The 55,348-nt window shown below is 64.6% G+C and carries 54 protein-coding genes and 1 tRNA gene (1 of these 55 cut by a window edge); 25 read left to right on the top strand and 30 right to left on the bottom strand.

The features are described from left to right. The 3 genes in view from IVA88_RS00285 to IVA88_RS00275 are tightly spaced (at most 15 nt apart) and all read right to left on the bottom strand, a layout consistent with a single transcriptional unit that may run on beyond the window. A protein-coding gene (locus tag IVA88_RS00285; RefSeq protein ID WP_247495299.1) for an acyl-CoA dehydrogenase family protein crosses the window boundary here: on the bottom strand, positions 1-905 show its 5' portion. The gene continues 292 nt to the left of window position 1, outside the view; only the first 905 of its 1,197 coding nucleotides appear in the window; it begins with the start codon at positions 903-905; the stop codon falls past the left edge of the window. A 15-nt stretch (positions 906-920) separates the two neighbouring features. Continuing rightward, complete coding sequence (locus IVA88_RS00280; protein WP_247495298.1) at positions 921-2,069, bottom strand: acyl-CoA dehydrogenase; 1,149 nt, start codon at positions 2,067-2,069, stop codon at positions 921-923. A 5-nt stretch (positions 2,070-2,074) separates the two neighbouring features. Then, complete coding sequence (locus tag IVA88_RS00275; protein WP_247495297.1) at positions 2,075-2,929, bottom strand: enoyl-CoA hydratase; 855 nt, start codon at positions 2,927-2,929, stop codon at positions 2,075-2,077. A gap of 186 nt (positions 2,930-3,115) precedes the next feature. Between IVA88_RS00275 and IVA88_RS00270 the strand changes: the two genes are divergently transcribed. The 6 genes from IVA88_RS00270 (at position 3,116) to IVA88_RS00245 (ending at position 8,226) form a co-directional block, all read left to right on the top strand. Further along, entirely contained in the window at positions 3,116-3,724 is a 609-nt protein-coding gene (locus IVA88_RS00270) for a LemA family protein (protein WP_247495296.1), read from the top strand. A gap of 15 nt (positions 3,725-3,739) precedes the next feature. Beyond that, complete coding sequence (locus IVA88_RS00265) at positions 3,740-4,618, top strand: YgcG family protein (protein ID WP_247495295.1); 879 nt, start codon at positions 3,740-3,742, stop codon at positions 4,616-4,618. Positions 4,619-4,621: 3 nt separating this feature from the next. Then, positions 4,622-5,119 carry a TPM domain-containing protein gene (locus IVA88_RS00260; protein ID WP_247495294.1) on the top strand — a complete coding sequence of 166 codons (498 nt, stop codon included), beginning with the start codon at positions 4,622-4,624 and terminating at the stop codon, positions 5,117-5,119. A gap of 276 nt (positions 5,120-5,395) precedes the next feature. Next, entirely contained in the window at positions 5,396-6,379 is a 984-nt protein-coding gene (locus tag IVA88_RS00255; RefSeq protein WP_247495293.1) for a hypothetical protein, read from the top strand. A gap of 93 nt (positions 6,380-6,472) precedes the next feature. After that, positions 6,473-8,035, top strand: a complete 1,563-nt coding sequence (locus tag IVA88_RS00250; RefSeq protein ID WP_247495292.1) for a hypothetical protein — start codon at positions 6,473-6,475, stop codon at positions 8,033-8,035. Positions 8,036-8,061: 26 nt separating this feature from the next. Continuing rightward, entirely contained in the window at positions 8,062-8,226 is a 165-nt protein-coding gene (locus tag IVA88_RS00245) for a hypothetical protein (RefSeq protein ID WP_247495291.1), read from the top strand. Between the two features lie 9 nt (positions 8,227-8,235). Here IVA88_RS00245 and IVA88_RS00240 read toward each other — a convergent pair whose 3' ends face one another. The 3 genes from IVA88_RS00240 to putA form a co-directional block, all read right to left on the bottom strand. Then, a complete protein-coding gene (locus IVA88_RS00240; RefSeq protein WP_247495290.1) occupies positions 8,236-8,883 on the bottom strand; it encodes a glutathione S-transferase family protein in 648 nt (215 codons plus the stop codon). 204 nt (positions 8,884-9,087) lie between these two features. Further along, entirely contained in the window at positions 9,088-10,293 is a 1,206-nt protein-coding gene (locus IVA88_RS00235) for a CoA transferase (RefSeq protein WP_247495289.1), read from the bottom strand. Between the two features lie 112 nt (positions 10,294-10,405). Beyond that, positions 10,406-13,417 (bottom strand): bifunctional proline dehydrogenase/L-glutamate gamma-semialdehyde dehydrogenase PutA, encoded by a 3,012-nt coding sequence (gene putA / locus IVA88_RS00230; protein WP_247495288.1) that lies wholly within the window; start codon positions 13,415-13,417, stop codon positions 10,406-10,408. Between the two features lie 114 nt (positions 13,418-13,531). On the opposite strand from putA, the gene IVA88_RS00225 reads away from it, so the two are divergent. Further along, on the top strand, positions 13,532-13,993 hold the full coding sequence (locus IVA88_RS00225) for an Lrp/AsnC ligand binding domain-containing protein (protein WP_007596520.1): 462 nt from the start codon (positions 13,532-13,534) through the stop codon (positions 13,991-13,993). 170 nt (positions 13,994-14,163) lie between these two features. Here the strand turns inward: IVA88_RS00225 and IVA88_RS00220 are convergent, their stop codons facing one another. The 4 genes from IVA88_RS00220 to IVA88_RS00205 form a co-directional block, all read right to left on the bottom strand. Next, entirely contained in the window at positions 14,164-14,364 is a 201-nt protein-coding gene (locus tag IVA88_RS00220) for a cold shock domain-containing protein (protein ID WP_007596519.1), read from the bottom strand. A gap of 208 nt (positions 14,365-14,572) precedes the next feature. Next, positions 14,573-14,881 (bottom strand): cytochrome c, encoded by a 309-nt coding sequence (locus IVA88_RS00215; protein WP_247495287.1) that lies wholly within the window; start codon positions 14,879-14,881, stop codon positions 14,573-14,575. A gap of 10 nt (positions 14,882-14,891) precedes the next feature. After that, the gene (locus tag IVA88_RS00210; RefSeq protein WP_247495286.1) at positions 14,892-16,091 is read right to left on the bottom strand and encodes a molybdopterin-dependent oxidoreductase; all 1,200 of its coding nucleotides are present in this window, start codon (positions 16,089-16,091) and stop codon (positions 14,892-14,894) included. 135 nt (positions 16,092-16,226) lie between these two features. Further along, on the bottom strand, positions 16,227-17,957 hold the full coding sequence (locus IVA88_RS00205) for an adenylate/guanylate cyclase domain-containing protein (RefSeq protein ID WP_247495285.1): 1,731 nt from the start codon (positions 17,955-17,957) through the stop codon (positions 16,227-16,229). A gap of 211 nt (positions 17,958-18,168) precedes the next feature. On the opposite strand from IVA88_RS00205, the gene IVA88_RS00200 reads away from it, so the two are divergent. Continuing rightward, on the top strand, positions 18,169-19,833 hold the full coding sequence (locus IVA88_RS00200; RefSeq protein ID WP_247495312.1) for a glycosyltransferase family 39 protein: 1,665 nt from the start codon (positions 18,169-18,171) through the stop codon (positions 19,831-19,833). Here the strand turns inward: IVA88_RS00200 and IVA88_RS00195 are convergent. Both IVA88_RS00195 and IVA88_RS00190 read right to left on the bottom strand, forming a co-directional pair. Then, on the bottom strand, positions 19,742-20,770 hold the full coding sequence (locus IVA88_RS00195; protein WP_247495284.1) for a TIGR01620 family protein: 1,029 nt from the start codon (positions 20,768-20,770) through the stop codon (positions 19,742-19,744). The genes IVA88_RS00200 and IVA88_RS00195 overlap by 92 nt on opposite strands. Continuing rightward, on the bottom strand, positions 20,767-22,236 hold the full coding sequence (locus IVA88_RS00190; RefSeq protein WP_247495283.1) for a YcjX family protein: 1,470 nt from the start codon (positions 22,234-22,236) through the stop codon (positions 20,767-20,769). Before IVA88_RS00190 ends, IVA88_RS00195 begins: the two co-directional genes overlap by 4 nt. 192 nt (positions 22,237-22,428) lie before the next feature. Here IVA88_RS00190 and IVA88_RS00185 point away from each other — a divergent pair, with 192 nt between their 5' ends. Next, a complete protein-coding gene (locus IVA88_RS00185) occupies positions 22,429-23,124 on the top strand; it encodes a hemolysin III family protein (protein ID WP_247495282.1) in 696 nt (231 codons plus the stop codon). 41 nt (positions 23,125-23,165) lie between these two features. After that, entirely contained in the window at positions 23,166-23,960 is a 795-nt protein-coding gene (locus IVA88_RS00180) for an SDR family oxidoreductase (RefSeq protein WP_247495281.1), read from the top strand. A 19-nt stretch (positions 23,961-23,979) separates the two neighbouring features. On the opposite strand, the gene mdlC is transcribed toward IVA88_RS00180, so the two are convergent. The 4 genes from mdlC to IVA88_RS00160 all read right to left on the bottom strand — a co-directional run bounded on the left by mdlC (position 23,980) and on the right by IVA88_RS00160 (position 28,888). Further along, positions 23,980-25,602, bottom strand: coding sequence for a benzoylformate decarboxylase (mdlC, locus tag IVA88_RS00175; RefSeq protein WP_247495280.1), 1,623 nt, complete (start codon positions 25,600-25,602; stop codon positions 23,980-23,982). A 132-nt stretch (positions 25,603-25,734) separates the two neighbouring features. Further along, entirely contained in the window at positions 25,735-26,586 is an 852-nt protein-coding gene (locus IVA88_RS00170) for a MaoC family dehydratase N-terminal domain-containing protein (RefSeq protein ID WP_247495279.1), read from the bottom strand. Positions 26,587-26,604: 18 nt separating this feature from the next. After that, positions 26,605-27,708 carry a CaiB/BaiF CoA-transferase family protein gene (locus tag IVA88_RS00165; RefSeq protein WP_247495278.1) on the bottom strand — a complete coding sequence of 368 codons (1,104 nt, stop codon included), beginning with the start codon at positions 27,706-27,708 and terminating at the stop codon, positions 26,605-26,607. 10 nt (positions 27,709-27,718) lie between these two features. Continuing rightward, positions 27,719-28,888 carry an acyl-CoA dehydrogenase family protein gene (locus tag IVA88_RS00160; protein ID WP_247495277.1) on the bottom strand — a complete coding sequence of 390 codons (1,170 nt, stop codon included), beginning with the start codon at positions 28,886-28,888 and terminating at the stop codon, positions 27,719-27,721. A gap of 124 nt (positions 28,889-29,012) precedes the next feature. On the opposite strand from IVA88_RS00160, the gene IVA88_RS00155 reads away from it, so the two are divergent. Beyond that, entirely contained in the window at positions 29,013-29,933 is a 921-nt protein-coding gene (locus tag IVA88_RS00155; protein ID WP_247495276.1) for a LysR substrate-binding domain-containing protein, read from the top strand. A gap of 254 nt (positions 29,934-30,187) precedes the next feature. Here the strand turns inward: IVA88_RS00155 and IVA88_RS00150 are convergent, their stop codons facing one another. Next, complete coding sequence (locus IVA88_RS00150; protein WP_247495275.1) at positions 30,188-31,462, bottom strand: cytochrome P450; 1,275 nt, start codon at positions 31,460-31,462, stop codon at positions 30,188-30,190. A 192-nt stretch (positions 31,463-31,654) separates the two neighbouring features. Continuing rightward, positions 31,655-32,920 carry a cytochrome P450 gene (locus tag IVA88_RS00145; protein WP_247495274.1) on the bottom strand — a complete coding sequence of 422 codons (1,266 nt, stop codon included), beginning with the start codon at positions 32,918-32,920 and terminating at the stop codon, positions 31,655-31,657. Between the two features lie 310 nt (positions 32,921-33,230). Between IVA88_RS00145 and IVA88_RS00140 the strand changes: the two genes are divergently transcribed. Beyond that, complete coding sequence (locus IVA88_RS00140; RefSeq protein ID WP_247495311.1) at positions 33,231-34,376, top strand: YjgN family protein; 1,146 nt, start codon at positions 33,231-33,233, stop codon at positions 34,374-34,376. 3 nt (positions 34,377-34,379) lie between these two features. Next, positions 34,380-35,489 carry a M48 family metallopeptidase gene (locus IVA88_RS00135; protein ID WP_247495273.1) on the top strand — a complete coding sequence of 370 codons (1,110 nt, stop codon included), beginning with the start codon at positions 34,380-34,382 and terminating at the stop codon, positions 35,487-35,489. Positions 35,490-35,562: 73 nt separating this feature from the next. Here the strand turns inward: IVA88_RS00135 and upp are convergent, their stop codons facing one another. The 3 genes from upp to IVA88_RS00120 all read right to left on the bottom strand — a co-directional run bounded on the left by upp (position 35,563) and on the right by IVA88_RS00120 (position 38,794). Beyond that, positions 35,563-36,192 carry a uracil phosphoribosyltransferase gene (gene upp, locus IVA88_RS00130; protein WP_247495272.1) on the bottom strand — a complete coding sequence of 210 codons (630 nt, stop codon included), beginning with the start codon at positions 36,190-36,192 and terminating at the stop codon, positions 35,563-35,565. A gap of 99 nt (positions 36,193-36,291) precedes the next feature. Next, a complete protein-coding gene (locus IVA88_RS00125; protein WP_247495271.1) occupies positions 36,292-37,530 on the bottom strand; it encodes a URC4/urg3 family protein in 1,239 nt (412 codons plus the stop codon). Positions 37,531-37,537: 7 nt separating this feature from the next. Then, positions 37,538-38,794: a GTP cyclohydrolase II gene (locus tag IVA88_RS00120; RefSeq protein WP_247495270.1), complete on the bottom strand. Its 1,257-nt coding sequence runs from the start codon at positions 38,792-38,794 to the stop codon at positions 37,538-37,540. Positions 38,795-39,171: 377 nt separating this feature from the next. Between IVA88_RS00120 and IVA88_RS00115 the strand changes: the two genes are divergently transcribed. After that, positions 39,172-40,299, top strand: a complete 1,128-nt coding sequence (locus IVA88_RS00115; RefSeq protein WP_247495269.1) for a threonine synthase — start codon at positions 39,172-39,174, stop codon at positions 40,297-40,299. Between the two features lie 89 nt (positions 40,300-40,388). Continuing rightward, positions 40,389-41,195: a class I SAM-dependent methyltransferase gene (locus IVA88_RS00110; RefSeq protein WP_247495268.1), complete on the top strand. Its 807-nt coding sequence runs from the start codon at positions 40,389-40,391 to the stop codon at positions 41,193-41,195. A 63-nt stretch (positions 41,196-41,258) separates the two neighbouring features. Here IVA88_RS00110 and IVA88_RS00105 read toward each other — a convergent pair whose 3' ends face one another. Further along, positions 41,259-42,074 carry a DUF2927 domain-containing protein gene (locus IVA88_RS00105; protein WP_247495267.1) on the bottom strand — a complete coding sequence of 272 codons (816 nt, stop codon included), beginning with the start codon at positions 42,072-42,074 and terminating at the stop codon, positions 41,259-41,261. Between the two features lie 83 nt (positions 42,075-42,157). Then, a complete protein-coding gene (locus IVA88_RS00100) occupies positions 42,158-42,736 on the bottom strand; it encodes a L,D-transpeptidase (protein WP_247495266.1) in 579 nt (192 codons plus the stop codon). A gap of 266 nt (positions 42,737-43,002) precedes the next feature. Here IVA88_RS00100 and IVA88_RS00095 point away from each other — a divergent pair, with 266 nt between their 5' ends. Together IVA88_RS00095 and IVA88_RS00090 are read left to right on the top strand one after the other, a co-directional pair. Then, complete coding sequence (locus IVA88_RS00095) at positions 43,003-44,550, top strand: acetolactate synthase large subunit (protein ID WP_247495265.1); 1,548 nt, start codon at positions 43,003-43,005, stop codon at positions 44,548-44,550. A 252-nt stretch (positions 44,551-44,802) separates the two neighbouring features. Next, positions 44,803-45,321, top strand: a complete 519-nt coding sequence (locus tag IVA88_RS00090) for a hypothetical protein (RefSeq protein ID WP_247495264.1) — start codon at positions 44,803-44,805, stop codon at positions 45,319-45,321. 136 nt (positions 45,322-45,457) lie between these two features. Here IVA88_RS00090 and IVA88_RS00085 read toward each other — a convergent pair whose 3' ends face one another. After that, the gene (locus IVA88_RS00085) at positions 45,458-45,652 is read right to left on the bottom strand and encodes a DUF3551 domain-containing protein (protein WP_247495310.1); all 195 of its coding nucleotides are present in this window, start codon (positions 45,650-45,652) and stop codon (positions 45,458-45,460) included. A gap of 291 nt (positions 45,653-45,943) precedes the next feature. Here IVA88_RS00085 and IVA88_RS00080 point away from each other — a divergent pair, with 291 nt between their 5' ends. From IVA88_RS00080 to IVA88_RS00065, 4 genes are all read left to right on the top strand, one after another. Further along, entirely contained in the window at positions 45,944-46,282 is a 339-nt protein-coding gene (locus IVA88_RS00080) for a hypothetical protein (protein WP_247495263.1), read from the top strand. 158 nt (positions 46,283-46,440) lie between these two features. Then, positions 46,441-46,956, top strand: coding sequence for a hypothetical protein (locus tag IVA88_RS00075; protein WP_247495262.1), 516 nt, complete (start codon positions 46,441-46,443; stop codon positions 46,954-46,956). 36 nt (positions 46,957-46,992) lie between these two features. Next, positions 46,993-47,481: a transcription elongation factor GreA gene (gene greA, locus IVA88_RS00070; protein WP_247495261.1), complete on the top strand. Its 489-nt coding sequence runs from the start codon at positions 46,993-46,995 to the stop codon at positions 47,479-47,481. A 46-nt stretch (positions 47,482-47,527) separates the two neighbouring features. Further along, positions 47,528-48,205 (top strand): hypothetical protein, encoded by a 678-nt coding sequence (locus IVA88_RS00065; RefSeq protein ID WP_247495260.1) that lies wholly within the window; start codon positions 47,528-47,530, stop codon positions 48,203-48,205. A 217-nt stretch (positions 48,206-48,422) separates the two neighbouring features. On the opposite strand, the gene IVA88_RS00060 is transcribed toward IVA88_RS00065, so the two are convergent. Together IVA88_RS00060 and IVA88_RS00055 are read right to left on the bottom strand one after the other, a co-directional pair. Then, positions 48,423-48,809 carry a RidA family protein gene (locus tag IVA88_RS00060; protein WP_247495259.1) on the bottom strand — a complete coding sequence of 129 codons (387 nt, stop codon included), beginning with the start codon at positions 48,807-48,809 and terminating at the stop codon, positions 48,423-48,425. Between the two features lie 55 nt (positions 48,810-48,864). Then, complete coding sequence (locus IVA88_RS00055) at positions 48,865-49,260, bottom strand: RidA family protein (protein ID WP_247495258.1); 396 nt, start codon at positions 49,258-49,260, stop codon at positions 48,865-48,867. Positions 49,261-49,377: 117 nt separating this feature from the next. Here IVA88_RS00055 and IVA88_RS00050 point away from each other — a divergent pair, with 117 nt between their 5' ends. After that, positions 49,378-50,097 (top strand): helix-turn-helix transcriptional regulator, encoded by a 720-nt coding sequence (locus tag IVA88_RS00050; RefSeq protein ID WP_247495257.1) that lies wholly within the window; start codon positions 49,378-49,380, stop codon positions 50,095-50,097. A gap of 321 nt (positions 50,098-50,418) precedes the next feature. Here IVA88_RS00050 and IVA88_RS00045 read toward each other — a convergent pair. The 3 genes from IVA88_RS00045 to IVA88_RS00035 all read right to left on the bottom strand — a co-directional run bounded on the left by IVA88_RS00045 (position 50,419) and on the right by IVA88_RS00035 (position 52,686). After that, positions 50,419-50,493, bottom strand: a tRNA-Val gene (locus IVA88_RS00045). 167 nt (positions 50,494-50,660) lie between these two features. Continuing rightward, entirely contained in the window at positions 50,661-51,959 is a 1,299-nt protein-coding gene (locus tag IVA88_RS00040; RefSeq protein WP_247495256.1) for a hypothetical protein, read from the bottom strand. A 121-nt stretch (positions 51,960-52,080) separates the two neighbouring features. Then, positions 52,081-52,686 carry a DUF1134 domain-containing protein gene (locus IVA88_RS00035; protein ID WP_247495255.1) on the bottom strand — a complete coding sequence of 202 codons (606 nt, stop codon included), beginning with the start codon at positions 52,684-52,686 and terminating at the stop codon, positions 52,081-52,083. A 139-nt stretch (positions 52,687-52,825) separates the two neighbouring features. Here IVA88_RS00035 and IVA88_RS00030 point away from each other — a divergent pair, with 139 nt between their 5' ends. Continuing rightward, positions 52,826-53,311 (top strand): YHS domain-containing (seleno)protein, encoded by a 486-nt coding sequence (locus IVA88_RS00030; RefSeq protein WP_247495309.1) that lies wholly within the window; start codon positions 52,826-52,828, stop codon positions 53,309-53,311. 25 nt (positions 53,312-53,336) lie between these two features. On the opposite strand, the gene IVA88_RS00025 is transcribed toward IVA88_RS00030, so the two are convergent. Next, the gene (locus IVA88_RS00025; RefSeq protein ID WP_247495254.1) at positions 53,337-54,164 is read right to left on the bottom strand and encodes a 3'(2'),5'-bisphosphate nucleotidase CysQ; all 828 of its coding nucleotides are present in this window, start codon (positions 54,162-54,164) and stop codon (positions 53,337-53,339) included. A gap of 171 nt (positions 54,165-54,335) precedes the next feature. Here IVA88_RS00025 and IVA88_RS00020 point away from each other — a divergent pair, with 171 nt between their 5' ends. Then, positions 54,336-54,989, top strand: coding sequence for a histidine phosphotransferase family protein (locus tag IVA88_RS00020; RefSeq protein WP_247495253.1), 654 nt, complete (start codon positions 54,336-54,338; stop codon positions 54,987-54,989). A gap of 193 nt (positions 54,990-55,182) precedes the next feature. Then, a partial coding sequence (locus IVA88_RS00015; RefSeq protein WP_008538701.1) for an Hpt domain-containing protein occupies positions 55,183-55,348 on the top strand: 166 nt, incomplete at its 3' end.

Raw genomic sequence — 55,348 nt, 5'->3', positions numbered from 1 at the left:
ACCCGCAGCTCGGTCATCTCCAGCGCGTCGATGTCGACCTCGACCTCGGAGATGCGCGTCGCGATGTCAGGGCTGTCGATCGCGCGGCCCGTCAGGTCCGACTCCGCAAGCTCCGCGATCGCCTTCAATCCCTCGCGCAGCTTCGCCGAGGCGATGCCGGAGCCGCGCTCGAACTCGAGCAGGTACTTGCCGTAGGTCCAGCCCTTGCCTTCCTCGCCGACGCGGTTGGCAACGGGCACCCGCACGTCATCGAAGAACACCTGGTTGACCTCATGGTCGCCGCCGATGGTCAGGATGGGACGCGTGGTGATGCCGGGCGTCTTCATGTCGATCAGGATGAAGCTGATGCCGTCCTGCTGCCGCGGGCCGTCGCTGGTGCGCACCAGCGCGAACATGCGGTTGGCGTGATGAGCATGCGTGGTCCAGATCTTGGTGCCGTTGATGATGTAGTCGTCGCCCTCGCGCACCGCGCGCGTCTTCAGCGAGGAGAGATCGGAGCCGGAGCCCGGCTCGGAATAGCCCTGGCACCAATAATCCTCGCCGGAGAGAATGCGCGGCAAATAGAAGTTCTTCTGCTCAGGCGAGCCGAAGCCGATGATGACGGGCCCGACCATCTTCACGCCCATCACGTTGACGTTGGGCACGCCGGCGCGCGCGCTTTCGGTCTCGAAGATCCAGCGCTGCGCCGGCGTCCAGTCCGGCCCGCCGTGCTCGACCGGCCAGCCGGGCGCGCCCCAGCCTCGGGCGTGCAGCGCGCGCTGCCAGGCCATGCCGACATCGGGGTCGGAGAACACCGACGGCGTCAGCGCCGTCGCGCGCTTCATCTCCTCGGTGAGATTCTTGGCAATGAAGCCGCGCACCTCGTCCTGGAAGGCGCGCTCCTCGGCATTGAAGGACAGGTCCATGATGCGCTCCTCGTGTCAGGCAGGCACGGTGGTGCGGCCAAGCCGGGCGTGGCGGTCATAATGATGCGCGCTGCCGCCGAACAACGTATCGAATGCGACCAGCCGCTTGAAATAGGCGCCGACCTCGAGCTCCTCGGTGACGCCCATGCCGCCATGGAGCTGGATCGACTGCTCGCCGACGAAGCGCGCAGATCTGCCGATCTTTGCCTTGGCGCCCGACGCGGCCCGCGCGCGTTGGACAGGCTCCGCGTCGACCTTCAGCGCGGCGCGCAACGCTATCGAGCGCGCCTCGTCGACCTGTACCGCCATGTCGGCGAGACGGTGGCGGATCACCTGGTTGGCCGAAAGGGGCCGGCCGAACTGCTTGCGGATTTTCGTGTACTCCAGCGTGGTGTCCAGCAGCACCTGCATGATGCCGACCGCCTCGGCGCCGAGCGCGGCCATGGCGCGGTCGATCGCCCATTCGATCGCGGGCAGCGCGTCGTGTCCGTCACCGAGCAAGGCAGCTTCCGGCAGAAATACGTCCGACAGTTCGATGTTGCAGGAGCGGCCGCCGCCGAGGCGCACATAGTCGCTGATCACGAGGCTCGGCGTCTGCGCCGATACGAGGAAGAGACCGATCCGCCCCGATGCCCCCCGCTGATCGCGGATATGCGCGGAGACGATGATTTCATCGGCGGCGTGGCCGTCGAGTACCGCAATCTTGCTGCCGGAGAGCCGCCAGCCCTGCGCCGTCTTGTTGGCGATGGTCGCGACCTTGGCAAGATCGAACCGCGCTGCGCGCTCGGAATGCGCCAGAGCAAGCTTCACCGATCCCTCGGCGATCTTCGGCAGGATTGCCTGCTTCTGCGCAGTGCTGCCGCATCGCTCGACCAGTGCTGCGCCGAGCACGACCGTTGCGATATACGGCTCCGACACCAGTCCGCGGCCGAAGGCTTCCATCAAAATGCCGATCTCGACCGCGCTGCCGCCGAGCCCGCCAAACTCTTCCGCGATCGGCAAGGCCAGCCAGCCGAGCTCGGCGAATTGCTTCCACACCGTCGGGCTGAAGCCGAGCGGATCGTTCGCCATCTTGCGGCGGTGATCGGCATCGTAACTTTCGGCCACGAAGCGTTCCGCGCTCTCGCGCAGCAGGCGTTGCTCGTCGGTGAGATTGAGATCCATCGTGTCTACTCCGCGGCCGTCGGCGGCTTGCGCACGGACGGGTGCAGGCCGGATGGATCGACGATCATGCCGAACTCCTGAAGATTATGCGCGTGACAAAGCTGATGCAGCGCGAAGGCCTGGTCGATTGCGGCCGGCTGCCCCATCACGTCGACCGAACGATTCACCGCCTCCTTGGTCAGCTTGAGCGCAAAGGACGGTTTGGATGCGATTTTGTGCGCCAGCGCCAGCACGGCGGCCGACAGCTCCGCGCGCGGCACGATCTGGTTGACCATGCCGAGCTGGTGCGCCTCCTGCGCGCTCCAGCTGTCGGCGGTGAACAGAAACTCCTTGGCCTTGCGCGGGCCGAGCTCCCAGGGATGCACGAACCATTCGACGCCGCAGACGCCCATGGTGACCACGGGATCGCAGAACTGCGCATCGTCACTGGCGACGATGAGATCGCAGGCCCAGGCCAGCATCAGGCCGCCGGCGATGCACTTGCCGTGCACCTCGGCAATAGTCGGCTTGGCGAGGTTGCGCCAGCGCCGCGTGATCTGGAGATAGATCTCCTGCTCGCGCGCGAAGCGGCCATGGGCGTTTGGTTCAGGGAAGCCGCCCCAATTTCCGATCGGCGGAAAATCGACGCCTGCTTCATTCTTGCCGCCGGGGCGCAAATCATGGCCGGAGGAGAAGTGCGGGCCCTTGCCAGCCAGAATGATCACCTTGACCGTATCGTCCTGCACCGCTGCGTCGAAGGCGGCGTTGAGATCGTAGGTCATTTGCAGGTTCTGCGCGTTGCGCGCGTCGGGCCGGTTCATCACGATCCGGGTAATCGCCGGCTCCGGCCTCTCCACGAGAATGGTCTCGAACGAGGTCATCGCGTTCCCCCTTGGCGCTTCCATCTTGGTGCTATTGTTTCCTGGAGTTGACTATTACAGCCGGGATTAAGCAAGAGGCTTGCGTAGATCGGCTGCTTTTCGCAGGCCTCAGCTTGCTCGCAAGATGTCTGGCATCTCACGCGTGCAATCTGATAGTTTGCGCCAGATTCCATCGGGAGAAATTTGATGCGCAAGATCCTGACCGTGCTGGCGGCGCTGGCCTCGCTGAGCCTCACCAATTGCGGCTACAACGCGATCCAGAGCGAGGACGAGCAGATCAAGGGCAACTGGTCCGAGGTCGTGAACCAGTACCAGCGCCGCGCCGATCTCGTGCCCAACCTCGTCAACTCGGTGAAGGGTTTTGCGCAGCAGGAGAAGGACGTGCTGCTCGGCGTCACCAATGCCCGGGCCAAGGTCGGCAGCATCCAGGCGACACCCGAGGTGCTGAACGATCCCGCCGCATTCCAGAAATTCCAGGCAGCCCAGGGCGAGCTCTCCGGCGCGTTGTCGCGGCTGCTGGTGGTCACCGAAAACTACCCGCAGCTCAAGTCGGATGCACTGTTCAAGGATTTGATGTCGCAGCTCGAAGGCACCGAGAACCGTATCACGGTGGCACGCAACCGCTACATCAAGGCGGTACAGGAGTATAACGTCACCATTCGCTCGTTCCCGAGCAATCTCACTGCGATGATGTTCGGATACAAGGAGAAGCCGAACTTCTCGGTTGACAACGAGAAGGAAATCTCGACCGCACCGAAGGTCGATTTCAATCCTGCGCCCGCGCCGTCGAAGTAAGGGCGCTCGGCCCCGATGCGTGCCGCCAAGGCCCTCCTGCTCGCGCTTGCGCTGATATGGCCGTTCGCCGCCTCAGCCGATGTCGCCGTGCCGCAACTGACCGGCCGCGTGGTCGATCAGACCGGCACGCTCTCCAGCAGCGACATCGCTGCGCTGTCGCAAAAACTGCAGGACTTCGAGACGCGCAAGGGCAGCCAAGTCGCCGTCCTGATCGTGCCGACGACGGATCCGGAGACGATCGAGCAGTTCGCGATCCGCGTTGCGGAGGCCTGGAAGATCGGGCGCAAGAAGGTCGACGACGGTGCCATCCTTGTCGTCGCCAAGAACGACCGGCATCTGCGCATCGAGGTCGGCTACGGGCTCGAGGGCGCGCTCACCGACGTCACCTCGCGGCGCATCATCGACGAGGCCATCACGCCGAAATTCAGGAGCGGCGATTTCGCCGGCGGCATCGCCGCGGGCATCGATCGCATGATCCGCGTTATCGACGGCGAGCCGTTGCCGACGCCCTCGCGTAGCGTGAATTTCGGCGACTGGAATGACATCGAGCCGCTTTTTTACTTTGTTCTGTTCGGGCCGCTGGTCGTGGGCGGGATGCTGCGCCGTCTATTCGGGCGGCTGTTCGGTTCGGGGATAACCGGAGCGATCGTTGGTGTCCTCGCCTGGTTCGTGATCGGCTCCGCTGTCATCGGTCTGGGCGTCGGCGTGCTCGGCGCTGTCCTGACGTTTATCGCCGATCTGTTTGGTGCGGGATCGGGTACGGGAACCTCGCGCGGCCGCTCGTGGTCGAGCGGCTCCTCATCCGGCGGCTGGAGCAGCGGATCGTCGTCGAGCGGCGGCTTCAGTGGCGGTGGCGGCAGTTTTGGCGGCGGCGGCGCCTCGGGGAGCTGGTAGGTCATGAGCATCAAGCGCGTCACCCGACATCTGCTCCAGCATCATTGGCGTGCCAAGCGGGCGTTTCCGAAAAGCGTGCTCGACCGCATCGAGCAGGCGATCAAGCGCGGCGAAGCCAGCCATTCCGGGCAGGTCCGCTTCGTGGTGGAAGGCGCGCTCGATGGCGGGCCGTTGTTTCGCAACGAGCCGGCGCGCGAGCGCGCGCTCGACGTCTTCTCGCATCTGCGCATCTGGGACACCGCGCACAACAACGGGGTCCTGATCTATCTCCTGCTCGCCGACCGCGACGTCGAGATCGTCGCCGATCGCGGCATCGACGCAAAGGTCGGTGCCGGGCGTTGGGAACAGATCTGCCGGGCGATGGAGGCCGAGTTCAGGTCGGGGCAGTTCGAGCGCGGCGTGATCGGCGGCATCGAGGCCGTGTCGCAGGAACTGGCGCGGCATTTCCCGCCGCAGGATACGCACCCGAACGAGCTGCCGGATGCGCCGGTGGTGATGTGACGGCCAGTGATGTGGACGGCGCGGGCGCCATCCACGCACGTCGTTGACCACGCGGAGGCAGCGCAGCGTTTGTGGCGTCCGTTGCGCGGCCGTTCATCTTCGCCCGGTTACAAATTGTTTCATACCCGCCACACCGGTTCCACGTTCCCGGCCCAATTCGGCCCCGGATGACTCCCTAAAATTTCGGTAAGCGGGTCCCGAAGTAAGGATTTCGCAAGCAATGAAAGTTACCAAAAGGTCAATCCAGAGTGGAGTATTCGAACTGTGAGCGAACCAATGGCTGAGCAGGCTGCCCAAACGACCGGTGAGCAGACGAGCGTCGTTGAAGCCGCCGCGACCGCGCCGCAGTCCGTCGAGGCTGCAGGAATCGAGGCTCCTTCGATTGCCCCTGACCACGAGGCGCCCCCGAAGCCCGATCCGATCAAGATCGAGCCGCCGCGGATCGAGGTGCCCAAGTTCGAAGCCAAGGTTGAGCCCCAAGCCGAGACCAAATCCGAGCCAAAGCCCGGCAAGCTCATCGTCATGGCACCCGCGGAGTGGTCCTGGGACGGTGAGGAGTTCGCGCCCCATGTGAAGGCGGACCAGCCGCGCGAGACCGGCGGCAAGCGCCGCCTGTCGGCGATGGCCGCGGTGGTGGCGATTGCCGCCAGTGTCGGCGCCATCAGCGGCGCGCTCGCGACCGCCGGCATGATGCACTTCGCAGCCCCCGCGCCGGCACAGGGCGCCGATACCAGCACCAGCGCGCTGGAATCCTCGGTCGCCCGGATCGACGCCGATGTCGTCGCACTGAAGGCGAATGTCGAGCACACCTCCAAGACCGGCCTCGGCCAGTTCAACCGGACCAACGACCGCCTCGACAAGCTCGAGAAGGCGCAGGCCGAGCCGATGGCCAAAATCGCAAAGCTGTCCGAAACCGTCGACAAGCTCCGTGCCACCCCGCCGGCGGCGCCCGCCCCGGCCGCAGCCGCCGCCGTGCCCGCCAGGGAGACCACCGGCTCGATCGCGCCGACCCAGGTTGCGACCGCCGCAGCTGCGCCGGCGCCCGCGGCACCCAAGTCCGAGGTCGGCCGGCTACCGACCGTCGAAGGCTGGGTGCTGCGCGACGTCTCCAACGGCGGCGCACTGGTCGAGGGCCGCGGTGGCCTCTATGAGGTCTATGCCGGCGACCCCATCCCGGGCGTCGGCCGTGTGGATGCGATCCGCCGACAGGACGGCCGCTGGGTGGTCGTTACCAGCAAGGGCCTGATCGTCGCGCGCTGAGCCGCTCATACCCCACTTCCGAAGAGGCGCTTCACCACCAGGTGAAGCGCCTTTTTGCTTGAATAGCCCTGCCTGTGCGGTGTTACCTAAGGCATGAGCCGCGCGTTGCGAATTCTCGTTGCTGCCGTCGTATTTCTCGGCGGCATCGTGTCGGTATTGGCCGCGGAGAACTCGCAACTGGCGCGCGGCACGACGATCACCGACCCCGATCTCCTGCGCGAGCTCGACCAGCGCGACGCATTCACGATCTCGCGCCTGTTGTGGCCGGAGCGGAACGCGAACTTTCCGCTGACGACCGATCTGATGTTCGCGTGGTTGTCGCAGCTCAAGGAAATTCCTATCGCGATCGACGCGGAGATCGACAGCTACGTCGCCCGGCAGAGAGCAGCATATCCGACCGAGACCATCGGCGTCGGCGAAGGCTTTGACGTGCAATTGTTCGATCGGGCCAATCTGAAATCCCGCGACACCCGCTTCGTGCTGGTCGGCATCGTCAACCGCATGGACCGCGCCTATGTGTCGGAAGAGTCATGCGGCGAGATCCGCCTGATCTATCGTCTCGCGCGTTTCGAGACCAAGCCGGACGGCGGCACGACAGCGACGCGGCTGCCGATGACCCTCAATCTGGTGATGAAGGCGCGGGACGCGCGCCAGATGGACGGGAACGGCAAGCCGGTCACCTGCGCCGAGGTTGCGCGACGCTGGCTCGGCAATGGTGACTGGCAGGGGCTGATCGGCGGCGACTTCTATCCTTACGATGCGATGCTCGATCGCGTCGAGACCAACATCCAGATCTCGGTTGCGGCGAAATCGGCACTGCACGATTTCCGCTCCGACTATCTGCTCAAGGTGTTCAAGTACGACACCGCTTCGAAGACGTTCGAGGAATCGACGCTGGAGAACCAGATCGACCGCGACCGCATTCTCGCCGACAATGATCTCCGGCGCGACTTCCGGGATTGGCTGCTCGCGCCCGATCATCTTCGCGACTTCGACCGCGGCACAGTGCTGATCCCGGAGAAATTCCTGGCCAAGGCTGCGGTGGTGCCGACACCCGCCGGCCTCGATGCTTCGGCGTTGCAGCCGGAGTTCGGCATGATGCAGGGGGAAGGCAGCCAAGAAGGCAAGGAAGAGGGCAAAGGCGAGCCTGTCTTCACCGACAATGACGTGGTTGGTGCACTGAAGCAGGCGGCTGCGCGCGGCATCGACCTGCAGAACGTCCGCTCGGTCGCGGGCTTCCAGCGCCGCCTCAACGACATCACCTGTGCCGGCTGCCACCAGACCCGCGGCATCGGCGGCTTTCATTTCCCCGGCGTCGATTGGCTCGCGGACAAGCCGTCCAACGCCACGATTGTACCGGCCTCGCCGCATTTTCTTGGCGACCAGGTCCGCCGCCGCGACATTCTGACCGCGATTGCCGCGGGCAAACGTCCCGATTTCTCCCGCGGGTTTGCCAGCCGTCCGCAGACCCGCGGCGGCAATGAGCTGGCGGGGACCGAATATCAGGACGGCTGGGGCGCGCATTGTTCCCTGGAAAATGCGGGATCGGGATCGGCTGACAGGAGTTTTACGTCATGGAGCTGTGCTAAAGGTCTGACCTGTCAGGCTGCCGCGGCCTCGCGCCGCATCGGCATGTGCTTCATCAAGACGCGTTAGGCTATCTCCAACCGGTTTGGACGACCATGACGGACTCCAGTGAAGCCAACAAGGAGCGCAATCGCGAGATCGCGCAGAATGAAGAAGCCAAGCAGGTCACCGGCAGCATCCGCGTCAGCACCTCGGCGGTCGCGGTCGTCGTCATCGTCGGCGGGATTTTGTTCACGCTCGGCTGGCTGGCGTTGAAGTAGCCGGCGCCTTCACTTCGCGTAATTCGTCATCCGCTTGCCGGGCAGCAGCTCGTAGGCCGGCTGCCAGCGCGGGAGTGCGGCCATGCGGCCGAGCCAAGCGTGGATCGCGGGATAGCTCGCCCTGAAATCAAAACCGTGCTCGTCGCTCGGATAGTGCAGATAGGCCATCATCGAGATATCGGCGACGGTAGGCCTGGTGCCGATCGCGAATTCATTGTGCTGAAGATGGCCGTCGAGAATGCCGAGGAAATCCTCGAGCCGCCGCCGGAAGTGCTTCAGCACCTGCGGATCGTTGTTTTGCGTGAAGGCGCGCATGAAGCGGTAGGTCGCCATGTAGCCGGTGAGCTTGTGGTTGTCCCAGAACAGCCAGCGCAGCAGCTCGAATTTTTCCTCCGCCGTCTCGGCGCCGAACTGCCCGAACTGCTCGGCAAGCTTGAGCAGGAGGGGCGCAGTCTGCGTCATCTTCACACCGTCGACTTCGAGAACGGGAATTTCGCCCATCTCGTTCACGCTCTTGCGCCATTCCGGCGTGCGCGTGATACCGCCGGCAAAGTCGGTCCAGACCGGCTCGAACCTCTCGCCGCAAAGCGTCAGCATCAGCGCCAGCTTGTAGCTGTTGCCGGATTCGGGGAAGTAGTGCAGGCGGTAGCTGGGCATGGGACCTCGCGGTGATGGTCATTTGCTGATGTTGATCGATCTATTTCCCCAACGTCGTCCCGGCGAAGGCCGGGATCCATAACCACCGAACGTGGTTTGGTGAAGACTTGGAGTTATCAGCCTCGTCCGACAACTTCCTCTCTGGGATATGGGTCCCGGCCTTCGCCGGGACGACACGGGAGTATGGAGTGTCAGCGTGCTCACCTAGCCAACAGCCCCCTTCGACCGCAGCTGCTTGATCGCGGCCTCGTCGTATCCCGCGCTACGCAAAATCTCGTCACTGTGCTCGCCGACGCCGGGCGGCTTGCGCGGCTGCACTTTCTTGGCGCCGTCGATCCAGATCGGGCTGGAGATGGTGAGCATGGTGTCGTTCTCGAACGGCACCAGCACCTCGTTGTCGAGCATCTGCTTGTCGTTCGGAATGTCGTCCAGAATGCCGACGATGCCGAACACCAGCCCGTTGCCGTCGAGGATCTTGCGCCATTCGGCGAGATCCTTGGTCGCAAAGGTTTCGTCAAAGATCTTGATCAGCTCGACGGAGCGGGCGTGGCGGTCGGGTTTGGTGGCGAACCGCGGATCGGTGATGAGGTCCTCGCGGCCCAGACACCTGGCCAGCGTCGGAAACTGCTTCTCCTCGCTCAGCAGCGACAGGATCAGCCAGCGGCCGTCCTTGCACTGATAGTGGTTGGCCACCGCGTTCAGCGCGCGCTCGCGCGGTCGCCGCTCGCCGAATTTGGCGCCGCAGAGCTTTGCCTGCGCCAGAACGCTCGCAGCCCACACGCCGTTCGCCATCAGATTGGAGGCGACATGCGAGCCCTTGCCGGTCTTCTCGCGCTGATATAGCGCGGTGACGATGGCACCGTAGAACGCCATGGCGCAGGGATGGTCGCCCATGCCGGCGACCGAGCGGGCCGGCGTCGTGTTGGTGTCGGCGCGGACGAGGTCCATCAGACCGGAGCGTGCCCAATAGGCGTTGCTGTCGAAGCCGGGCTTGTTGGCCTCTTCGCCCTTCTCGCCATAGCCGGTGAAGGAGGCGTAGATCAGCCGGTCGTTGAGATGGGCGAGGTGGTCATAGGTGATGCCGAGCTTGGCGCGCACCGGCGGCGGCATGTTGGTGATGAAGACATCGGCCTCTCCCACGAGCTTGTAGAGCACGGCCTGCGCTTCCGGCTTTGTGAGGTCGAGCGCGATGCTCTTCTTGTTGCGGGCCTCCAGCAGCCAGGCGAAATTGTGCTCGCTGGTCGGATAGCCCGGAATGTTGGGCAGATTGCGGTAGGGATCGCCGGCGCCGGGCGGTTCGATCTTGACGACGTCGGCGCCGAAATCCGACAGCACGGTCGCGGCCGCAGGCGCTGCGATGAAGCTCGCGCAATCCAGAACCTTGAGCCGTGCAAAAATGCCCTTTTCCATCGCGGCGTTGCTCCCTCGCTCTTGTCGTTTCCCGCGCGCTGGAATTGGCGAGGGCCACGTCGGGCAGCATTAGACCGATGTTTCGGCGGGATGCAACGCTCCTCGCCGCGCCTCACTCATCCCCTGCGAGCAGGGCAGCGTTGCCGCCGGCCGCTGCGGTGTTGATCGTCACGGTCTGCTCGGTGGCAAAACGCGCGAGGTAGTGCGGGCCACCGGCTTTCGGACCGGTTCCGGACAGGCCGTTGCCGCCGAACGGCTGTACGCCGACCACGGCGCCGATCATATTGCGGTTGACATAGATGTTGCCGATCTGGACGCGGTCGATGATGGCCTCGATCGTATCGTCGATGCGGGAATGGACTCCGAGCGTCAGCCCATAGCCGCTGCGCTCGATGGCTTGCAGGACGCGTTCGAGATGTTCGGCAGGGTAGCGCACGACGTGGAGGATCGGGCCGAACACCTCCTCGGTGAGCTGGCCGGCGTCCTTGAGCTCGAAGATATGCGGCGCGACGAAGCAGCCTTCCGGCGCAGTGCCGGCAAAGTGCAGCCGCGCCTCGGTCTTCATCCGTGCGATGTGCGTATCGAGGCGCTGCTTGGCTTCGACATCGATCACCGGGCCGATATGGGTCGCGACGTCGCTGGGGTCGCCGATCTTCAACTCGCGTGCCGCGCCAGCGATCATCTCGATGATGCGGTCGGCGACGTCCTCCTGCACGAACAGCAGCCGTAGCGCCGAGCAGCGCTGGCCGGCGGAACGAAACGCCGAGGTGACGACATCGTCTGCGACCTGCTCGGGCAACGCGGTCGCATCCGCGATCATGGCGTTGATGCCGCCGGTCTCCGCGATCAGCGGCACGATCGGTCCGTCCTTTGCAGCCAGCGCCCGGTTGATGCTGCGCGCGACCTCGGTCGAGCCGGTAAAGACGACGCCGCCGATGCCGGCGTGCGCAGTCAGCGCGGCGCCGACGCGGCCGTCGCCGGTGACGAGCTGCAGCGCGCTTGCGGGGACCCCGGCCTCGTGGAGCAGCCGCACCGCCTCAAGCGCGATGCGCGGGGTCTGCTCCGCAGGCTTGGCCACCACGCTGTTGCCGGCCATCAGCGCGGCGGTGACCTGGCCGAGGAAGATCGCCAGCGGAAAATTCCACGGCGAGATCGCGACGAAGACGCCACGGCCGCGCAGGGCCAGCGCATTGCTCTCGCCGGTCGGGCCCGGCATCGCCACATCGTTGCCGAACAACTTGCCGCCCTGCGCCGCATAATAGCGGCAGAAGTCGGCGGCCTCGCGCAGCTCCGACAGCGCATCGTCGAGCGTCTTGCCGCCCTCGCGTTGCAGCAGCGCGATGAAATGAGGCGCGCGGTTCTCCAGAAGATGCGCGGCCTGCTCCAGCGCCGCCGCGCGCGTGCCTGCCGGCCTCCGGCTCCAGCCGGCAAAGCCCGCGCGCGCTGCGGCCACTGCCGCATTGGCCTGATCCGGCGTTGCATCGACGATCGGCTCGAGGTTGGCCGTTTCGGCCTTAACCTCCGTCAGCAACCGGTCGAGTGCGGCGCGCGCGCCGAATTCGATGCCACGTGAATTGCGCCGCTCCGGCGCGAACAGATCGCAGGGGAGCGGAATTTTGGGATGGGCCGCCTGCTGCCGCTGGACGATGGCATCCGCCGGACGTTGCAACAGCGCCGTAACCGGTACGCGATAATCGGCCGCCTGCGCCACGAAGGAGGAATTGGCCCCGTTCTCCAACAGTCGCCGCACCAGATAGGCGAGCAGGTCGCGATGGCTGCCGACGGGCGCATAGGTGCGGTAGGCAATGTCGGGATGATCCTTGGCGAGCTGCTCGTAGAGCGCCTCGCCCATGCCATGCAGCCGCTGGAATTCGAAGCCGCCGTTCTCGCCGGCAAGCTCCAGCACGGTCGCGACGCTCAGCGCGTTGTGGGTGGCGAATTGCGGGAAGATGCGTGGCCGCAGACTCAAAAGCTTTTGAGCACAGGCGACGTAGTTCAGATCCGTCATCGCCTTGCGGGTGAACACGGGATAGCCGTCCAGCCCGCGCTCCTGCGCGCGTTTGATCTCGGTGTCCCAATAGGCGCCCTTGACCAGCCGCACCATCAGCTTGCGATCATGGGCGTGGGCGAGCGCATCGACATAGTCGATCACCGCATCGGCGCGCTTCTGATAGGCCTGGACCGCCAGGCCAAATCCGTCCCAGCCGGCAAGCGAGGGATCGGCGAGCGTTGCCGCGATCACGTCGAGCGACAATTCCAGCCGGTCGGCTTCCTCGGCATCGACGGTGAAGTTGAGATCATGGGCCTTGGCGCGCTGCGCCAGGTCCAGCAATAGCGGCACCAGCTCAGCCATCACGCGGTCGCGGCTGATCGCCTCGAAGCGCGGATGCAGCGCCGAGAGCTTGACGGAGATGCCGGGCCGATCGGGCAAGGGATGGCTACCCGCCGCCTTGCCGATGGTCTCGATTGCGCTGGCATAGGCGTCGAAATAGCGCCTCGCGTCGGCAGCCGTGCGCGCGCCTTCGCCGAGCATGTCGAAGGAGTAACGCGTCTTCTGGCCGGAGCGCGGCTTGCCCCGCTCCAGGGCCTGCTCGATGGTCTCGCCCAGCACGAAATGGTTGCCCATCAGCCGCATCGCCTGGCGTGTGGCGGTGCGCACGGCCGGTGCGCCCAGCCGCTTCACCAGCCGGCCGATGGTGCCGTCTGGCGTCTCGCCGGGCTGGATCACCCGCGCCGACAGACCCAGTGCCCAGGCCGAGGCGTTGACCAGGAAGGCGGTGGACTTGGTCTCGTGGTGGATGAAGTCGCCCTCGCCGAGCTTGTCCTCGATGAACTGGTCGGCGGTGCGCGCGTCCGGCACGCGCAGCAGCGCCTCCGCCAGCACCATCAAGGCGAGCCCTTCCTTGGTCGAGAGCGCGAACTCCCGCAGCATGTCCTCGACTCCGCCAAGAGCTCCGCCAAGCCGTTCGTCTCGCTTGCGGATGGCTTCGATCAGCCGCGTCGCTGTGCGGTCGATCCGCGCCTCCTGTGCCGGGCCGAGATGCGCAGATGACAACAGGCGCGCGGCGATATCGGCATCATCGGGCGCGTAGGGGGCGATGAACGGAGGTGGAATGTTCGGCATGGCGTGTCCTGTGGCTGAAATCCAGGATAATGCCCACGCTACCTTAGCTCGATAGACAATTTAGCTGATTTGACTTAGAAAATGAAGCCTTCCAGTCATTTGGCCTTATAAAGTATGGAACTCGATCGAACAGACCGGAAGATTCTCTCGATTTTGCAGCAGGATGGGCGGATCGCCAATGTCGAACTCGCGGAACGCATCGGGCTGTCTCCGACCTCGATCGGCGAGCGGCTGAAGCGTTTGCAGCGAGAGGGCTTTATCGAAGGCTATGGCGCGCGGCTCAACCCGCACCGGCTCGGCCTCGGGCTCCTGGTGTTCGTCGAGGTGCTGCTCGACAAGACCACGCCCGATAATTTCGAGCGTTTTGCGCGCGCGGTGAAACTCGCGCCCGAAGTGCTGGAGTGTCACATGGTTGCCGGCGGCTTCGACTATCTTGTGAAGGCGCGGCTGGCGGACATGACGGCTTATCGACGCTTCCTCGGCGAGACCTTGCTGTCGATGCCGGGCGTGCGCGAGACGCGAACCTATGCGGTGATGGAAGAGATCAAGCGCGACGCGCCGTTGCCGGTGGACTAACGACGTGCTGTCGCGATTGTCATTGCTGTGGCGTCGAACGGGCGGCCTTCGCTGGCAAATAGTTCTCCGTGTGCAATCGCAACGCCTGTCGTCGAATGCACTGACCGTCTTCTAAAATTTTCTTGGCCCGACTCCCGGATCGACCCGGGAGTTAGCAAAAGCCGGCGGGCTTATACTTTGAGGTTCTCTGCGGAGCTTTTGCCTCGGTTTGCGATCTCTTCATATTCCACCGTCTGTCCTTCGTTCAGGGATGACAGACCGGCTTTCTGCACTGCCGAGATATGCACGAACACATCCTTGCCGCCCGACGCAGGCTGGATAAATCCATAACCCTTCGTCGGGTTGAACCACTTGACCGTACCTTTAGCCATCACGACTTCTCCGCGGGTCTTCCTCCGAGATATCGAACCGCCAGTCCCCGCCAACCGGCCGGTTCGGTCCTAATAAGATACGCGGAATGTGGCTGGCGTGGTAGCTCAAACCACATCGCCATTTCGCCGAATTCCGCTCAACTTCGCGGCGTTTTTTGCCTGTTTTGCCCGTTTCGCGGTCACTTGGCCGCGTGCCGCGCGCCATCCGTCAATAAGTCGCGGCCAGATAATCGACGATCTTGCCGACATCGGCATCGTCGATCGGGGCGCCATAGACCTTGATCATCTTGGTCACCTCGGCCTGCCAAAAACCTTTCTTGTCCTTCATCGGCGGCTGCGTGTTGATGTAGTCGGCGGAGTGGCAGGCGCTGCAATTGCCCTGAACCACTTCGAGATTGGGCCCGGGCTTGAACGCCGCGACTTCGTCGGGAGTCTTGTAATTGACCGGTGCTGCAAGTGCCGAACCTACCACGCCGGCGAAGGCGAGCGTGATGGCGAGGAGAACGGTGCGCTGCATGATCATTCCCTCAAGCCACGGTGACGCGGACGGTTTCGACGACGTTGCGTAGATAACCCGCCGGATTCCAGCGCGGCGTATCCGGCTGGGTTTCGCCGCCATTTCCGGTGGCGCGCACCTTGAGCTCGTAGGAGCCCGCCGCGAGCTTCACCGGCAGCTTCCACTCACGGAACGAGTATTTGCCAAGATCCTTGCCGAGCGTGGCGCTGGTCCAGCTCTTGCCGCCGTCGGTGGAGACCGCGACCTCCTTGATGCCCTTGCCGCCGTCGAAGGCGATGCCGCGCAGCGTCGTGCCGCCTGCCTTCAGCTTGGCGCCGTCGTTGACGCTGGTGATGAAGGAACGGATGGTGAAGCGGTTGATCGGGATCGTTGCCTTCGGCGCGGTGCCCGGCTCGACCGCATTGTTCGGCGTGTCCGGAATGCGATAGGCCGACTTCATCCAGAACCCGTCATAGACATTGTCGACGACGGTGATCTCGTTGAGGTGCTTGACCCAGTAGGTGCCGTAATAGCCGGGCACGATCAGGCGCAGCGGAAAGCCGTTGAGGAACGGCAGGTCCTCGCCGTTCATGCCATAGGCCAGCATCACCTCGCCGTCGGTGGCGTGATCGATATCGAGCGCCTTGACGAAATCGGGCGTCTTGTCACTGACGGGACCGTCCATGCCGTTGAAGGTGACCTGCTTGGCGCCGCCCTGCACGCCCGCCATCTCCAGCACGGCCTTCAGCGGCACGCCGCGCCAGCGCGCATTGCCCATCGCGCCGTTGGCAAGTTGGCCGCCGGCGACGCGCGGATCGGAGAAGCCGCGGCTGTTGCCGGAGCACTGGTTGACGGCGACGATCTCGCTCGCCTTCATCTTCCTGATGTCCTTCAGCGACAGTTTGAGCGGCTTGTCGACCTTGCCCTTGACCTCGAGCGTGAACTTGTCGGGGTCGAGATTGTAGGGCAGGTCGGACAGGTGATAGCGCACGAAGAACGCGTTATTCGGCGTGATCGGGCCGTCGTTGAACACCGCGAACGGCGTCTCGAGCTGCGGCGGCCGGCTGGTCAGGCCGATCAACGGCCGCTTCTGCGGATATTTCACCAAAGGCCGTTCGCCATTGGCGAAGGGCAGGGTGACGGTGTCGAGTGCCAGCGCTTTGGTGGAGTTCAGTGCGGCCGTAATAGCGGCAAGACCCGCTCCTCTGAGCAGGTCGCGTCTATCGAACATATGGTCTCCTCCCGGAGCTTTTCGTTGGCTGGCGGTCATCACCGCGATCCCGCGCTCATCTGTCGCGACGACTCAGTTGAAGTCAATTCGTGCTTTCGCAGCAGGCCCATGCCGCTGCGTTGCAGCAAACCGGTGTTACGCCGCGACGCGTTTGCCGCGATCGACGAGCGCGGACAGCTGCCTTGCGTCCGCCACGACGCGCACGGCCATCGGTTCGTCGCGGCCGCGGATCGCGACCTCCTGCTGCGGCAGTGCATCGTCGGCGAGGCCCGCGGTGCGGCGGACTTCCTCCGAGACGATCGCTTCGCAGGCCAGTGTCTTGGTCATGTCCTGGAGTCGGGCCGCGACGTTGACGGCATCGCCCAGCGCCGTGAAGACGATGTGATCGCGATAGCCGATGTCGCCGATGATGACCTCGCCGCCATGGATGCCGATGCCGAAGCGGATCGGCTGGCGCAGATCGTGGCCGAGAAGCTCATTGAGCTCGTCGATTTGCCTGGCGATGCCGGCGGCGGCCTTCAGCGCTTGGCGGCAGGCTTCTTGCGGATCTGCGCTCAGCCCGAACAGCGCCAGCATGCCGTCGCCGACGAACTGGTTCGGCTGGCCGCCATTCTCGATCACGGCCTGCGAGACGGCGCCGAGGAAGCGATTGACGATGAACACGGTGTCGAACGGCAGCCGCTTCTCGGCCAGCTGCGTCGAGCCGCGCATGTCCACGAACAGGCTGACGAGATAGCGCTCCTGGCCGATTCTGGCGGGTGTCGAGGCCTGCGCGCTCGCCGACAGGGTGTGCGCGGTGAAGAGCTGGAAGAAGGAGAGATCCGATGTCGGCCGCAGCTGACAGGCCAGCCTGATCGAGGGATCGCTGGAGCCGACACGGGTGAGCACGAACGCCTCGCGCTGCGACGGCTCGGGCAGGGCGCCGTGATCGCCGATGACGCGGATGCGGCAGGTCGAGCAGCGGGCGCGCCCGCCGCAGACGCTGGCATGCGGCACATTGTGGCGCAGGCTCGCTTCCAGCACGGAGAGACCCTTGGGGACGCGCACCGTCTTGCCGTTGCCGTAGGACAGCGCGATCATGCCGCCGCGCCGCTCGCGCAAGGCGCGCACGCCGCGCGCCAGCAGCGCCAGGGCGAGCAGTCCGAGATAACCGGCGGTGAGGCCGCCCGTGATGCGGTCGAGCGTCGCGGCCTCGGCCGCCGTACCGACCTGACGGCGGCTGAGATTATGCGTCCGCCATTCGCCGTCATCGGCATCGACCTGGACGCTGCGGCCGCCCTGGTAGACACCGAGCATTGCCAGCGTCGGGATCAGCACGGCGGCCGCGAGCAAATAGGGTGCCGCGCGTGTGAAGAACGGTTTGAGACGAAGCCAGAAATAGATGCCGATGCAGCCGTGCACCCAGGCAATGAGAAGCAGGATCGTCATGGCCCAGATACGGTTCGACGCGACGAAGAACAGATAGAGTTCCTGCGGATAGAGTTTTTGGTGTCCGTAAAGCGTCTGACCGAGCCGCACGCCGATCACATGCGCCATGACCAGCCCGGGGATGCTCAAGCCCAGCACGAGCTGCAGCGGCTCGACCGTCCCCCAGCGGAACTGCCGGCGCTGGTACAGCGCGTAGATGCCGAGCCCCATATGCGTGAGCGCCGCCGTATAGAACACGATCGCAACCGGCAGGAACTGCCAGAAGAGCGTGTGGTAGTAGACCCCGATCTCCATGGCATCGACCGAGATGTTGCCGAGCGCATGGTTGAGGAAATGGCTGACCACATAGGCGAACAGGATGACGCCGCAGACCAGCCGCACCTGGCGCACGCTGGTGGCGCGGACGAGTTCGGAGATCGGTGCAGGGGCGGTGGCCATGATTCCCTTGTATTAGCTCACCAAGGAGAACAGCCAGCGTAGCGTTTAATTCCGGAGCTGGACAGCTTGCGGGATCACATACGCGGCAAGCCGCCACAATCTCGGTGTCGTCCCGCACAAGCGCGCCGATCCGGGGCGATGGTACCCCGCATTGACTTGCCCCACCAGGTTGGCGAAAAGCGCGGCCGTGACGACAGCTCCCGACATCACGATGCCCCCCGCTGGCGCGGCGCGCCGGCCGCTCGTCATGGCCGCGGCGATCATCGCCGCGATGACGCTGCTGCGCATCGTCTATGCCTCCGCAATCGAGCTGCGCACCGATGAGGCCTATTATTGGACCTGGTCGCAGGAGACCGCGCTGAGCTTCCTCGATCATCCCCCCGGGATCGCCTGGCTGATCCGGTTCGGCATCGCGATCTTCGGCGACACCACACTCGGTGTTCGCTTCGGCGGCATTGTCGCGATGCTGGTGACGCAGCTCCTGCTCGCCGACATCGTCCGCCGCCTCACCCATGATGTGCGCGCCATCGTGCTCGCGGTGCTGATGCCGGAGGCCGCGCTCTATTACGGCCTGCTGATGGCCAAGGTCGCGCCGGATGTCGCCATGATCCCGTTTGCGGTGGCAATGATGTGGTCCCTGGTCCGGGTTGCGCAGGGCGGCGACGGCCGCTGGTGGCTCGCAGCCGGCCTGTTCGCCGGGCTGGCGATGCTGTCGAAATTCACTGTGATCATGTTCGCGCCTGCGGTTGCCGCCTTTCTACTGGTGCCGGATTGGCGCTGGCGCTGGCTGCGCAGCCCCTATCCGTATCTTGCGGTCCTGATCGCAATCGTCGTGTTCTCGCCGGTCCTGGTCTGGAACGTGCAGCACGACTGGGCCGCGATCCGCTTCCAGGGTGTGCGCGCCACCACCAATTACGGCATCTCGCTTCGCACCATCGGCGATTACATCGGCCTGCAATTCGGTCTGGTCGGTTTCGTCATGCTGCCGGTGGTGCTGACAGGGGTCGTGATGACGGCGTGGCGCGGCTATCGCACCCGCGAGCCGGTCGCCATTTTGCTGTCGACCGCGGTCCTTGTGCCGTTTCTCTATTTCCTGATGAAATCCCTGACCCTCCGCGTCGGCGACACCTGGCCGATGTTCATGTGGCCGGTCGCCTTTGCGGCCGCCGCGATCAACCTCACCATGCTGTCGCGTGAAGGAAGATCGGCGCGGATGCTCAAATCGTCGCTGTTCTGGACCAACACGGCGGTGGTCTCGGGTATTGGTTTTGTCGTCATCGTGTTCCTCTATTACGTCGCCGCGCCCTGGAACTTGCTGGGCAAGATCGATCCGAACGGTGCGGAGTCCGGCTACGAGCAGGTCGCCGCGCGCGCGCAGGCCGCATTGGACGAGACCGGCGCGACCTGGATCGCCACCACGGACTACCGCACCTACGCCATGATGCGCTGGCTGTTCAGGGGCCGCGTGCCCGTGATCGAGCTCAACGAGCGCGGCCGCTTCCAGGACTTTCGCGATCCCGGCATGGATCGGGTCCGAGGGCACGCCGGCATCTATGTCGGACGCGAGCCGGACAACCGTTCGTCGCTGTGGGAGAACATCCCCGCCAGGCGCGAGCCGCTCGGTCAAGTCGAGCGCCGCTGGCGCGGCCTCGTGATGGACACGTACGTGGTGGAGAAGCTCTCAGGTTGGACCCCGGAGCTGTCGCCACCGAGAAACTCGCCGCTGTTCCAGTGGCGCGTGCTGGCTTTCATCTCCCCGCAAGCGGGGGAGAGGAAACCGAAAGCTACTCCTCGTCGTCCTTCTTCCGCAACAGATCCGTCGCGAGGTCCGACAGCTTCGGCGGCGGCAGTGCGGCGAACGGCAGCGGCCGCGTGACGTCGATCGCTGCCAAGCCCAGCCGGGCCGTCAGCAGTCCATTGAGGATTCCCTCACCGAGCCGCTGCGACAGCTTCGCCGCAATGCCGTGGCCGAGCATCTGCTGCACCAGGCTGTCGCTCGCCGCCATGCCGCCGGTGATGGCGAGATGGGCGATGACGTGGCGGAGCAGGCGGATCATGCCGAGCGCGCCGGGACGGCCGCCATAGAGATACGCAAGCTGGCGTATCAATCTCAGCGACGCCACGAACACGAACAATACGTCGATCAGCGCGCGGGGCGAGACCGCCGTGACGATCGAGACCTTCTGCGCGGCCGACGACACCAGCCGCCGCGCCTCCGCGTCCAGCGGCGACATCAATTCGCGCTCGGCGAGCCGGATCATGTCGGCGCCGTCGATGATCTCGCCGGCATGGCTCTCCAATGCGGCGCGGGCGCGTGCGAGCTGCGGGTTCTGGTGCGCGATCTCAAGCAGATCCTGCACGATGGCGCGGCTCTCCTTGCGGTCGTCGCTGGCAAGGACAGCGGCTGCGCGCTGATGCAGCTTCTCGATCGTTGCGAGGCGCGCGAGCCCGAACGCCTCGCGTCCGATCACCACCGCGAGCGCAAACGCGGTGATGAAGGCAAGCGCCAGTCCGACGAAGCCGAGGCTTTCACTGCGCGCAAACAGATCCTCGATCAGACGGACCACGCCGAGCCCGACGCCGAGCAGCGTCAGCCCGGCGACACCCGACCAGAACAACGCGCCCCAGGGAAAGCCGCGCCGCGCCGGAAGCGCAGGCGCGATCGGCACCGGCAACGCCGCTGGATCGTGCTCTGGCGTGATCTGGATGGTGGTGCGGCCGAGCCTCGTCGTCTCGTCGGCCTCGGTGACGACGACGCCGGGATCGTCGAGCCGGAACGTCGCCGGCCGCCGTGGCTTCGATCGGTCGTTCATGACAGCTTGTCTCCGATCAGGAACTGCAAGGCACGGTCGAGGCGGATGTGAGGCAGCGCCGGCTCCTCGTTGCCTTCGCGGTCGAGCTTTGGCGGACGGAAGCGCAGGAAGCGAAAATCGCTCTTCCCGGCGGCCTCGGTCGAGAGCCCGCGGAATGCAGCGGTGCCGTTGAACAGCGGCTCGGGATCCAGCGGCAGGTCGCCCGGAAAAGTTGCCACCTCGGTGTTGCCGTCGAAGAACTCGCCGCCGGCGCTTTCGCCCGCGGCCGGCGTTCCCAGAATCGACGGCAATTGGTCTCGCCCATGCGCGACCTGCGCCTCGCGCGTGGCGCGGACGGCGGCGAGCGCGACGACGTCGATCTCGGCGCCAGTATTTTCCGCGCGCGCAACGGCGCGGGTGACCGCGCGGCGCAGCACGGCCTCGAGCCGGTCGTGGCTGGAATGATGCAGATGATCCGCCTTGGTCGCCGCGAACAGAACGCGGTCGATCCGCGGCCGGAACAGGCCGGAGAGGATCGTGCTGCGGCCGATGTTGAAGCAGTCGAGAATGCCCGCTAGCGCGGCTTCGAGATCGTGCAGCGCTTCGGGGCCGGCGTTGAACGCGGCGAGTGCGTCCGCCAGCACGATCTGGCGATCGAGCCGGGCAAAATGATCGCGGAAGAACGGCCGCACCACGACGTCCTTGTAGGCCTCATAGCGGCGCACCATCATTGCCCACAGCGATCCCTCCGGCGCCTGGCCGCCGGCGGGAACGTCGAGCGGTGCAAAGGTCAGCGCCGGTGTGTCGGCGAGATTGCCCGGCATCAGGAAGCGGCCGGGCGGCAGCAGGCTCATCGCAAAGCGCTCGTCGCGGCAGCCTTGCAAATAGCCCCTGAACAGCTTTGCGGCGGTGAGCGTCGCCTGCTCGTCCTCGCGCGCCTCGGGTTTGAGCGTTGCGAGATGCGCGTGCCAGTCCGCGGCAAGATGGGCGCGCGGCGCCTCGCGCGACAGCGCAAGGCTTTCCGCCGACCATTGCTCAAAACTCTTCTGGAGCAGCGGCAGGTCGAGCAGCCACTCGCCGGGATAATCGACGATGTCGAGCGTCAGCGTACGATCGGCGCCGTTCTGGCGCTGGTAGTCGATCACGAGCCTGAGTTCGCTGATGTCGACGGTCGAGTTCGGCCAGCGCCGCTCCTCGATCAGTGCGCGCAGATGGCTCTCATAGGCAAAGCGCGGCACGGCATCGTCGGGCTGCGGCGCCAGATGCGCCCGCGCGATCCGGCCGGATGAATAGGCCTCGAACACCGGAAACCGGCCGCCACGGGTGAGGCCGTGGATCAGCGCGGTGATGAACACCGTCTTGCCGGCCCGCGAGAGGCCGGTGACCCCGAGCCGCACCGTCGGATTGAAGAAGTGCTCGCCATAGTCGATCAGCGCCCTCGCCGACAGCCGCGCTTCTTCGACCATATCCTGGAAACTGAATGCCATGTGAACGAGGGGGTCTCGGGCGAGCGGGATGGGGCAAATAGGTAAAACGGACTAATCACAAAAGTGGCAACTGCCTGACGAAAATCAAGCTTCATACTTCCACCGCCTTTATCGGCAAATCAGCCGTTTGAACGACGCGCCGATCCCGAATGACCCATAGAAAAGTGGCCCCTTCCTTGTCTCTGGATTGCCATGACCGTCTTCCAACTGAAACAGTTCGCATCCACCTCCGTCCACGCAGCCGCCGACGCGATCGGCTGGAATTACGATCGCGCCGAGCTGATCGCCGATGGCGTCATCCACGCGATCGGCGTGCTCTGCGGCATCATCGCCGCGACCGTGCTGGTGGTGCTGGCGACGCTCTATGCCGACGCGACCGACATCGTCGGCGTCTCGATCTATGTCGCCGGCCTGCTCTCGATGCTGGTGTTGTCGGCGACCTATAATCTCTGGCCGGTCTCGCCGGCCAAATGGCTGCTGCGGCGGTTCGACCATTCCGCGATCTATCTGCTGATCGCGGCGACCTACACGCCGTTCATCCTGGAGGTGAAGGACAGCGGGTTCGCAATGGTGCTGCTCGCCGGCGTCTGGTGCGTGGCGATCCTCGGCATCGTGCTGAAACTTCTCTATCCCGGCCGGTTCGACCGCGTCGCGGTCGGCATCTACCTCGCCATGGGCTGGAGCGGCGTGATGCTCTATGACGCTGTGGTCAAGGCGCTGCCTGCGCTGGTACTGGGCTTCATCCTTGCCGGTGGCCTGCTCTACAGCTTTGGCGTGATCTTCCACGCCTGGCGGCGGCTGCGCTTCCAGAATGCGATCTGGCATGGCTTTGTCTTGGCCGGCGCGGCGTGCCACTATACCGCGGTGCTCGACCTCGTGTTGAGCTGAGCAAGCTCCGCGAAGCGGTAGACGATAAGGGGAGACGTCGCATGCAGGTGACCGGCAAGGTCGTGGTCGTCACGGGCGGCGCCAACGGCATCGGCAAGGCGCTGTGCGGGGCGTTTCACAAGGCTGGTGCGGCCAAGGTCGTGGTCGCCGACATGGACGCGGACAACGCGAGGGCGGTGGCCGCCACGGTGAATGGCGCGGCCTTCAAATGCGACGTCGCGCAGGAGAAGGATATTTCGCACGTCATCGAGGAGACCGAGCGGCAGTTCGGCCCGATCGAACTGTTCTGCTCCAATGCCGGCATCGGCGGCGGTTTCGATCCGATGTCGGTCAATGCCGGCGGCGCCTCGGACGAGCCGTGGCAGCGCAGCTGGGCTATTCACGTCATGGCGCACGTCTATGCGGCGCGGCATCTGATCCCGCGCATGAAGGCGCGCGGCGGCGGCTATTTCCTCAACACGATCTCGGCCGCGGGCCTGCTGTCGCAGGTCGGCAGCCCGGCTTACTCCACCACCAAGCACGCGGCGGTCGGCTTTGCCGAAAACCTCGCGATCTCGCACAAGGCGCACAACATCCGTGTCTCGATCCTCTGTCCGCAGGGCGTCGACACCAACATGCTGCGTTCGATCCCCAAGGGCCCGCAATCCGGCGACGGCGATCTTACGCCGGAGCAGGTCGCCAAGGACGTGCTCGCCGGCCTCGAGCAGGAGACGTTCCTGATCCTGCCGCACCCGCAGGTGCTCGGCTACATGCGCAAGAAGACCGAGAACTACGATCGCTGGATCGGCGGCATGGCCAAGATCCAGGCCAGGATGCGCGACAAGTTCGGGACTTAGATTCCGGGCTAAGGCATCGTCAATGCTTCTGCCCGTACAGCACCGGCACCGCTGAATCCACGACGACCTCGACGAGGCTCGTCCCTTCGAACGCCATCCCGCGCTTCAGCGCCTCGCCGAGCTCCGCTGCCTTCGTCACCCGCACCGCATGGCAACCCATGCCTTCGGCGAGCCGCACGAAGTCGATCCCCGGCAGCTCCAGCCCGGGCACGTTCCTCACCTGCATCACCTGGCTGAACGAGCGCATCGCGCCGTAACCGGAATTGTTGATGACGACGATGGTGAGCGGCAGCTTGCGCTGCGCGGCGGTCCACAGCGCCTGGATCGAGTACATCGCCGAGCCGTCGCCGATCAGACACAACGTGCGTTGCTTCGGCTTGCCGAGCGCCATGCCGACCGCGGCCGGCAGCGAGTAGCCGAGACCGCCGCTCGCCATGGTGTAAAAACTGTCCTGGCCGCGCATCGGCATGAACTTTTGCATCGCCGGCCGGTGCGAGGGGATTTCCTCGACCAGCGAGCTGCCGTCCGGCATCGCCTGCGACAGCGAATGCAGCAGGAACTCGACCGGCAGCGGCTCGGCAGCTTGCGGGGCGGGTGGCAGCGTTCGCCCCTTCGGCGCCGCGCGCTTGCTCTCCGGCAAGAGGTCGAGCAGCATTGCGAGCGCCGGTTTCATCGTCGCGATGATGCTGGTGCCGACCGGCGTCACCGCAGCAGCATCCGGGTCATCGGTGATCTGGAAGATCGTCGCGCCGCCGTCGAAGATCGCGGCATGGCCCTCGACGTGGAAGGTGAACACCGGCGCGCCGATGACGACAATGAGATCATGCTCGCGCAGCGCGTCCGACAATTGCGCCGGCGAGGCGTGCAGGAAGCCGGCGAACTGGGGATGGCGTTCCGGAAACGAGCAGCGCGCCGAAAACGGGCTGACCCAGACGCCGGCCTTGGTTTTCTCGGCCACGCGCACCATCAGATCGACCGCGCCGGCGCGGTCGACGCCGGGACCGACAACGAGGGCAGGGTGTTTGGCTGAACCGAGCGCGGCGACCAGCGCCTTCATCGCCTCTTGATCAGGCCCGATCTCGCGGCTGACCTTGCGCGCTTCGACGGTCGTGGCCGCATGCGTCCAGTCGTCGACCGGGATCGACACGAAGGTCGGCCCGCAGGGCGGCTGCATCGCGGTGTAATAGGCGCGCGCGATCGCGGCCGGCACGTCCTCGGGCCGCGCCGGCTCGACGCTGTATTTCACATAGGGCCGCGGGAATTCGGACGCACGCTCGGCATAGAGGAATGCCTGCAAGGGAAGGATCGAGCGCGCCTGCTGGCCCGCGGTGATCACCAGCGGCGTCTGGTTGCGATGCGCGGTATAGATGTTGCCGAGCGCGTTGCCGACACCGGCCGCGGAATGCAGATTGACGAAGCCGGCATTGCGCGTCGCCTGCGCATAACCGTCGGCCATGCCGACCGCGGAGGCTTCCTGAAGCGCCAGCACGTAGTCGATGTCGTCAGGCCAGTCGCTCAGGAACGGCAGCTCGGTCGAGCCGGGATTGCCGAAGACTTTTTTGATGCCAAAGGATCGCAGCAAATCGAGCGTCGCCTGCTTCACGGTGACGGATTTGCTGCCGGTGTTGCCGTTCCTGGACATGGTTTCCGTCCCTTGTTGTCTATCGGCGCCATCAGCCCCACCGTCATTGCGAGGAGCCCTTGCGACGAAGCAATCCAGACTATTACCGCCGAGGGATTCTGGATTGCTTCGCTGCGCTCGCAATGACGAAGGTCACCACACCGCCGTGCCCTTCATCGTCGGCTGTCCCTCCGCGTTCGCGGTCCACAGCTCCATGCCCGCTTCGGTCTCGTTGGCGTTGATGGAAAACTCGCTGCCCTCGAACAGTGGCTGCACGCCGCGATAGGTAAACTTCTTCGGCGCCTTGCCGCCGCGCAGCTTCGCCGCCATCTCGACGATGAAGCTCGCCTGCAACGGCCCGTGGAAGATCAGGCCCGGATAGCCCTCGACTTTTGTAACATAGTCGCGATCGTAATGGATGCGGTGGCCGTTGAAGGTCAGCGCGGAATAACGAAACAGCAGCACGGGATCGGAGACATGCGTCTCCCGATGCTGCGCCTTGGGCGGCGGAGGCGGGGCCTTTGTGGTCGCGGCCTGCGTGGTCGTCATCTCGCGATAGACGATGTCCTGCCGCTCGCGAATAGCGATACCGCGCGGCGAGGAGATGCTGTGCTCGACCGAGACGAAGCACAGCGTGCCGGTCGATCCCGTCTTTACCTGCACATCGGCGATGCGCGAGGTCCGCGTCGATTCATCGCCGACGCGCAGAGGCTGCAAAAATTCGATCTCGCCGCCGGCCCACATCCGGCGCGGCAGCGGCACCGGCGGCAGGAAGCCGCCGCGGGTGGGGTGGCCGTCGGGGCCGAGCATCGACATCGGAAACACCGGCTGAGCCAGGCACCAGTGCACCGTGAACGGCGCCGCATCGCCCGGCTTGGGCGCACCGACCTCCTGGAATAGCGTTGCGCGCAAACCCATGACGAGCTGCGCGGTGACGATGTCGGTGGCCTCCGTGCTGCGCCCGATCCATTGCCGCAAATGGTCGATGTCGAGCTTCTCGGTCATGACGCCTCGCTCTTGCTGTTACGATTTCTTGGCCGGTCGTTCGCCGATCGCAGGCACCGCGCCATAGCTGCGGCTCTCCCCGACGATGATCGGCGCCGGCGCCGGATAGCTAACGCGGCCGTTCGGCGTATCCACCTCGATGCGGCGCAGATGCGGATGCTTGGTGAGGTCCGCCATGGTGTTGACCTCGGCAAAGGCGATATCGGCATCGGACAGCCGCTTCAGCAGCTCATCGCGCGTCATCCTGCCGAAGGCATCCGCGACCGTCTTGTCGGTGAAGTCGCGGTTGCGCACGCGTTCAACCATGTTGGCAACGCGGGGATCGGCCGGCAGATCCGGCTGGTCCAGCACTTTTGCGCAAAGCGTCTTCCACTCGCGCTCGCTCTGGATCGAGATCAGGATGTCCTTGCCGTCGCTGGAGGTGAACACGCCATAGGGCGCGATCGAGGGATGGCGCAGCCCCATGCGCTTGGGCGGATTGCCGGCCTCGGAGTTGAGCAGCGGCACGGTGCACCAGTCCGCCATCACGTCGAACATGGAGATGCGGATGTCGGCGCCCTTGCCGGTACGTCCGCGCGCGATCAGCGCCTCCAAAATCGCCGCATGCGCCGTGGCGCCGGTCGCTACGTCGACGATCGACATGCCGACGCGCGAGGCGCCGTCGGGATTGCCGGTGATCGAGGCGAGACCGCTCTCGGCCTGGATCAAGAGATCATAGGCCTTGCGGTGCGCATAGGGTCCCTCGTCGCCATAGCCGGTGATCGTGCAGGAGATCAGCTTGGGATAATCCTTCAGCAGCCGCTCGCGCGCAAAGCCGAGCTTGTCCATCGAGCCCGGCTTGAGGTTCTGGATCAGCACGTCGGCGCTCGCGATCAGTTTTTCCAGCTCGGCGCAGCCCTCCTTGGTGGCGAGGTCGACCACGGCCGATTGCTTGCCGCGGTTCAGCCACACGAAGTAGCTGCTCTGACCCTTGGCCGCCGCGTCATAGCCGCGGGCGAAATCGCCTTCGGGCCGCTCGATCTTGATGACCTCCGCGCCGGCGTCCGCCAGCCGCGATGAGCAGAACGGCGCAGCCACCGCCTGCTCGACCGCAATCACCCTGATGCCGTCAAGTGCTCCCATGATTGCTGCCTCAGTACGAGCGGGGCATGCCGAGCACATGCTCGGCGATGAAGGACAGCACGAGGTTGGTCGAGATCGGCGCCACCTGATAGAGCCGCGTCTCGCGGAACTTGCGCTCGACGTCGTATTCCTCGGCAAAGCCGAAGCCGCCATGGGTCTGAACGCAGGCGTTGGCCGCTTCCCAGGACGCATCGGCCGCGAGCATCTTGGCCATGTTGGCCTCTGCGCCGCAGTCGAGCCCGGCCTCGTATTTGCGCGTGGCTTCCTTCACCATCAGCTCGGCGGCGCGCATCGCGGCGTAGGCCTTGGCGATCGGGAACTGGATGCCTTGATTTTGGCCGATCGGCCGGCCGAAAACGCTGCGCTCCTTGGCATAATTGGTGGCTTTGGCGATGAACCATTTGGCGTCGCCGACGCATTCGGCCGCGATCAGGATGCGCTCGGCATTCATGCCGGAGAGGATATAGCGAAAGCCCTTGCCCTCTTCGCCGATCAAATTCTCTGCCGGCACCTTCATGTCGGTAAAGAACACTTCGGTGGTGGCGTGGTTCATCATGGTGCGGATCGGGCGGATCTCAAGGCCGTTGTTCTTGGCCTCGCGCATGTCGACGATGAACACCGAAAGACCATCGGTGCGCTTCTTGACCTGGTCCTTCGGCGTGGTGCGCGCGAGCAGGAGCATCAGGTCGGAATGCTCGGCGCGGCTGGTCCAGATTTTCTGGCCGTTGACGACGTAGCCGGCATTGCCGTCCTTGCGCGCGAAGGTCTTCAGCGAGGTGGTGTCGGTGCCGCTGGTCGGCTCGGTGACGCCGAACGCCTGCAGCCGCAATTCACCGCTCGCGACCTTCGGCAGATATTTCGCCTTCTGCTCGTCATTGCCGTGCCGCAGCACCGTGCCCATCGTGTACATCTGGGCGTGGCAGCCGCCGCCGTTGCAGCCCGCGCGCTGGATCTCTTCGAGGATCGCGGCGGCCGCAGAAAGCTTCAAGCCCGCGCCGCCATATTCCTCGGGGATCAGCACCGAGAGATAGCCGGCCTCGGTCAGCGCGTCGACGAAGGCCTTCGGGTAGGCCATCTCACGGTCGAGCTTGCGCCAATATTCGCCGGGAAACTGCGCGCAGAGCTTCGCGACGGCTTCGCGGATGTCGGCGTGATCTTCGGTCTGGTGTTCTTCACTCATGGGGTTTCCCGTATATGCGGCAGTTAAGATAACGCCGGCCGATCCTCTGGCGTTGTGAAAACAATGCCAGCCCCCTATGCTCATTTGCTATAGCGTATGGAGTAGCCTTCCAGGATTGGCAAGCATGGATTTCCGTCAGCTCAGGACCTTCAGTTGCGTGGCGGAGCTCGGCAGCCTCTCCAAGGCGTCCGACACGTTGCGTGTGGCGCAGCCGGCGCTCAGCCGGCAGATCAAGCTGCTGGAACACGAGCTGCGCACCGAATTGTTCACCCGCAACGGCCGCGGCATGGTGCTCACGGATGCCGGCCGCCTGTTGCTGGCGCGCACCTCCGGCATCGTGCGGCAGATCGACCAGATCCGCGACGACATCCAGTCTTCCAAAGGGCCGCCATCCGGTCAGGTCGTGCTCGGCCTGGTTCCGACCGTGAGCTGCGTGCTCTCGGCGCGCTTCGCGCGGCGCTGCGTCGAAAAATTTCCCGGCATTTCGCTGCGCATCGTCGAGAGTTACAGCGGCCATCTCGTCGAATGGCTGCATCGCGGCGAGATGGACCTTGCGATCCTCTACGGCCGCTCCGCCGACCTGCATCTCAAGGTCGAGAGCCTCGGCCGCGACAACATCGTCGCGGTCGGCCCGCGCGGTTGTGGCTTGGCGCGCAAGAAGAGCGTCGACGTCGGCTGGCTGCTGCGGCAACGGCTGGTGTTGCCCAGTCATTCCCACGGCCTCCGTGCGCTGATCGAGCACGCGGCGGCGCAGCGCAAGATCGAGCTCAACGTCCAGCTCGAGGCGGATTCGTTCCGCGTGCTCACAAGTCTCGTCGAGGAAGGCCTCGGCTTCGCGCTGCTGCCGCCCTCGTCGGTCCACGGCGAGGTCGCGGACGGACGGCTGGAAACCGCTGTGGTCTCGAAGCCGATGACGCGCGAGCTCATATTTGCCTCTCCGATCGACCGTCCGGTCTCGACGGCCTCGCTCGCCGTCACCGCCCTCCTGCGCGAAGAGGTCGCCGCCTGCCGCAAGGACGGAGTGTGGGACATCAGGCTGGCTTGAGCGCCAGCACCAGAAATCTCAGAAGGATTTAGGACACAAGCCCGCGGCCGGCCCTTCGCATCCTGAGCGAGCTGTCATGCCGAAATTTTATAGCTGGGCTGAGATGTTCAATCCTCATCCTGAGGAGCGCGTCTTCGCGCGTCTCGAAGGATGCAGGCCCGGCTGATGGCCTCGCCCTTCGAGACGCCTGCTTCGCAGGCTCCTCAGGGTGAGGGGATAAAGCCGCGTGGCCCGCTATGGCGCCGTCGCAGCTGTCACCCCGGAATCCGCACCGGCAGCGACTCATATCCCTTGATGAAGCTCGAATAGATCCGCTTGGGCTCGCCGACCACCTCGATACGGTCGAAGCGCTTCAGCATCTCTTCCCAGACGATCTTGAGCTGGAGCTCGGCGAGGCGCATGCCGACGCAGCGGTGGATGCCGAAGCCGAAGGAGAGGTGGGTGCGCGGCCGCGGGCGGTCGATGATGAAGTCGTTCGGCTTCTCGAACATCTCCTCGTCGCGGTTGCCCGAGACGTACCACATCACGACGCGGTCGCCCTTCTTGATGTGCTTGCCGCCGATCTCGGTGTCGGCAAGCGCGGTGCGTCGCATATGCGCGAGCGGGGTCTGCCAGCGGATCACCTCGGGCACCATGGAGTCGATCAGTTCCGGGTTGGCGCGGAGCTTATCGTACTGATCCGGGTTCTCGTTCAGCGCCAGCACCGAACCCGTCATGGTGTTGCGGGTGGTGTCGTTGCCGCCGACGATGAGCAGGATGATGTTGCCCATGAGGTTGTCCGGATCCATGAACCGCGTGGCGTCGTTGTGCGCCATCAGCGACAACAAATCGTTGCGCGGTGCGGAATTGACGCGCTCGTTCCAGAGCCTGGACATGTAGGCATAGCATTCGTCCATCTCGCGGCGGCGCTCTTCGGCGGAGGCAACAATGCCGCTCTTCGGCAGCGCGGTCGCGACATCGGACCAGCGCGTCAGCTTGCGCCGTTCTTCCCAGGGGAAGTCGAACAGGGTGGCCAGCATCTGCGTCGTCAGCTCGATCGAGACGCGCTCGACGAAATTGAAGGTCTCGTTGCGCGGCAGATTGTCGAGCACGGTCTGCGAGCGCTGGCGGATCAGTTTTGCCAGTTCGTCCAGATGCGTCGGCGTGAACATCGGCGACACCGTCTTGCGCTGCGACGAATGACGCGGCTGGTCCATGGCGATGAAGCTCGGCCAGTCATAGCCTTCCGGCACGTCGCGGATCCCGATCCCGCCGAGCGTTGAATCGGAGGAGAACAGGCCGTGATTGGTGTCGACATGCATGATGTCGTTGTACTTCACCACCGACCAATACGGCTCGATCGGCGCGTTGGTGCAGTAATGCACCGGCTCTTCCTTGCGCAGCCGTTCGAACCACGGCCACAAGGTGTCGTCCTGGAACAGCCTGGGCGCGCCCGGGTGGAACTGCGCCAGCGGCGTCGCATAGGCCTCCTCGCGGGCCCTGCGCATGCGTTCGGCCTTGTCCGCTTTAACCGGCGCTTGGATGTTCATCGTGGTGGCTCCAGTTGGTCTTTCTTCGCCTCTCCCGCTTGCGGGAGAGGTCGGCGCGTAGCGCCGGGTGAGGGCTCTTTCCTCTTGGGGGTTCTCGCCCGTGGAGGTACCCCCACCCCAATCCTCCCCCGCAAGCGAGAGAAGGGGCGCAGCTCCTGGCGGATGTCGTTTGAACACATCATTGCTGCGAACTCACGCCGCAATTTTCACCGGCAGCGTTTCGAGACCCTTCACGAAACTCGAATAAACCCGCTTGGGTTCGCCGACCACGTCGATATGGTCGAAGCGCTTGAGGATCTCTTCCCAGATAATCTTGAGCTGGAGTTCGGCAAGCCGCAAGCCGACGCAGCGGTGGATGCCGAAGCCGAACGACAGATGCGTGCGCGGTCGTGCACGGTCGATGATGAATTCGTAGGGCTTCTCGATCGCGTCGGCGTCGCGGTTGCCCGAGACGTACCACATCACGACCTTGTCACCTTTCCTGATCTGTTTGCCGCGGAACTCGAAATCCGCAAGCGCGGTGCGCCGCATATGTGCCAGCGGCGTCTGCCAGCGGATCACCTCCGGCACGAAGCTGTCGAGTAGCGCGGGGTTCTCGCGCAGCTTGCGATATTGCTCCGGATGCTGGCTCAGCGCGTCGAGCGAGCCGGACATGGTGTTGCGAGTGGTGTCGTTGCCGCCGACGATCAAAAGGATAAGATTGCCGAGGAAGTTCTTCGCGTCCATGTCGCGCGTCGCGGCGCCATGTGCCATCATCGACAACAGGTCGCTCTTCGGCGGCTGCTCGATGCGCTCCTTCCACAGCCGCGCGAAGTAGCCCGCGCATTCGGTCAATTCGGCCAGGCGCTCCTCTTCGGTGGCGACGAGACCGTCGGGCCCGGGAATCGTGGTGGCGACGTCCGACCAGCGCGTCAGCTTGCGGCGGTCCTCCCATGGGAAGTCGAACAGCACCGCAAGCATCTGCGTGGTGAGCTCGATCGAGACGCGGTCGACCCAGTCGAACACCTCGCCGCGTGGCAGATTGTCCAGGCACTCGGCCGAGCGCTCGCGGATGCTGAGAGCGAGATTGTCCAGATGCGTCGGCGTGAACATCGGCGCCACGGTCTTGCGCTGCGCCGCGTGGCGCGGCGGGTCCATCGAGATGAAGCTTTCGCGGCGCAGATCCGGATCGATGTCGCGGATGGTGATGCCGCCGAGCGAGGAGGCCGAGGAGAATACCGAATGATTGGTCTCGATCTCCATGATGTCGTGGTAGCGCGTCACCGACCAATACGGTCCGAACATCGAGTCCTTGCAATAATGCACGGGATCTTCGCGGCGCAGCCGATCGAAATAGGGCCAGAACGTATCCGTCCTGAACAGCTCAGGGTCGCCCGGATCGAACTGCTCCAGCGGCAGTGATGTGGCGCGTGCGCGTAAGGCGTCGAGCTTCGCCGCGCTTTCGATGGTCCCGTGCATGACGGTTCTCCCTGACGTAAACCGCGCGTTCTCGTTGAATTCTGCGCTGCGGTATTTGATTTGCAATTACAGCCGGTTGTCTGCGCCGGAGCAAGGGCGAGTTTTGCCACATCCAGCTTCACGAGAGCGTCGGACGGGCGTCACACCGCGGCGCAAACGTGATCTCGCGCACGCCCTCGGCCGTGGAAACGTGCAAGAAATCGACCGGAATCGAGCTAAATCGAACCCGCCCATCTTGGGGATCGACTAATCTCTGATCTATAGTTTGAACGAACCAGGTTCGCATCCCGAGGTTGCCGCCGTGAACGACATGCAATGGACCCCCATCGGCTCCGAACCCCTTCCGCCGCCGCTGCCGCCCACGCGGGTCGATTTCACTGGTAACCGCACCGAGTTTCGCAAATTGGTCACCAAGGGTGCCATGCTGGAGCTCGTCACTTTCGGCTTCTACCGGTTCTGGCTCGTCACCGACGTCCGCCGTCATCTATGGGCCAACACCGCGATCGACGGCGACGCCGCCGAATATACCGGCCGGGCCAAGGAGCTGCTGGTCGGCTTCCTGTTCGCGCTTGCGATCCTGGTGCCGATCTATCTGGCCTACTTCCTCGTCGGTATCGAGTTCGAGCGCTGGCAGGGCTTTGCCTCGACGCCGCTGTTCATCAGCTTCTACGCCTTCGGCCAGTTTGCGATTTTTCGCGCACGGCGCTATCGGCTGACGCGCACGGTCTGGCGCGGCGTACGGTTCTGGATGGACGGGTCGGGCTGGGCCTATTCGTTCCGCGCCATGCTGTGGGGCTTGCTGGTGTTTCTGACCCTCGGTCTCGCATTGCCGTGGCGCGAGGCGTCGCTCGAACGCTACAAGATGCGGCACACCCATTACGGCGATTTGCGCGGCGAATTCGCAGGCGACGGCTGGACGTTCTTCAAGCGGGGCTGGTGGCTGTGGCTGCTCAGCCCGATCGCACTGGTGATCTTCCCGCTCGCGCCGTTCTTCTATGCCGAGTTCAAGGCGCGCGAATGGCGCTGGTGGCTTGACGGCATCCGCATTGGCGGCGTCAGCCTGTCCTCGGAGTTGCCGCACAACGCATTCTACGGCCTGTACTGGAAGGTGATCGGCTGGTGGACGCTGCTCTCGGCCATCTTCGGCGCCTATATCGGCGGAGCGACCATGCTCGTCGTCGCGCTGAGCGGCCTTTCGGTCGAGCAGGCGTTCGGGCCCGGCAATGCCGCCAAGAGCATCCCGATGCTGGTGATGATGGTCGTCGGTTACCTCGCACTCGCCCTTGCCCTCAACATCGTCATGCGGGTCTATCTCCAGCGCGATCTCTGGGCCAAGGTGCTGGAAACCGTCGATGTGCATAACATCGCGGCCGCCGCGGATGTGCGCGGCAGCGCCGAGCTTGCCAGCGCGCTCGGCGAAGGCTTTGCCGATGGGCTCGATGTCGCGGGATTCTGAGCTGTGAATAAGTTGTCCACCGAGACCCCGGCGCAGTCCGCGAAACCGACGATCTTCTTCGACGGCGTGTCGAGCCGCAGGCGGCAGGTGACGTTGACGCTCGGCGACGCGCTCGAGATTGCCGAAGAAGGGGGAGGGCCCGTTGTCTGGCCCTATGCCGACATCCGCCGCGCCGACAGCCCGGCCGGCATTTTGCGGCTCGCCTGCGCTTCCGCGCCGCCGCTGGCGCGGCTGGAAATCCGCGACGCTCTGCTCGCCTCGAACGTGACCGCCCGCTGCATGCGCCTCGACGAGCATCAGACTTCGCGCCGCGGCGTCGCAAAAATCGTCGGCTGGTCGATGGCTGCCGCCGTCTCCATCGTCTGCGTCGTGCTGTTCGGCGTCCCGCTCGCTGCCGACCGCCTCGCGCCGCTGGTGCCGAAACCCATCGAGCGGCGCATTGGCGATGCGTCGGAGGTTCAGGTCAAGACCATCTTCGGCCGCAATCTATGCGAGGACGCGGCGGGGAAGGCGGCCTTCATCAAGCTCGTCAATCGGCTGCGCGATGCCGCCGGCCTCGACGACGATTCCATGACCGCCGGCGTGCTGCCGACCCCGGTGCCGAACGCGTTCGCACTGCCCGGCGGCAAGGTCTTCGTGCTGAAGGGCCTGCTCGACAAGGCCGAAAGCCCGGACGAACTCGCCGGCATCCTCGCCCACGAGCTCGGTCATCTTAAGCATTACGACAACATGCGCGGCCTGATCTACAACGGCGGCACCTCGTTCCTGATCGGCCTGTTGTTCGGCGACGTCACCGGCTCGAGCGCCGTGATCTTCGCCTCGCGCAGCGTGGTCGAGGCCTCCTATTCGCGCGAGGCCGAGACCGCCGCGGACACGTTCGCCATCGAGATCATGCACGCGCTCGGCCGCTCGCCCAAACCCGCGGCCGAACTGATGTTCCGCATCACGGGCAAGGAAGGCGGCGGCCTGACGTCGATCTTGTCGAGCCACCCGCTCACCGAGGACCGCCTCGCGCGCATGACGAAGGAAGACCGTCCCCCAAGCGGCCCGCCGTTGCTGACGAATCAGGAGTGGACGGCGCTGAAGTCGATTTGCGGCAGCGGGAAGATCTAAAGCGTTTTGGAGCGAAGTGGGTACCGGTTCGCGTGAAGAAAACGCGTCAAAATAAGAATCCTGAGCTTCGCGCCTATCGCGTCCCATAGGCGCGGTCGCCGGCATCGCCGAGTCCCGGCAGGATAAAACCGTTCTCGTCGAGACCTTCGTCCACCGCGGCCGTCCAGATCGGGACGTCCGGATGCAGTCCGCGCAGCCGTTCGAGTCCCTGCGGCGCGGCGATCAGGCAGGCCAGCCGGATATCCTTGGCGCCGCGCTCCTTCAGCCGGTCGATTGCCGCGACGGCCGTGTTGGCGGTCGCAACCACCGGCGTCACCACGATCGCCAGCCGCTCGCTGAGATCGGACGGCGATTTGAAGAAGTACTCGACCGCCGAAAAACTGTGCGGCTCGCGGTAGAGGCCGATATGGGCGACGCGCGCGGTCGGCACCAAATCCATCATGCCGTCGACGAAGGTGGTGCCGGCGCGCAACATCGGGACGAACACTAGCTTCTTGCCCGCAATCTTGGCCGAATGCATCCGTGCCAGCGGCGTGTCGACCACGACATCAGTGAGCGGCAGGTCGCGCGTCACCTCGTAGCACAGCAGCATGCCGATCTCCTTGATCAGCTCGCGGAATGACTTTGTCGAAATGGACTTGTCCCGCACCAGCGTCAGCTTGTGCTGCACCAGCGGATGATTGACGATCGTGACGCCTTCCATGATGGATGCTCTTGCTTTTTCCCTTCTCCCCTTGTGGGAGAAGGTGGCGCGAAGCGCCGGATGAGGGGTCTGTTGCCGCGAACTCAAACGATCTGGATACTAAAACACCGTGCCGTCGCTGATGACCTTGAGCGGCGGTGCGCCGTCGTGACGGCGCGCGAAGGCGATGGCGCGGCCCGCGGCCCAGGTGCCGCCTTCCAGAATGCTGGCGAGCGGCAATGTATCGCGAGTGCGGCCGAGTTTTGCGCGAACCAGTTCGGCAAGCCGGTCGAGCAGCGCCACGGTCAGCGCGCGCCACTCCACGACGAGCAGCGAGTCCACCGCATGCGCACGTTCGGCGTCGGCGGCGTCGCGCAGACGCAGCACCTCGTGATCGACGAACAGGCCACCATTGCGATATTCGGCCAGCCCGGTCAGGCCGTCGATGTCGGTGACTTTGAATCCGGCGCGCTGGAGCGGCTCGATCAGCGAGTAGCTCAGCCATTGCGACAGCTTGTGCAGGGGCACGAGACCTGCGGTCGCATCGTCCGCCTTGATCGCCGGATGGCGCCAGCAATCGCCGAGCGGAATTCCCACAAGCTCAAGCCGCGACGGCCAGATCGGCCCGAGCTGGTTCAGCACCGCGGACAGGATCGCGGGTGCGGGAATCGCGCCGCCATTCGCCTGCGCGGCGATGTGATCGAACAGCCCGCCCGGCCGCGGCGTGTCGTGCGAGCCGAACACGTCCGCTCGCTCCGCCACCAGCTTGCCCAGACGTCGCAGCAGATCGGTCCGCCCCTCGAGCCCGAGCAGCGGATTGGCATCGCTGACCTGAAAGGCGGAGGTGAGCGCGGCGAGCGGCAGTTGCGCGAGCACGTCCGCATCGACCCGAAACGGCTCCCGGGCATCGTGGGAAAAAAGGCCGCGAGCGAACATGTCGAGGCTTGCGATCGCAAGCCCCTCCGACCGGCCGATGCTCTGTCCCGTCACGGCGTCGCGATATCGCCACGCCGCACCCGCGCCGGCATCGAGCAGCACGCTGACGATGGCAAGATCGAACTCCGCGCGCGCCCGCGCCGCGCGATCAGGCCATGACGCCGCGTCCGAAAGCCGCGCCCAGCGGTCGACGCCGCCAAGCACAAAGTGGCGCCAGCGGGCATGGAAGGGGATGTCCAGGGTCGGATAGGCCTTGCGCGTCACCGCGAGCACGGCGTCCGCAACCTCGTCCATGCGATCGAGATCGATCGTGAAGTGGCTCAAGCCGCCGTTCAGGCCGATCTCGAGCATCTCGCCAGCACGCGCGCGAACCGCTCCTGCGCTGAGCAGCGAACGGGCCTGCAATTCCAAAGCGTCTGCCATCAATCGATCAATATTTTTCCAGCGAACGCCCGACCACGTCGTTCACGTCCTTCTCCGGCGCGATGTCGTCCGAGTAATAGCCGGCGGCCTTCTTCGCGGCGATCTCGACATAGGCGTCGGCGGGAATGAGCTCGGGCGGGATCGGCACGCGTTCGACGATGTCGATGCCCTGCGAGGTCAGCGCGTCGTGCTTCATGTCGCTCATCGACAGGAAGCGGTCGATGCGCTTCAGACCCAGCCAATGGATGGTGTCGGGCATCAATTGCTGGAAGCGCGCGTCCTGGACGCCGGCGACGCATTCGGTGCGCTCGAAATAGGCGGCGGCCGCGTCGCCGTCCTCCTGGCGCTTGCGCGCATTGTAGACCAGGAATTTCGTCACCTCGCCGAGCGCGCGGCCTTCCTTGCGGTTGTAGATCACGAGCCCGAGCCCGCCCTCTTGCGCGCCGCGCGCGGATTCCTCGATGCCATGAATGAGATAGGGGCGGCAGGTGCAGATGTCGGAGCCGAACACGTCGGAGCCGTTGCACTCGTCATGCACGCGGCAGGTGATCTTGGTGCGATGGTCCGGCAGCTTGGTGACGTCGCCGAACATGTAGATCGTGGTGCCGCCGATCGGCGGCAGAAACACCTTCATGTCCGGCCGCGTCACCAGCTCGGGGAACATGCCGGCTGTCTGCTCGAACAGCGTGCGCCGCAGCTCGGTCTCGTTGGTCGCAAAGCGCTCGGCAAGGCCGGGCAGATACCAGACCGGATCGATCGCGATCTTCACCACCGACACGCTGCCATTGGCGTGCACGACATCGCCGTCGGCGCGCAGGCGTTTTGCGGCGAGCGCTTCGCGGATCTCCGGCAGGTCGAGCCGCGCCCGCGTCACCGCGATGCTCGGCCTGATGTCCAGGCCTTCGGCGATCTCCTTGCCGAAATTCTCGGCGACGAGATGGCCCCAGGGGTCGAGCGCGACGATTTTTGCGGGATCGCTCCATTGCGAGAACGGCCCGATGGTCGCGGCGGGAAAGGTGTTGGTGAGATCGGGACGCCGGATCGGATCGAGCGCACCGGCGGACACCGCGAGCGCCCGGTACATCGCATAGGAGCCGCCATGGCTGCCGATCACGTTGCGATCCGCTGCGCGCGACACCGTGCCGATGATCGGCCCGCGGGTGCGTGCGTCGGCGGCGCCCCAGTGGATCGGGAAGGCGGCCTTCCGGCCCGGCTCCGGATGGGAGGTCAGGCGGATGTGGTCGGTACGGTTCGCGCGGCTCATGACCAAACTCCCAAAAAGCCAGCGGCCCGCCGCTCGGACGGGCCTGGCTCGGTCGCACTGCCGATGCGGTCACCGGCGGCGCAATCCAACATATTGTAGCGGCCAGCCACGACAGACAAGTTAATCGTGGTGTGCAGGGCAGGGCCGTTCGTTGCCAAATTCCCGTCTTCAGCGAGCCGGTACGGCTTGCCCGAGCGCCGCAAGCTGACCTCGCCAAGTCTGCCTGCGCGATCGGTGTAAGACACTGAAAGTATTTATTGTTTTCTTGTTTTCAAGGGGCGCCGCGCGGTGGACGCACGGGGGCGTCGAGTTTCCTCAGAAAACGTGCCATCAGACCAATCGTCCAGATCGCCTTGTCGCCGTCCCAGGAGACCGCCATGCCCGCCGCCAGCTACATCGACCCCCGCAACGGAAAGCTCTATCCGCTCGACCAGCCGCGCTGGTGCTCGGACGAGCGCACGCCGCTGCTGGTGACGCCGGGGGCAGGGATGTCGCGGGAGGAGATCGAGCCGCGCACGCGATCGCTCTGGCGCTACCGGGCGGCGTTGCCGGTCGAGATCGCAAAGCCGATCACGCTCGGCGAAGGCTGCACGCCGCTGGTGCAGCAGGATTGGGGCGATCTGCGCCCATTCTTCAAGCTCGAATGGTTCAACCCGACCGGCAGCTTCAAGGACCGCGGCTCGGCGGTGATGCTGTCCTTCCTGCGCCAGATTGGCGTCGACGCCATTCTGGAGGATTCGTCGGGCAATGGCGGCTCGTCGATGGCGGGGTTAGGTGCGGCCGGCGGCATGCGCGTGAAGATTTTGGCGCCAGCATCCACGTCGCCTGCCAAGATCGCGCAGGTCCGCGCCTATGGCGCGGCGGTGCAGCTGGTTGAGGGACCGCGCGAGGAATCGGAGGCCGAGGCCATCCGCCAGTCCAGCCAGACCTTCTACGCCAGCCACAACTGGCAACCGTTCTTCCTCGAAGGCACCAAGTCGCTCGCCTATGAGATCTGGGAAGACCTCGGCTTTCGCGCCCCCGACAACGTCATCGTCCCCGTCGGCGCCGGCAGCTCTCTGCTCGGTTGCGCTTTCGGCTTCCGCGAGTTGCACAAGGCTGGCCAGATCGCAAAGCTGCCGCGGCTGTTCGCAGCCCAGCCCCAAAACTGCTCGCCGATCGATGCGAGTTTTCAGGCGGGGGTCGACACGCCTGTCGCGCGCGAGGTGAACAAGACCATCGCCGAAGGCACCGCGATCAAGAATCCGCTGCGCCTGCGCGAGATCATCGGCGCCCTGCGCGAGAGCGGCGGCGGCACCGTCGCGCTCACCGAGGATGAGATCGTCGCCGCGCTGCGCCGCCTGGCGCGGCAGGGCCTGTTCGCCGAGCCGACCAGCGCCAGCGCGGCCGCCGCGCTGGACAAACTGTCCACCATGGGTGCCATCAAGGCCAACGAGACCACGGTCGCAATCCTCACCGGCACCGGCCTCAAGGCCGCGACCACGGTTGCCGACCTCGTGCAGTAGGGCTGGCGCGACTGCCCTTGCGGTGCGTTGAACCTTTGGCGTCGGTCGTCAGCCTCATGAAAACTGACATCGTGTGAGGGGAGAGTTCCATGACCGCGCAAGACCCGTTTGCTGGTTTCAAGGCAGTCCAGAAGGAAGCCTGGTCGCTGTTCACGCCGATGGAAGTGTTCACCACACCCTCGGCCGCCAAGCTCGTGAGCTTCGCCCGGGTTTCGACCGGCCAAAGGCTGCTCGACGTCGGCTGCGGCACCGGCGTTGCCGCGATCACGGCGGCGCGCCGCGGCGCGAAGGTCAGGGGTCTCGACCTGTCTCCGGTCCTGATCGAGCGCGCCCGCGAGCACGCCCAGCTGGCGAACCTCGATGTCGACTTCGCCGACGGCGACGCCGAAAGCCTGCCCTATGGCGACAACGAGTTCGACGTGGTGCTCAGTCAGTTCGGCCACATGTTCGCGCCGCGTCCGGACGTGGCCATCGGCGAGATGCTGCGCGTGCTGAAGCCCGGCGGCACCATCGCCTTCTCCACCTGGCCGCCGCATCTCTATGTCGGACGGATGTTCGCGCTGATCGGCCGCCATTTGCCGCCGCCCGAGGGCGTGGCGTCACCGGTCTCGTGGGGCGATCCGAAGATCGTCGCCGAACGTCTTGCGGGGAAGGTGAAGGATATCTCCTTCGAGATGGACATCATGAATCCGTCCGCGCTCAGCCCACAGCATTTCCGCCGCACCATGGAAACGACGATCGGGCCTTTGATCAAGCTCGTCGCCCAGTACAAGGACGAGCCGGACAAGCTGCGGAGTTTTCGCAGTGAGTTCGAGGCGCTGATCTCCGAATATTTCGACGGCGGCAACAACGTGATGCGCCAGCAATTTCTGATGACGAAGGCGAGGAAGGTGTAAAGAGGCGACGATTGGTGCTTTTCCCTCTCCCACAAGCGGCGAGGGTGCAACACTCGTGTGCCCTCACTCCTTCAGATCGTTCGCGCGCTTCACCCAAGCGCGCACATCGATGAGCACCTCGGGCAGTACCGCCTTGGCCTCCAGCACGGTCATGCCCGGCTTGATGCGGGGATCGTAGAGCAGGTTGAGGATGTATTGGTCGTAGACGTCGAAATAGCCCATCGAGACGTTGTCGTTGAACATGGTCCAGGGTACGCTGCTTGTGTCGTTGATCGGGCCGAGCGATTGCAGCAGCTCCTCATAGGCGCAGTCGAGGAAGGTGAAATCGCCGTTGTCGACGGTGAGGATGACGTCGGAATGCTCGATCTCGAAATTGTCGTTCTTGCGAAAACCGGACAGGCATTGCGGATCGAGCGAGGTGCGGATCTCGCGGGCCTTCTCCGCACCGTAGAAGCTCGAAATGGTGCGGAACAGATCGCGGTCGCGCACGAGCTTCACCCGCACATTCGCCGCCTCGCTCGTGTCGATCATGGCGATGTCGAGATGCTGCACGCGCCTGCCGATGTCGGCCACGACTTTTGCGAGCTGCGCCTTGCGGTCGGCGCGGTCGCTCTCGGCGAACACGCGCACCGGCCCGTCGAACTTGCGGATGCGGTCGACGCGGCCGGCAAGGTGGTATTCGGCGCCGAACGCCGTCTTCAGAAAGCCGTCTACGATCTCGCCGTCGGTAAAACTCTTCTTCTCGGCGCGCTGGCGCGAGGCGATCGCGGGCAATTCGCCCGCGATGGCGATGGTAGCGGTGTCAGGGACAAACGCGGCGGTGGCGAGCGCCAGCAGGGCGATGCGAAAGCCGGACGAAGGCGGGGCCAATGCGCTCATTGCCGGGCGACGCTGCCGTATTCGGAAGCGCCGCACAAGACCGCATATTCACGCGCTCGCCGGTTCCCGCGATTCGCCGTCGGCTAGTTGTTCAGCACGACCACGGTGGTGCCGACCGAGACGCGGCCGTAGAGGTCGCTGACGTCGTCGTTGGTCATGCGGAAGCAGCCCGAGGACACCGCCTGGCCAATCGTCTCCGGCTCGTTGGAGCCGTGGATGCGGTAGAGCGTCGAGCCCAGATACATCGCGCGCGCGCCAAGCGGATTCTCGACGCCGCCCTTCATGTGACGCGGCAGGTCCGGCCGGCGGGCCAGCATCTGCGACGGCGGCGTCCAGTCCGGCCATTCCTTCTTGGCGGTGATCCTGTGCACGCCGCCCCAGCGGAAGCCGTCGCGGCCGACGCCGATGCCGTAGCGCAGCGCCTGGCCGTTCTGCAGCACCAGATAGAGCCGGCGCTCTGAGGTGTTCACCACGATCGTGCCGGGAGCGTAACTGCCGTTGTACATGACGGTGGTGCGGGGGACCGGGCTCGATCCGCCGCGGAAGAAGTTCGGGCCGCCGCCCATGATGTCGCGCGAGTCGAACTCTTCGGCGAAGGCGCCGCCAGCGGTGGCCGACAGCAGTGCGATGGCGGCAATCGGCGCGGCAAAAAACCGGATCATTGTTTCTCCCAGCAAAAAATCATTCAACGGAAGTTACAGGCCATATTTGCGGGGTTTTCGCAAGCCACGGCCCCGTGAGACAGGTCATCCTTAACGGTTGGCGTTACCAAATCGGCAACCGTACCAATCTGCCGGAAAGTATTAGCCACACCAGCGTATCGCCGCGCGGGGCAGGGCGGCGATGCCGGCTATTGCTTTGACGAGACGAGCGAACAATGATTGATCGGACGGATTGTTGGAACATTGCCGGTTGCGGGAGCTGACGGATGAACGGTGCGGAAAGTCTGGTGCGGACGATGGTCAAGGGCGGGGTCGACGTTTGCTTCTCCAACCCCGGCACCTCCGAGATGCATTTTGTCGCAGCGCTCGACCGCGTGCCCGGCATGCGCTGCGTGCTCGGCCTGTTCGAGGGCGTGGTGACCGGCGCCGCCGACGGTTATTTCCGGATGAAGGGCACGCCGGCCTCGACGCTGCTGCATCTCGGTCCGGGTCTCGCCAACGGCCTTGCCAATCTGCACAACGCCAAGAAGGCGAATTCCGGCATCGTCAACATCGTCGGCCAGCACGCCGTCTACCACATCGGCTACAACGCGCCGCTGACCTCCGATATCGAGGGCCTGGCCCGGCCCATGTCGTCCTGGGTCCGCACCTCGCCGAACTCCAAATCGGTCGCCGCCGACGGTGCCGCGGCGATCGCCGCCGCCAGGAGCGCCCCGCCGCAGATCGCGACCCTGATCCTGCCCGCCGACACCGCCTGGAACGAAGCGGACGGCATCGCCGAGGTTCCGGCCGAGCAGCAGCGCGCGAGCTATTCGCCGCAGGCGGTCGAGCAGGCCGCAAAAATCCTGCACGGCGACGGCGAGGGCACGCTGCTGCTGATGACCGGCAGTGCGCTGAGCGAGCAGGGCCTGGCGCTGGCCGAGCGCATCGCTGCCAAGACCGGCTGCACCGTGATGGGCCCGACCTTCCGTCCCCGGATGGCGCGCGGCCGCGGCCGCTTCTCGATCGACCGCATCCATTACGTGATCGACAATGCGCTGCAGATGCTGGCGAAGTTTCGTCACATCGTGCTGGTCGAGTCCGACGATCCCGTGGCGTTCTTCGCCTATCCGAACAAGCCGAGCATCCTCAAGCCCGAGGGCTGCGACGTGCATCGCATGACCTCCTGGGGCGAGAATTCGGTCGCAGCGCTGGAAGCGCTTGCGGGCGCGGTGAAGGCCAGTGCGAACGACGTCAAGCCGCAGGCCGCGCAGGAGCTGCTCAAGCCGACCGGCGCGCTGACCCACGCCTCGATCGCGCAGTCGATCGCCTATGCGATCCCCGAGAATGCGATCCTGGTCGACGAATCGCTCACCACCGGCCGCGCCTTCTTCCCGCCGACCGCAGCGGCGGCCCCGCACGACTGGCTTCAGAACATGGGCGGCTCGATCGGCTTCTCGACGCCGCTCTCGATCGGTGCCGCGATCGCCTGCCCGGACCGCAAGGTGATCTGCATGGTCGGCGACGGCAGCGCGATGTACACGATCCAGTCGCTGTGGACGCAGGCGAGAGAGAACCTCAACATCGTCACCATCGTGTTCGCCAATCGCATCTACCAGATCCTGCGCGGCGAGTTCGACAATGTCGGCGCCGGCGAGCCCGGCCAGCGCGCCAACGACATGCTCCGCCTCGACCGGCCGACGCTGGATTTCGTGGCGCTGGCCAAGGGCATGGGCGTCCCCGGCCGCGCCGTCACCAACGCGGACGAGTTCAACAAGGCGCTGGCCGAGGCCGTCGCCGAGCCCGGGCCGCGGCTGATCGAAGTGCAGATGTAGGGACGTCTCTTCACCTCTCCCCGCTCTTCTGCGGGGAGAGGTCGGATCGCGCAGCGATCCGGGTGAGGGGCAAGGCAAGCTGCGGACCCAGGCAAAGGGCCATCCGACTCGCAGGCGGCGCGCGTTCGACCTATCATTCCAACCGAATTCGCGGAGGCCGCCCCTCACCCCACCCTCTCCCCGTAAGAACGGGGCGAGGGAGTGACAGATCGGGCGACGCCACGCGCAAGGTTGGAATGGCCGGGGAGCAAGATGCAGACCGAGCTGAACAAGGTGATCGCGGCGCTCCGGGACTTTTACGCGCACGAAGGATTCCTGTTCGAGAAGGACATCGGCGAGCGTGCGATCACGCACCGCTTCGCTGTGCATCTGGAGAAGCAATTCTCCGGCTGGTCGGTCGACTGCAACTACGACCGGCTCGGCGAGCGTACGCTGCATCTGCCGCACGGCACCATCATCTCGACCGACGATCATCTGGGCAAGTCGATCTACCCCGACGTCGTCGTGCATCAGCGCGAGATACCGAACAATTTGCTCACCGTGGAGATCCGCAAGGCGAGCAACCACACCTCGCTCGATCACGACCAGCACAAGCTGATGGCGCTGACCGATGCGCATGTCTGGTTCGCCTACTGGATCGGCGTGCTGCTGGTGCTGGACAAGCACCATGTGACGATCTCGGAGGTCTATGTCAGCGGCGTCGTCGATCAGCCGCTGTCGCGCTGGTTCGCGAGCCGGCTGGAGGAGATCGGCCTCGGGACCGCGCATTGAGCAGATTTCGGAAAACAAGCCGCCCGGCAACGCGGGCGGCATCATGTCTTCGACGGATCGCAGGCTCAGTGCAGCGGATCGTCTTCACGTAAGAATTGTGGCGGCGTGCGCGTCATGCGCGCACGCCGCGAATTCGTCAGTAGTCGCGCTGCTGCGAGAAGGCGTAGCGCGGGTTGATGCCGCAATAGGCCGACGTGCCGGAGGCGGTGGCGAGGCACTGCTGATAGCTGGCGAACTGGCAGTGGCCGGGATAACCCCACGAGCGGCCCTGGATGCAATATCGATCGTTCGCAGGATGGGCCTGGGCGGCCGGGGATGCTACGGCGAGCAGGGCCCGAGCGATGCGAGAGTAAGGATGGTGCGACGCATTTTAGTCTCCTTCGAGAATGAGTGGAGGGGAATGTCAGCGAGCCTGGCTCGTCTGTTGCACAGTCATGCCTGTGTTGGTGTCGGCGGAATGCCCAGCGTTCGCGACAAGGCACATCATGACGCACCCGGCCGCCGGCAATGTGATCTCGGCCACAGTTCGCGATTGGGTTCCGGCCTATCGTGAGCAGACTTGCACGCGCCGGTCCCGGAGAACTACGCTTGCCTTGTTCGGATCAGTATTTTGGAGGTTCTAATGCAAAAATCATACTTGCTGGCTGCGACAGCAGCGCTGGCGCTTCTCATGCAAACACCGCTCGCGCTGGCGCAGGGCACTCCCGCCGTCGGCGGAACCGCGGCGCCTGCGGCGACAACCACCGCGCCGGCAGCGACGACGACAGCGCCGACTGCAACCAATGACGCTTCCAGCCAGCCGACCGACTCCAAGAAGAGCGCGTCGAAGAAGCCGGCGAAGAAGAAGATGACGCGGCAGCAGGAGATCGATCACTCGGTCGACAGCGGCACCGTGCCCGCGCGCTACCGCAGCTCGGTGCCCAAGCAGTACCAGCAATACGTTCCGTTCGAAAGGCAGTGACGGATCGCACGGCGGCGTGACCTGAAGCGGCATCGCGCCGCCGGTGCCATCGCGTGACGGCCTAGAAAATAGCACCTGGCCGGGCGGAATGCGGCCATAGATCCCCTGTGGCGGTCCGCGCGAGCGGTGCTAGAGTAGGCCGAAGTCTGGGGGGCGTAATGAGCGACGACGTGAAGGATGCTGGCCTTGTGGCCATGATCAGCAGCATCCTGGGAGGCAACAGGCGCGCAGCAGACAGTCTTGCACCGCCGCCGCTCATCGAGGCTCCGCCGCCGACAGCGCCGACCAACGGATTTGAGCTGGTCGAGCCGCCCGTCCCCGATATCCCGCCCGCAAAGCCCGAGAACAAGTCCGAGAACGAGTCCGGGGACGCGCCCGATGCGGTACCGGCCGCCCCGAAGCCGGCCGAGCCGCCCGCGAAGGTCGCCACGACGGCCGATGGCAAGCGGTTGCTGCCGGCCGAGGCGATCGCCGATCTCGTCCTGGGCGAGCTGCGCAAGCTCGAGAATTTTCCGGCGACCGGCGCCTCCGTCACCGTCTACGGTTACAGGCACTGGAACGCGATGATCACCTTCGCGCCGTTCTCGACCAATTTCCGGGATGCAACGCGGTTCCGCCAGGCCATGCCGGACATAGTCTTCAAGCTGCGCCGTTTCGTCGAACTTGAGATATAGTTCGGGAGTCCAGAACGGTTCGACAGGATCTTCGACTTGAGCGTTGCCTTTACCAAGGAAGAGAGCGCGGAAACCGCCGCCGAGACGTTGCTGCCGGATCGTCCGATCTCGCCTCATCCAAACCTCGTGACGGAAGCGGGCTTGCAGGCGTTGCAACGACAGCTTCAAGACACACGCGAGGCCTATGAAGCCGCGCAAGCCATCGAGGACGTCAACGAAAAGCGCCGGCAATCGGCGGTGCCCCTGCGTGACGCCCGCTATCTCGCCGAACGGCTGCGTACGGCGCAGGTCATTCCCGCTCCAACCTCGACCGATATCGTCGCCTTCGGCAGCACGGTGACCTTCAGCCGCGCCGATGGCCGTGTGCAGACCTATCGCATCGTCGGCGAGGACGAAGCCGACCCCAAGGCCGGCTCGATCTCGTTCGTCGCGCCGGTTGCGAAGTCGTTGATGGGAAAGGCCGTTGGCGACGTCGTGGGTTCGGGCGCGCAGGAGATCGAGATTCTGTCGATCGGGTCGAGCTGATATCGATGATCTCCGCTGTGTCCGCGCAACAACGCCCGATAGCTGGATGAGACGGTTTCTGTCGGGGGCGTTGCCGTTCTACGCGCTGGCCGGACTGGCCATGTGCATGTACCTCGTCCTGTACAAGACTGACCTCTTCGACTTGAACGCCATCGTCCACGATGCGACGGCTTCGCCATGGTTTCCGATCTTCATCTTCGTCTGCGTGCTCCTGGAGTCGGTCTTCCCGTATTTTGGCTATTTTCCCGGAACCGCCCTCATCCTGATGTCCGTGGCGCTCAATCCGAAGCCCGCGGATGTCTCCGTTTTCATCCTGGCGTGGCTGGCCATCATCGTGGGCGCGGTTCTGAGTTACGCACAGGCTCGCTTTTTCAGGCCGCTGTTGCAGCGGGTGGCCTCAAAAGCGGCGCTGAACCGGTGTGAGTCCCTCCTCGACGCCTACGGTCCTTACGCCCGCGTTGCCTTGTTCGTTCATCCCAACGCCTGCGCGATGTATTTCACGGCCATCGGACTTCTCGGCCGCAGCCTGACGCGAGAGCTCGCCTATCTCAGCGTGGGTGCGGCAGCCTCCGTGGGCGTTCTGTTCGTCGTCGTGACCAGACTTGTATCGTCCGTCGGCACCACCGATGACGGGGAATTAGAGGTGCTGCTGGCGGCAGCGCTGGTCGCCATCGGGACGCTCGTCGGCCTCTACGCGGCCTGGCGGCCGGAGCGGGCGGCATGAAGCTTGATGTGCGGCCTTCGCTCCAATCCGCGTGTAGCTAGGCAGTTGCGCTTTTGATCTTGTCGCGCTTTTGAATGCGTTCCCCATAACGGACAGAAAAGAACCGCTCGATCGAGCTGGCCTATGTGCCGGTCAACATGATGGCCGCATCGCTCGACCGCTTGACCGGCCGAGGAGGGAGCGTTTTGACGTGAACTAGACGAATGGTCTCGCGCATTTATGACTTTGCGGCGTACGCCTCGATCTCGAGCAAGAACTCTGGGCGAACAAGTTCTGGGACAATCAGCAGCATTTCTGCCGGCCGCGCGTCGCCGAGGAAACGTGCGCGGACCTTGACGTAAGCCGGGATGTCGGAGGCGCGCGTCAGATAGTGCGTGACCTTCACCAGGTCGTGGACGGTCATCCCCGCTCGGTCGAGCATGGTCAGGATGTGTGTCCAAGCAATTTCCGCCTGTCCCACAATATCGGCCGGCAGCAGGCCGTCCAAAGGCAAGCCAGGTGTTCCTGATGTAAAGAGCCAACGAGCATCGGCGGGTACTTCAGTTGCATCACTGTAGAGGCCAATCTTTTTCGCAACGCCAATATCATGGATTTTGTTCGGCATAGGATGTCCTAGTGGGTTGTGGTGAGATTGCGCCTGAGAGGCGGGCGCAAGTTCGTCAAACGGCTGCGACACCGTCGATTTCTACATCAAACGGACCGGGCCACGACGGCACATGCACGAAGGTTCGGGCCGGGGACTCGCTTGGGAAGTAGCGTGCGTAAACTTCATTGAAGATCGCGAAGTGCGCGGGATCAGGTGTGCAATAGACATTGCATTTGAGTACCTGCGTGAGCGACGAACCTGCCGTCTCCAGACAAAGCTTCATCTGATCGAGAACGATTTCTGCCTGCCGCTCGAACGGCATCAGCTTGATATCACCTGTTTCCGGATCGAACGGCGGCAGCCCCGACAGATACACGAGACCATTGGCGACAATCGCCGGATAGATCGGGCCTTTGCGACGACGCTCCAAATAGCTGGAAATTGGCTCTACGCGTAATCTTCTCAACATGACGCACCCCCGTTCGATCGACGTCGGATCCTTAGCAGGCGCTGGAGATCGAATGGTTTGATCGATACCGAACTGTCGCCGGTTGCAAAGATCAGGCGCATCACGATAGGGTAGGAGATGGCGGCTGCAGCAAACATGGTTGAGGTCGCGGCCTTAGTTGGCGACACCGCCCGAGCTACGATCCTGTCGGCTTTAATGGGCGGGCAGGCCCTAACCGCCAGGGAACTCGCGGCCCGCGCGCGAGTTTCCAAATCCACCGCGAGCGGTCATCTGTCAAAGCTGGTTGGCGCCCGCTTGCTCACCGTGACCCAGAAGCGTCGCAATCGATATTATCGCATCGCTTCGCCACTGGTCGCCAAGATGCTGGAGAGCATCAAAGCAGTCGCCGCCATTGAGACCCCCGCCCGTCATCAGCCACGATCTACCCAGGATGACCGCTTGAGGATGGGACGGACCTGCTACGATCATTTGGCCGGCCGCTTGGGAGTGGGCATCGCTGATGCGCTCGTTTCCAATGGCTGCGTTGTCCTCACCGACGATGGTGGTGAAGTGACAGATTCAGGCGCACATTTCCTGTCCAACTTCGGCTTGGCGCTGGCGCCGAACACAAAAAGCAAGCGGATATTCTGCCGACCCTGCCTCGACTGGAGCGAGCGCCGCTACCATATCGCCGGCCATGTCGGGGCGGAACTGCTGCGGCGGTTCACCGAACTTGAATGGGTCGAACGCGACCGCGACTCACGAGCAGTGCGGGTGACTGCTACCGGGAAGGTTGGTTTACGCGATGTGTTCGGCGTGGCCTTGGAATTCCACGACCACGCTCTTCGGACTCCTTAATGCACGTGCACCGGGATGCGCTGGTGGCCCGTCCGAGACACGCCAATACAATCTGACCCTTTCCGCTTATCGGTTAGACCAGAAGTCATCATCACCTCACGGGCAAACCGATGCCTCGCTTCGGATGATGGCATCGTGCTCCTGTTTTGCCCGACGAGTCAAATCAGAGTTCGGAAAAGTCGCATTCGCGTAACCCATTGATCCCGCTCGCATGGGCTACTGTGCATGGGGTTGTTTTCGACACTTTTGATTTGGACGGGTGGGGGATAGCCGCCAAGCGTCGACGATAGGCCTGCAATCAGGATGGTTCAGGAAGATGGATGGTGGGCGCACAAGGGATCGAACCTTGGACCTCTCCCGTGTGAAGGGAACGCTCTCCCGCTGAGCTATGCACCCGAAACCATCATGCAGGCGACCCGAGTTTCGGCCGCGGTGCATCGGAGCCCGGGATTTAGAAGTGCGGGCCGAAGGTGTCAAGTTTCGAGGCGCCCCAAGACCCTTAAAGCGGCCCGAAAACCTTCCGCAGACCCCGCAACTCGGCGGTGAGACCGTTTTGGGGCCGCTTACGCGCCCTGCTGGCGCGCGCGGGAGGCGTGGGCCTGGAGCGCGCGGATGCGTTCGGCGAGTGTTCCGCCGCCTTCGGGCAGGGTGGCTGCGGCCGTGCCATTGGTCGCGGCGTCATTGGCCGGGCGCGGCGCCGGCCTCGGCGGCTGGCCGGCCTCGGCCGCGAGCAGGGCCTCGATCGGCGAGTTCGGGCCTTCGAGCTGCATCGCGAGCTTTGCCACTTCGGCGGCGATGTCGTTGATGCGCTCGCGCAGCAGCGCGTTCTCCATTCGCTCGGTCGCCCAGGAGCTCTCGGCCTGTTGCTGGATCGCGTTGATGTCGCGCTGGAGTTTTGCGCGCTCGTCGCGGGCGGTGCGGAGCTGCTCCTCCAGCGCGGTCTTTTCCGCGCGGATCGATTCCATCGCGGCCGACGACTTGCCGCCGCTCAAGGCCGCGATCTCGACGCGCAGCTCCTTGATGGTGCGCTCGTTGCTCTCGTTGGCCTGGCGCAGCTGGTTGTTCTCGTAGTCGCGCTCGGCGAGCAGCTTGCCCTGTGTGGCGAGGCGGCCTTCGAGATCGGTGACGCGGCCCGACAGCATTTCGGCCTCTTTCACCTGCACGATGAGCTGGCGATCGAGGTCGGTGACGCGCTGGCTCAGATTCTCGACGCGGCCGCGGGCGTCGCCGAGCTCGCGCGAGACGGTCTCGGAATCGGTACGCTCCTGCGCCAGCCGCGCCTGCGTCGCGGCAAATTCCTTCTCGGCGTCGCCGACGCGGTTCTTCAGCTCTTCGATCTGGGCACGGACCGCGACCAGCTCGACCTGACGGCTCTCCGCCATCATCGAGCGGTCGGACAGCTCGGAATTGATTTTTGCGAGATCGCCCTGCTTGTCGGTCAGCGCATTCTCGGCGGCGCGCAGGGCTGCGGTCTTGGTGTTGAATTCCTCTTCGGTGGCGCGGAGCTGCTCCTTCACCGCCTTCTCGCGCGCTTCGAGCGCGAAGATCGTGGCGTTCTTCTCGCCGAGCTCGATCTTCATGCGATTGATGGCGTCGCTCTTCTTGCCGAGCTCGGCGAGCTGGCTCGTGGTCTTGTTCTTGAGCTGGTCGACGCTCATCTCGAGGCGTCGTGCCGACATGGCGAATTCGGCGCGGAGCTGGTCCTTGTCGGCCTGGATCTCCGCCATCGACAACGGCGTGGCCGCCTCGAGCCGGCGCGTGGTCAGGCGCACGGCGCGGTTATGCACCAGCGGCACGATCGCAAGCCCGCACAGCATCGAGAGCAGGAAACCGATCGCCAGGTACATGATCGGTTCGACCATGGGCCAGAACTCCCAAAGCTAAGGAAAAATTTACCAAACGACATTGCATGCGGGGCCGGCAAAAAGCCAGTCCCGACATGTCGTTAACCTTGATCCGTCGCGGGAGGGGAAAGCGCGGACGCTAGAACGGGTTCCAGGTCGCGCGCGGGGTGAATTTCAAATAGCCGATATTGGCTCCCAGCCGCAGGCCGAGGCCCGAGCGGATCGGCACCAGCACGATGTTGTTGGCGGTGAGCGCCGTCATGCCGAAGCCGCCGATGATGTAGGCCGAGCCGTCGAGGCCCGCGAAGCGCTGGTAGATCGCGTTGGTGGCGGGCAGATTATAGACCAGCGTCATGGTGCGCGCGCCGTCGCCGCCCCAGTCGAAGCCGAGCGAGGGGCCCTGCCAGTAGACGCGCAGGTCGCCGGCGTTCTTGGTGTAGAGCGTGCCTTCACCGTAACGCAGGCCGGCGACGAAGGCGCCGGATCCTTCCTCACCGAGAATATAGCCGTTGGGCAGGCCCCATTGGCTGACAGCCTTCTCGATGATCGAGGCGAGGCCCCGCGAGACGTTGCCGAAGAAGCGGTGGCCGGCGTTCACGAGTTCGTCCGGCCCATAGGTGGTGGGCGTGGGAGTCCGCTGCGGCGGTGGCAAATCGGGCGGCGGCGCCTGCTGGGCCGAGGCCGGAATGATCCACCCAACCAGCGCGGCAAGCGCGACTGCGGCAAGGCGTGATGCGAAAGTCATAAAAGAACCCCTGGTATCGAAACCGGTCGCTTCCTTAACCTGATGCCAACAGGCACGGCTCTAGGTTGCGCCGGATGTCCCCTCGACTCGGATGTTATCCGCAGCAACTATGACGGCACAACGGCAGGAAGCCAGTCCTTTGCGCCCCGGAATTGCCTTGATCAGCCGTCTGGTCTGCCTGCTGTCGGGCATTTGGATCATCTGCGTGGGGTTGCCTGTGCAAGCGGCCACCACCGAGCGGATCGTCGTCAACCGTTTCAGTGGCGTAGCGATCGAGGGCTTCGACCCCGTCGCCTATTTCGTCGGTGGTACGGCCGTGCAGGGGACGGCCGAGTTCGAGGCGAACCTGTGGGGCGCGGTCTGGCGCTTTCGGAACGAGGGCAACCGGGCCTCTTTCCTGGCCCATCCCGAGGTCTATGGGCCGCAGTTCGGCGGCTACGATCCGGTCGATATCGCCCGCGGCGTCACCATCGCCGGTAACCCCCGCTTCTTCGCGATCGCGGCGCAGCGGCTCTATCTGTTCAGCCGGGAAGCCAATCGCGACGCCTTCGCCGCCAGTCCCGAGCGCTTCCTCTATGAGGTGGGCAAGCGCTGGCCGGCCCTCCGGGACAGGCTCAGCCAGTAGCGGCTTTACAATCTCAGAGTCTTGCTCAGAGTCTTGCCGCCTGCGGGTCACCCCAGGCGATGAACTCCGGGATGATGAAGCCTTTGTCGTGCCGCTCACCGAAGCGGAGCTCGCCACCCTTGCCGTCGGTCACCTTGCCGCCGGCCGCGGTCACGACCGCGTAGCCGGCCCCGACGTCCCATTCCGAGGTCGGCCCGAAGCGGGGGTAGATGTCGGCACTGCCTTCCGCGATCCGGCCGAACTTCACGGCCGAGCCGACTGTCTTTCGGACGGCGTTGGGCCTGATATCGATGAATGCCTCGCTTTGCGGATCGCCGTGCGAACGGCTCACCGCCGCGATCCAGGGCTCGCCCGGCGCCGGCAGCTTGCGGGTATGGATCGGCTCGGCAGCGCCGATGGTCGCGCCGTCAAACCTCAGCCGCTCGGCGCCGCGGCCGACGATGCCGCGCCAGAGCAGCCCGAGTGCCGGGGCGCTGACGATGCCCAGCAGCGGCACGCCTGATGTCACGAGGGCAAGGTTGACGGTGAACTCGTCGCGCCCGGCGACGAACTCCTTGGTGCCGTCGAGCGGGTCGATCAGGAAGAAGCTGTCGCGGAAGGGCGGCGAGGCGAGCTGGGTCCGCTCTTCCGAGAGCGTCGGGATGTCACCCGCAAGCTGCGCCAGCCCGTCCGCGATGATGCGGTCGGCGGCAAGGTCGGCCTCGGTGACCGGCGAGCCGTCCTGCTTGCCATCGATCCGCATCGCCGCCCGGTTGACCGCGAGGATGGCTTCGCCCGCCTTCACCACCAGCGCAGTGAGCGGCTCCATCAGGTGGGAGGCGGCCGTGCCGTCGATGATCCGCTTCACCTGCATGCCTCATTCATCGGCAATTCCATCCCTCCTCGAGTGATTCGTCGCGGCATTAGGGCCGCTTCGAACCGATCGCAAGCTAGCTGCCACGGGCTTGCGAATGTTAGAACCCGCGGCATTCGTCAAGCATGCGTGATTCGCCGCGTCCGCGCCGTGCAATTCCAGGAACCCTTTATGTCTGACGCTTCGTCACCCGCTACCGTTACCGCTCCAGATGCGCTCGAACTCGCTGCGCTGCTGTGCTCGCGGGTCTGCCACGACCTCATCAGCCCTGTCGGCGCCATCGTCAATGGGCTCGAAGTGCTCGACGACGATCCCAAGCCCGACGACCGTGAGTTCGCGCTCGATCTGATTCGCAAGAGCGCGAAAACCGCCTCGGCCCGCCTCCAGTTCTGCCGCCTTGCCTTTGGTGCGGCCGGTTCGTCCGGGGCGCAGATCGATCTCGGCGATGCCCAGACCATGGCGCGCGGCCACATCGAGGACGGCAAGTGCTCGATCACCTGGAATCTGCCGCGGATCTTGATGCCGAAGAATCGCGTCAAGCTGTTGCTCAACATGCTGATCGTCTCCCAGCACACGATCCCGCGCGGCGGCACGCTGACGATCGACCCCATCGGCGAGGGCGAGACGATGAGCTTCCGCATCACCGCGACGGGACATAATGCGCGCCTGCCGCAGAACATCTCCGAGCTCCTGAGCGGCGAGCGCGGCCCGGCCGCGGATGCGCACGCGATCCAGCCTTACTATACGCGGCTTTTGGCACAGGCTTGCGGGCTCACCGTGAGGCTCGCGCACGAAGGCGAGGGCATCACCATTATCGCGTCTTAAACCGGCGCCGCTCTCAAACGTTAACTTATCCTTTACGAGGCGCTTCGGTTTGTCCGGAGCGCCTTATCTCTTTGTTGGTTCCGTTCTTTTCCACATACTCAACCATTATTAAACGCTTTGCGGTGAAGCTGGCCTCATTCCGAATGGCGCATCACGTCTCGTGCGCGCCCCTCCTGTATGAAGGCCTGTTTTCATGGATGATCTGTTGCGGGAGTTTTTGACGGAGACCAGCGAGAGCCTGGACACGGTCGACAATCAGTTGGTGAAGTTCGAGCAGGAGCCGAACAACGCCAAGATCCTGGATAACATCTTCCGCCTGGTCCACACCATCAAGGGCACCTGCGGCTTCCTGGGATTGC

It is taken from the genome of Bradyrhizobium sp. 149, from assembly GCF_023073915.1.
GTDB lineage: Bacteria > Pseudomonadota > Alphaproteobacteria > Rhizobiales > Xanthobacteraceae > Bradyrhizobium.
Note: the sequence above shows the minus strand (reverse complement) of the source record. Positions and strands in the feature narration are given on the sequence as shown.

Excerpts from the sequence above, each read along its gene's own strand:
- IVA88_RS00255 (WP_247495293.1), top strand. The coding sequence starts at position 5,396 with ATGGCTGAGCAGGCTGCCCAAACGACCGGTGAGCAGACGAGCGTCGTT.
- IVA88_RS00245 (WP_247495291.1), top strand. The coding sequence starts at position 8,062 with ATGACGGACTCCAGTGAAGCCAACAAGGAGCGCAATCGCGAGATCGCG.
- IVA88_RS00060 (WP_247495259.1), bottom strand. The coding sequence starts at position 48,809 with ATGCCGAACAAAATCCATGATATTGGCGTTGCGAAAAAGATTGGCCTC.
- IVA88_RS00050 (WP_247495257.1), top strand. The coding sequence starts at position 49,378 with ATGGCGGCTGCAGCAAACATGGTTGAGGTCGCGGCCTTAGTTGGCGAC.
- IVA88_RS00270 (WP_247495296.1), top strand. The coding sequence starts at position 3,116 with ATGCGCAAGATCCTGACCGTGCTGGCGGCGCTGGCCTCGCTGAGCCTC.
- IVA88_RS00125 (WP_247495271.1), bottom strand. The coding sequence starts at position 37,530 with ATGGCAGACGCTTTGGAATTGCAGGCCCGTTCGCTGCTCAGCGCAGGA.
- IVA88_RS00265 (WP_247495295.1), top strand. The coding sequence starts at position 3,740 with ATGCGTGCCGCCAAGGCCCTCCTGCTCGCGCTTGCGCTGATATGGCCG.
- upp (WP_247495272.1), bottom strand. The coding sequence starts at position 36,192 with ATGGAAGGCGTCACGATCGTCAATCATCCGCTGGTGCAGCACAAGCTG.
- IVA88_RS00250 (WP_247495292.1), top strand. The coding sequence starts at position 6,473 with ATGAGCCGCGCGTTGCGAATTCTCGTTGCTGCCGTCGTATTTCTCGGC.
- IVA88_RS00120 (WP_247495270.1), bottom strand. The coding sequence starts at position 38,794 with ATGAGCCGCGCGAACCGTACCGACCACATCCGCCTGACCTCCCATCCG.
- IVA88_RS00210 (WP_247495286.1), bottom strand. The coding sequence starts at position 16,091 with ATGTTCGATAGACGCGACCTGCTCAGAGGAGCGGGTCTTGCCGCTATT.
- IVA88_RS00090 (WP_247495264.1), top strand. The coding sequence starts at position 44,803 with ATGCAGACCGAGCTGAACAAGGTGATCGCGGCGCTCCGGGACTTTTAC.
- IVA88_RS00240 (WP_247495290.1), bottom strand. The coding sequence starts at position 8,883 with ATGCCCAGCTACCGCCTGCACTACTTCCCCGAATCCGGCAACAGCTAC.
- IVA88_RS00105 (WP_247495267.1), bottom strand. The coding sequence starts at position 42,074 with ATGAGCGCATTGGCCCCGCCTTCGTCCGGCTTTCGCATCGCCCTGCTG.
- IVA88_RS00040 (WP_247495256.1), bottom strand. The coding sequence starts at position 51,959 with ATGGTCGAACCGATCATGTACCTGGCGATCGGTTTCCTGCTCTCGATG.
- IVA88_RS00225 (WP_007596520.1), top strand. The coding sequence starts at position 13,532 with ATGGAACTCGATCGAACAGACCGGAAGATTCTCTCGATTTTGCAGCAG.
- IVA88_RS00145 (WP_247495274.1), bottom strand. The coding sequence starts at position 32,920 with ATGCACGGGACCATCGAAAGCGCGGCGAAGCTCGACGCCTTACGCGCA.
- IVA88_RS00025 (WP_247495254.1), bottom strand. The coding sequence starts at position 54,164 with ATGCAGGTGAAGCGGATCATCGACGGCACGGCCGCCTCCCACCTGATG.
- IVA88_RS00100 (WP_247495266.1), bottom strand. The coding sequence starts at position 42,736 with ATGATCCGGTTTTTTGCCGCGCCGATTGCCGCCATCGCACTGCTGTCG.
- IVA88_RS00280 (WP_247495298.1), bottom strand. The coding sequence starts at position 2,069 with ATGGATCTCAATCTCACCGACGAGCAACGCCTGCTGCGCGAGAGCGCG.
- IVA88_RS00110 (WP_247495268.1), top strand. The coding sequence starts at position 40,389 with ATGACCGCGCAAGACCCGTTTGCTGGTTTCAAGGCAGTCCAGAAGGAA.
- IVA88_RS00195 (WP_247495284.1), bottom strand. The coding sequence starts at position 20,770 with ATGAACGACCGATCGAAGCCACGGCGGCCGGCGACGTTCCGGCTCGAC.
- IVA88_RS00065 (WP_247495260.1), top strand. The coding sequence starts at position 47,528 with ATGAGACGGTTTCTGTCGGGGGCGTTGCCGTTCTACGCGCTGGCCGGA.
- IVA88_RS00260 (WP_247495294.1), top strand. The coding sequence starts at position 4,622 with ATGAGCATCAAGCGCGTCACCCGACATCTGCTCCAGCATCATTGGCGT.
- IVA88_RS00220 (WP_007596519.1), bottom strand. The coding sequence starts at position 14,364 with ATGGCTAAAGGTACGGTCAAGTGGTTCAACCCGACGAAGGGTTATGGA.
- IVA88_RS00055 (WP_247495258.1), bottom strand. The coding sequence starts at position 49,260 with ATGTTGAGAAGATTACGCGTAGAGCCAATTTCCAGCTATTTGGAGCGT.
- IVA88_RS00165 (WP_247495278.1), bottom strand. The coding sequence starts at position 27,708 with ATGGGAGCACTTGACGGCATCAGGGTGATTGCGGTCGAGCAGGCGGTG.
- IVA88_RS00200 (WP_247495312.1), top strand. The coding sequence starts at position 18,169 with ATGCCCCCCGCTGGCGCGGCGCGCCGGCCGCTCGTCATGGCCGCGGCG.
- IVA88_RS00140 (WP_247495311.1), top strand. The coding sequence starts at position 33,231 with ATGCAATGGACCCCCATCGGCTCCGAACCCCTTCCGCCGCCGCTGCCG.
- IVA88_RS00160 (WP_247495277.1), bottom strand. The coding sequence starts at position 28,888 with ATGAGTGAAGAACACCAGACCGAAGATCACGCCGACATCCGCGAAGCC.
- IVA88_RS00275 (WP_247495297.1), bottom strand. The coding sequence starts at position 2,929 with ATGACCTCGTTCGAGACCATTCTCGTGGAGAGGCCGGAGCCGGCGATT.
- IVA88_RS00190 (WP_247495283.1), bottom strand. The coding sequence starts at position 22,236 with ATGGCATTCAGTTTCCAGGATATGGTCGAAGAAGCGCGGCTGTCGGCG.
- IVA88_RS00115 (WP_247495269.1), top strand. The coding sequence starts at position 39,172 with ATGCCCGCCGCCAGCTACATCGACCCCCGCAACGGAAAGCTCTATCCG.
- IVA88_RS00075 (WP_247495262.1), top strand. The coding sequence starts at position 46,441 with ATGAGCGACGACGTGAAGGATGCTGGCCTTGTGGCCATGATCAGCAGC.
- IVA88_RS00080 (WP_247495263.1), top strand. The coding sequence starts at position 45,944 with ATGCAAAAATCATACTTGCTGGCTGCGACAGCAGCGCTGGCGCTTCTC.
- IVA88_RS00095 (WP_247495265.1), top strand. The coding sequence starts at position 43,003 with ATGAACGGTGCGGAAAGTCTGGTGCGGACGATGGTCAAGGGCGGGGTC.
- IVA88_RS00170 (WP_247495279.1), bottom strand. The coding sequence starts at position 26,586 with ATGACCGAGAAGCTCGACATCGACCATTTGCGGCAATGGATCGGGCGC.
- IVA88_RS00180 (WP_247495281.1), top strand. The coding sequence starts at position 23,166 with ATGCAGGTGACCGGCAAGGTCGTGGTCGTCACGGGCGGCGCCAACGGC.
- IVA88_RS00035 (WP_247495255.1), bottom strand. The coding sequence starts at position 52,686 with ATGACTTTCGCATCACGCCTTGCCGCAGTCGCGCTTGCCGCGCTGGTT.
- putA (WP_247495288.1), bottom strand. The coding sequence starts at position 13,417 with ATGCCGAACATTCCACCTCCGTTCATCGCCCCCTACGCGCCCGATGAT.
- IVA88_RS00205 (WP_247495285.1), bottom strand. The coding sequence starts at position 17,957 with ATGGCCACCGCCCCTGCACCGATCTCCGAACTCGTCCGCGCCACCAGC.
- IVA88_RS00155 (WP_247495276.1), top strand. The coding sequence starts at position 29,013 with ATGGATTTCCGTCAGCTCAGGACCTTCAGTTGCGTGGCGGAGCTCGGC.
- IVA88_RS00185 (WP_247495282.1), top strand. The coding sequence starts at position 22,429 with ATGACCGTCTTCCAACTGAAACAGTTCGCATCCACCTCCGTCCACGCA.
- IVA88_RS00215 (WP_247495287.1), bottom strand. The coding sequence starts at position 14,881 with ATGCAGCGCACCGTTCTCCTCGCCATCACGCTCGCCTTCGCCGGCGTG.
- IVA88_RS00150 (WP_247495275.1), bottom strand. The coding sequence starts at position 31,462 with ATGAACATCCAAGCGCCGGTTAAAGCGGACAAGGCCGAACGCATGCGC.
- mdlC (WP_247495280.1), bottom strand. The coding sequence starts at position 25,602 with ATGTCCAGGAACGGCAACACCGGCAGCAAATCCGTCACCGTGAAGCAG.
- IVA88_RS00020 (WP_247495253.1), top strand. The coding sequence starts at position 54,336 with ATGTCTGACGCTTCGTCACCCGCTACCGTTACCGCTCCAGATGCGCTC.
- IVA88_RS00235 (WP_247495289.1), bottom strand. The coding sequence starts at position 10,293 with ATGGAAAAGGGCATTTTTGCACGGCTCAAGGTTCTGGATTGCGCGAGC.